The 57,396-nt window shown below is 72.9% G+C and carries 50 protein-coding genes and 1 pseudogene (1 of these 51 only partly in view); 23 read left to right on the top strand and 28 right to left on the bottom strand.

The annotated features are described in order from the left end of the window. A protein-coding gene (locus tag AB0I91_RS25665) for a bifunctional methylenetetrahydrofolate dehydrogenase/methenyltetrahydrofolate cyclohydrolase (protein WP_499639205.1) crosses the window boundary here: on the top strand, positions 1–148 show its 3' end. The gene continues 761 nt to the left of window position 1, outside the view; the window shows 148 of its 909 coding nt (coding positions 762–909); its start codon lies off the left edge, out of view; it ends in the stop codon at positions 146–148. On the opposite strand, the gene AB0I91_RS25660 is transcribed toward AB0I91_RS25665, so the two are convergent. Together AB0I91_RS25660 and AB0I91_RS25655 are read right to left on the bottom strand one after the other, a co-directional pair. Then, positions 124–1,278, bottom strand: a complete 1,155-nt coding sequence (locus AB0I91_RS25660; protein WP_499639204.1) for a hypothetical protein — start codon at positions 1,276–1,278, stop codon at positions 124–126. The genes AB0I91_RS25665 and AB0I91_RS25660 overlap by 25 nt on opposite strands. A gap of 374 nt (positions 1,279–1,652) precedes the next feature. After that, positions 1,653–3,494 (bottom strand): cellulase family glycosylhydrolase, encoded by a 1,842-nt coding sequence (locus AB0I91_RS25655; RefSeq protein ID WP_499614898.1) that lies wholly within the window; start codon positions 3,492–3,494, stop codon positions 1,653–1,655. A gap of 103 nt (positions 3,495–3,597) precedes the next feature. Here AB0I91_RS25655 and AB0I91_RS25650 point away from each other — a divergent pair, with 103 nt between their 5' ends. The 3 genes from AB0I91_RS25650 (at position 3,598) to AB0I91_RS25640 (ending at position 6,960) form a co-directional block, all read left to right on the top strand. Beyond that, positions 3,598–4,446, top strand: a complete 849-nt coding sequence (locus tag AB0I91_RS25650) for a PaaX family transcriptional regulator (protein ID WP_498784063.1) — start codon at positions 3,598–3,600, stop codon at positions 4,444–4,446. Positions 4,447–4,713: 267 nt separating this feature from the next. After that, entirely contained in the window at positions 4,714–6,309 is a 1,596-nt protein-coding gene (locus tag AB0I91_RS25645; protein WP_499639202.1) for a pectate lyase family protein, read from the top strand. A 144-nt stretch (positions 6,310–6,453) separates the two neighbouring features. Next, entirely contained in the window at positions 6,454–6,960 is a 507-nt protein-coding gene (locus AB0I91_RS25640; RefSeq protein ID WP_499639200.1) for an SgcJ/EcaC family oxidoreductase, read from the top strand. A gap of 41 nt (positions 6,961–7,001) precedes the next feature. Here AB0I91_RS25640 and AB0I91_RS25635 read toward each other — a convergent pair whose 3' ends face one another. The 3 genes from AB0I91_RS25635 to AB0I91_RS25625 all read right to left on the bottom strand — a co-directional run bounded on the left by AB0I91_RS25635 (position 7,002) and on the right by AB0I91_RS25625 (position 9,913). Further along, a complete protein-coding gene (locus AB0I91_RS25635) occupies positions 7,002–8,360 on the bottom strand; it encodes an ATP-binding protein (RefSeq protein WP_499614907.1) in 1,359 nt (452 codons plus the stop codon). Beyond that, complete coding sequence (locus AB0I91_RS25630) at positions 8,357–9,028, bottom strand: response regulator transcription factor (protein ID WP_498784071.1); 672 nt, start codon at positions 9,026–9,028, stop codon at positions 8,357–8,359. Before AB0I91_RS25630 ends, AB0I91_RS25635 begins: the two co-directional genes overlap by 4 nt. Before the next feature lie 165 nt (positions 9,029–9,193). Further along, positions 9,194–9,913 carry an alpha/beta fold hydrolase gene (locus AB0I91_RS25625; RefSeq protein ID WP_499639198.1) on the bottom strand — a complete coding sequence of 240 codons (720 nt, stop codon included), beginning with the start codon at positions 9,911–9,913 and terminating at the stop codon, positions 9,194–9,196. Positions 9,914–10,077: 164 nt separating this feature from the next. Between AB0I91_RS25625 and AB0I91_RS25620 the strand changes: the two genes are divergently transcribed. The 3 genes from AB0I91_RS25620 to AB0I91_RS25610 all read left to right on the top strand — a co-directional run bounded on the left by AB0I91_RS25620 (position 10,078) and on the right by AB0I91_RS25610 (position 13,580). Further along, entirely contained in the window at positions 10,078–11,568 is a 1,491-nt protein-coding gene (locus tag AB0I91_RS25620; protein ID WP_498784075.1) for an alpha/beta fold hydrolase, read from the top strand. Positions 11,569–11,578: 10 nt separating this feature from the next. After that, positions 11,579–12,454 (top strand): alpha/beta fold hydrolase, encoded by an 876-nt coding sequence (locus AB0I91_RS25615; protein ID WP_499639196.1) that lies wholly within the window; start codon positions 11,579–11,581, stop codon positions 12,452–12,454. Between the two features lie 73 nt (positions 12,455–12,527). Beyond that, positions 12,528–13,580, top strand: a complete 1,053-nt coding sequence (locus AB0I91_RS25610) for a LacI family DNA-binding transcriptional regulator (RefSeq protein WP_499639194.1) — start codon at positions 12,528–12,530, stop codon at positions 13,578–13,580. 106 nt (positions 13,581–13,686) lie between these two features. Here AB0I91_RS25610 and AB0I91_RS25605 read toward each other — a convergent pair whose 3' ends face one another. Further along, complete coding sequence (locus AB0I91_RS25605; protein ID WP_499639192.1) at positions 13,687–13,887, bottom strand: hypothetical protein; 201 nt, start codon at positions 13,885–13,887, stop codon at positions 13,687–13,689. A 62-nt stretch (positions 13,888–13,949) separates the two neighbouring features. Here AB0I91_RS25605 and AB0I91_RS25600 point away from each other — a divergent pair, with 62 nt between their 5' ends. The 3 genes from AB0I91_RS25600 (at position 13,950) to AB0I91_RS25590 (ending at position 19,006) form a co-directional block, all read left to right on the top strand. Then, a complete protein-coding gene (locus tag AB0I91_RS25600) occupies positions 13,950–16,100 on the top strand; it encodes a glycoside hydrolase family 36 protein (RefSeq protein WP_499639190.1) in 2,151 nt (716 codons plus the stop codon). 46 nt (positions 16,101–16,146) lie between these two features. Continuing rightward, positions 16,147–16,311, top strand: coding sequence for a hypothetical protein (locus AB0I91_RS25595; RefSeq protein WP_498784084.1), 165 nt, complete (start codon positions 16,147–16,149; stop codon positions 16,309–16,311). Positions 16,312–16,426: 115 nt separating this feature from the next. After that, positions 16,427–19,006, top strand: a complete 2,580-nt coding sequence (locus tag AB0I91_RS25590) for a carbohydrate-binding protein (protein WP_499614917.1) — start codon at positions 16,427–16,429, stop codon at positions 19,004–19,006. Between the two features lie 3 nt (positions 19,007–19,009). Here AB0I91_RS25590 and AB0I91_RS25585 read toward each other — a convergent pair whose 3' ends face one another. From AB0I91_RS25585 to AB0I91_RS25570, 4 genes are all read right to left on the bottom strand, one after another. Beyond that, on the bottom strand, positions 19,010–19,939 hold the full coding sequence (locus AB0I91_RS25585; protein WP_499614919.1) for an AEC family transporter: 930 nt from the start codon (positions 19,937–19,939) through the stop codon (positions 19,010–19,012). Positions 19,940–19,952: 13 nt separating this feature from the next. Next, a complete protein-coding gene (locus tag AB0I91_RS25580; RefSeq protein ID WP_499639188.1) occupies positions 19,953–21,089 on the bottom strand; it encodes an L-talarate/galactarate dehydratase in 1,137 nt (378 codons plus the stop codon). Positions 21,090–21,117: 28 nt separating this feature from the next. Next, positions 21,118–22,026, bottom strand: a complete 909-nt coding sequence (kdgD, locus tag AB0I91_RS25575) for a 5-dehydro-4-deoxyglucarate dehydratase (protein WP_499614924.1) — start codon at positions 22,024–22,026, stop codon at positions 21,118–21,120. A gap of 71 nt (positions 22,027–22,097) precedes the next feature. Then, a complete protein-coding gene (locus AB0I91_RS25570) occupies positions 22,098–22,991 on the bottom strand; it encodes a LysR substrate-binding domain-containing protein (RefSeq protein WP_498784095.1) in 894 nt (297 codons plus the stop codon). Positions 22,992–23,046: 55 nt separating this feature from the next. Here AB0I91_RS25570 and AB0I91_RS25565 point away from each other — a divergent pair, with 55 nt between their 5' ends. Further along, positions 23,047–23,826 carry an endonuclease/exonuclease/phosphatase family protein gene (locus tag AB0I91_RS25565; protein ID WP_498784097.1) on the top strand — a complete coding sequence of 260 codons (780 nt, stop codon included), beginning with the start codon at positions 23,047–23,049 and terminating at the stop codon, positions 23,824–23,826. Positions 23,827–23,836: 10 nt separating this feature from the next. Here AB0I91_RS25565 and AB0I91_RS25560 read toward each other — a convergent pair whose 3' ends face one another. Further along, entirely contained in the window at positions 23,837–24,328 is a 492-nt protein-coding gene (locus AB0I91_RS25560) for a hypothetical protein (protein ID WP_498784099.1), read from the bottom strand. A gap of 12 nt (positions 24,329–24,340) precedes the next feature. Then, a complete protein-coding gene (locus tag AB0I91_RS25555) occupies positions 24,341–27,160 on the bottom strand; it encodes an RICIN domain-containing protein (protein WP_499639185.1) in 2,820 nt (939 codons plus the stop codon). Positions 27,161–27,308: 148 nt separating this feature from the next. On the opposite strand from AB0I91_RS25555, the gene AB0I91_RS25550 reads away from it, so the two are divergent. The 4 genes from AB0I91_RS25550 (at position 27,309) to AB0I91_RS25535 (ending at position 31,465) form a co-directional block, all read left to right on the top strand. Beyond that, positions 27,309–27,986, top strand: a complete 678-nt coding sequence (locus AB0I91_RS25550; RefSeq protein WP_499639183.1) for a GNAT family N-acetyltransferase — start codon at positions 27,309–27,311, stop codon at positions 27,984–27,986. Between the two features lie 136 nt (positions 27,987–28,122). Beyond that, positions 28,123–28,776 (top strand): polysaccharide deacetylase family protein, encoded by a 654-nt coding sequence (locus AB0I91_RS25545; protein ID WP_499639181.1) that lies wholly within the window; start codon positions 28,123–28,125, stop codon positions 28,774–28,776. An 11-nt stretch (positions 28,777–28,787) separates the two neighbouring features. Next, positions 28,788–30,041: an SGNH/GDSL hydrolase family protein gene (locus AB0I91_RS25540; RefSeq protein WP_499639179.1), complete on the top strand. Its 1,254-nt coding sequence runs from the start codon at positions 28,788–28,790 to the stop codon at positions 30,039–30,041. Between the two features lie 191 nt (positions 30,042–30,232). After that, positions 30,233–31,465, top strand: coding sequence for a sialidase family protein (locus AB0I91_RS25535; RefSeq protein ID WP_499639177.1), 1,233 nt, complete (start codon positions 30,233–30,235; stop codon positions 31,463–31,465). A 215-nt stretch (positions 31,466–31,680) separates the two neighbouring features. On the opposite strand, the gene AB0I91_RS25530 is transcribed toward AB0I91_RS25535, so the two are convergent. Then, positions 31,681–33,078: an aminotransferase-like domain-containing protein gene (locus AB0I91_RS25530; RefSeq protein ID WP_498784109.1), complete on the bottom strand. Its 1,398-nt coding sequence runs from the start codon at positions 33,076–33,078 to the stop codon at positions 31,681–31,683. A 63-nt stretch (positions 33,079–33,141) separates the two neighbouring features. Here AB0I91_RS25530 and AB0I91_RS25525 point away from each other — a divergent pair, with 63 nt between their 5' ends. Beyond that, the gene (locus AB0I91_RS25525; protein WP_498784111.1) at positions 33,142–34,299 is read left to right on the top strand and encodes a trans-sulfuration enzyme family protein; all 1,158 of its coding nucleotides are present in this window, start codon (positions 33,142–33,144) and stop codon (positions 34,297–34,299) included. Positions 34,300–34,332: 33 nt separating this feature from the next. Here the strand turns inward: AB0I91_RS25525 and AB0I91_RS25520 are convergent, their stop codons facing one another. Then, a complete protein-coding gene (locus AB0I91_RS25520; protein WP_498784113.1) occupies positions 34,333–36,642 on the bottom strand; it encodes a M4 family metallopeptidase in 2,310 nt (769 codons plus the stop codon). Between the two features lie 338 nt (positions 36,643–36,980). Here AB0I91_RS25520 and AB0I91_RS25515 point away from each other — a divergent pair, with 338 nt between their 5' ends. After that, complete coding sequence (locus tag AB0I91_RS25515; protein WP_498784115.1) at positions 36,981–37,223, top strand: hypothetical protein; 243 nt, start codon at positions 36,981–36,983, stop codon at positions 37,221–37,223. Between the two features lies 1 nt (position 37,224). After that, the gene (locus tag AB0I91_RS25510; protein ID WP_498784117.1) at positions 37,225–37,575 is read left to right on the top strand and encodes a DUF1036 domain-containing protein; all 351 of its coding nucleotides are present in this window, start codon (positions 37,225–37,227) and stop codon (positions 37,573–37,575) included. Between the two features lie 93 nt (positions 37,576–37,668). Here the strand turns inward: AB0I91_RS25510 and AB0I91_RS25505 are convergent, their stop codons facing one another. From AB0I91_RS25505 to AB0I91_RS25495, 3 genes are all read right to left on the bottom strand, one after another. Further along, positions 37,669–39,135 carry a glycoside hydrolase family 62 protein gene (locus tag AB0I91_RS25505; RefSeq protein ID WP_498784119.1) on the bottom strand — a complete coding sequence of 489 codons (1,467 nt, stop codon included), beginning with the start codon at positions 39,133–39,135 and terminating at the stop codon, positions 37,669–37,671. 300 nt (positions 39,136–39,435) lie between these two features. Beyond that, positions 39,436–40,473: a LacI family DNA-binding transcriptional regulator gene (locus tag AB0I91_RS25500; RefSeq protein ID WP_499639173.1), complete on the bottom strand. Its 1,038-nt coding sequence runs from the start codon at positions 40,471–40,473 to the stop codon at positions 39,436–39,438. A 106-nt stretch (positions 40,474–40,579) separates the two neighbouring features. Further along, the gene (locus AB0I91_RS25495) at positions 40,580–41,371 is read right to left on the bottom strand and encodes a class I SAM-dependent methyltransferase (RefSeq protein ID WP_498786657.1); all 792 of its coding nucleotides are present in this window, start codon (positions 41,369–41,371) and stop codon (positions 40,580–40,582) included. 339 nt (positions 41,372–41,710) lie between these two features. Between AB0I91_RS25495 and AB0I91_RS25490 the strand changes: the two genes are divergently transcribed. The 4 genes from AB0I91_RS25490 to AB0I91_RS25475 all read left to right on the top strand — a co-directional run bounded on the left by AB0I91_RS25490 (position 41,711) and on the right by AB0I91_RS25475 (position 44,799). After that, a complete protein-coding gene (locus AB0I91_RS25490; protein WP_499639172.1) occupies positions 41,711–43,408 on the top strand; it encodes a sigma-70 family RNA polymerase sigma factor in 1,698 nt (565 codons plus the stop codon). Between the two features lie 82 nt (positions 43,409–43,490). After that, the gene (locus tag AB0I91_RS25485; protein WP_498786659.1) at positions 43,491–43,886 is read left to right on the top strand and encodes an ATP-binding protein; all 396 of its coding nucleotides are present in this window, start codon (positions 43,491–43,493) and stop codon (positions 43,884–43,886) included. After that, complete coding sequence (locus tag AB0I91_RS25480; RefSeq protein ID WP_499639170.1) at positions 43,843–44,310, top strand: anti-sigma factor antagonist; 468 nt, start codon at positions 43,843–43,845, stop codon at positions 44,308–44,310. The genes AB0I91_RS25485 and AB0I91_RS25480 overlap by 44 nt, the downstream gene beginning before the upstream one ends. A gap of 93 nt (positions 44,311–44,403) precedes the next feature. Further along, positions 44,404–44,799 carry an ATP-binding protein gene (locus AB0I91_RS25475; protein WP_499639168.1) on the top strand — a complete coding sequence of 132 codons (396 nt, stop codon included), beginning with the start codon at positions 44,404–44,406 and terminating at the stop codon, positions 44,797–44,799. A gap of 7 nt (positions 44,800–44,806) precedes the next feature. Here AB0I91_RS25475 and AB0I91_RS25470 read toward each other — a convergent pair whose 3' ends face one another. The 8 genes from AB0I91_RS25470 to AB0I91_RS25435 all read right to left on the bottom strand — a co-directional run bounded on the left by AB0I91_RS25470 (position 44,807) and on the right by AB0I91_RS25435 (position 53,302). Continuing rightward, positions 44,807–46,444: a serine/threonine-protein kinase gene (locus AB0I91_RS25470; RefSeq protein ID WP_499639166.1), complete on the bottom strand. Its 1,638-nt coding sequence runs from the start codon at positions 46,442–46,444 to the stop codon at positions 44,807–44,809. 166 nt (positions 46,445–46,610) lie between these two features. After that, positions 46,611–47,333, bottom strand: a complete 723-nt coding sequence (locus AB0I91_RS25465; protein WP_498786663.1) for a spermidine synthase — start codon at positions 47,331–47,333, stop codon at positions 46,611–46,613. 163 nt (positions 47,334–47,496) lie between these two features. Next, positions 47,497–47,910 carry an arsenate-mycothiol transferase ArsC gene (locus tag AB0I91_RS25460; protein ID WP_498786664.1) on the bottom strand — a complete coding sequence of 138 codons (414 nt, stop codon included), beginning with the start codon at positions 47,908–47,910 and terminating at the stop codon, positions 47,497–47,499. After that, entirely contained in the window at positions 47,907–48,611 is a 705-nt protein-coding gene (locus tag AB0I91_RS25455; protein ID WP_498786665.1) for an aquaporin, read from the bottom strand. The genes AB0I91_RS25460 and AB0I91_RS25455 overlap by 4 nt, the downstream gene beginning before the upstream one ends. Next, entirely contained in the window at positions 48,612–49,301 is a 690-nt protein-coding gene (locus tag AB0I91_RS25450; RefSeq protein WP_498786666.1) for an arsenate reductase/protein-tyrosine-phosphatase family protein, read from the bottom strand. A 52-nt stretch (positions 49,302–49,353) separates the two neighbouring features. Beyond that, positions 49,354–50,850, bottom strand: a complete 1,497-nt coding sequence (locus AB0I91_RS25445) for a SulP family inorganic anion transporter (RefSeq protein ID WP_499639164.1) — start codon at positions 50,848–50,850, stop codon at positions 49,354–49,356. A gap of 339 nt (positions 50,851–51,189) precedes the next feature. After that, positions 51,190–52,866 carry a ribonuclease J gene (locus AB0I91_RS25440; protein WP_498786668.1) on the bottom strand — a complete coding sequence of 559 codons (1,677 nt, stop codon included), beginning with the start codon at positions 52,864–52,866 and terminating at the stop codon, positions 51,190–51,192. A gap of 64 nt (positions 52,867–52,930) precedes the next feature. Then, positions 52,931–53,302 (bottom strand): MerR family transcriptional regulator, encoded by a 372-nt coding sequence (locus tag AB0I91_RS25435; protein WP_499618512.1) that lies wholly within the window; start codon positions 53,300–53,302, stop codon positions 52,931–52,933. 162 nt (positions 53,303–53,464) lie between these two features. Between AB0I91_RS25435 and AB0I91_RS25430 the strand changes: the two genes are divergently transcribed. Then, positions 53,465–55,075 (top strand): peptide chain release factor 3, encoded by a 1,611-nt coding sequence (locus AB0I91_RS25430; protein WP_499639162.1) that lies wholly within the window; start codon positions 53,465–53,467, stop codon positions 55,073–55,075. Between the two features lie 63 nt (positions 55,076–55,138). Here the strand turns inward: AB0I91_RS25430 and AB0I91_RS25425 are convergent, their stop codons facing one another. The 3 genes and pseudogenes from AB0I91_RS25425 to AB0I91_RS25415 form a co-directional block, all read right to left on the bottom strand. Next, positions 55,139–55,498: an MmcQ/YjbR family DNA-binding protein gene (locus AB0I91_RS25425; RefSeq protein ID WP_498786671.1), complete on the bottom strand. Its 360-nt coding sequence runs from the start codon at positions 55,496–55,498 to the stop codon at positions 55,139–55,141. Then, the gene (locus tag AB0I91_RS25420) at positions 55,482–56,732 is read right to left on the bottom strand and encodes an MFS transporter (RefSeq protein ID WP_499639160.1); all 1,251 of its coding nucleotides are present in this window, start codon (positions 56,730–56,732) and stop codon (positions 55,482–55,484) included. The genes AB0I91_RS25425 and AB0I91_RS25420 overlap by 17 nt, the downstream gene beginning before the upstream one ends. Then, a pseudogene (locus tag AB0I91_RS25415) lies at positions 56,719–57,396 on the bottom strand (flavoprotein); the annotation flags it as partial. The gene AB0I91_RS25420 and the pseudogene AB0I91_RS25415, both read right to left, overlap by 14 nt.

Genomic DNA, 57,396 nt, shown 5'->3' with positions numbered 1-57,396 from the left:
GGTGTGCCTGAACTTCTCCACGATGAAGAACTTCGCCGACGACGTGGTGGAGCGCGCCTCGGTCTTCGTGCCCCGGGTCGGCTCGATGACCGTGACCATGGCGATGCGCAACGCCGTCCGGCTCTACCACAACGCCCACCGGTCGTGAGTCGTGGGCACCGGCGTCCAGACCACGGGCCGGTTCGTGCTGTCCGTGCCGGTGGTGTGGCCGACGACGACGCCGTGGTCGTTGATCGCGACCGGCAGGCTGTAGTGGCCGGTCGGCGGGTCCAGGTAGGTGACCCGGCCGTCGCGCCAGAGGAACCCGCGGGGCGAGGACCACTCGTTGGCCGCGGTCCACCCGATGACGTCGCCGCGTTCGTTGATCCCCACCGCCTCGGCCGGCGCGGGCACGGCGAGCTCCACCTGCTTGCCGCCGGCGGGCCACAGCACCGCGTGGGGGACGCCGTCCTCCCCGGCCGCCCACCCGACCGCGTCACCGCGCTCGTTGAGCGACTGCTCGCCGTGCGCGACCCGGCCGTTCTCCGACAGCTCGGTCGCCTCGTCGCCCTCCCAGCGCAACGCGACCGTGCCGCGGTTGCCCACGACGACCCCGGCCTCGTTGATCCCCTCCGGGATGTAAGGGCCGTAGCCCGACGAGCCGCCCAGCCGGGTGCAGGCGCCGTCGACGCAGCGGACGGCGGCGAAGTCCTGGTCCGCGGCGGAGGCGTAGCTGCCCGCCACGGCGCCGGCGTCGTTGATCCCGTACACCCACAGGTCGGGCCCGGACAGCGACAGCTCGGTGTGCCGACCAGCCTGCCAGACGGCGGCGCGGTTGTGGTCCCGGCGAATCAGGGACGTCGAGTAGTTCACCGGCACGACGCCGTTGCCGTTGATCGCCGGCGCGGTCGCCCACGCCGCGTAGGCCTGCATCACGGTCGTCCGCGCGCCGTCCGACCAGATCCACGGCTTGTGCCGGTACGGCGCGACGGCGGCGCGGGTCTCCAACCCGAGCACCTGGCCGCGCCGGTTGATGCCCACCGCCAGACCCGGACCGAGGTCGCTCGCCCCGCCGCGCGGCGACCACAGCACGACGTGCGCCGGCAGCCCGTGGCCCTGCGCGCTGCCGACCACCTGGCCGAGGTCGTTGATCCCGGTGACGTAGTGGTCGGGGTGACTCGTCAGCCGGCCCAGCTCGGTGACCACCATCGTGGTCTCGGCGACCGCCGACGGCACGGCGACGAACGGCAGGGCGGTCGCGAGCGCCAAGGCGGCCAGCGACGCGCGTAGCTCGGGCATGACCGCTCCGTTGCGACGATGTCCTGGATCGATCGAACGGTAACCCGCCGCCGCCCGCCGCGGCGTCGGCCGGACAGCGCAACCGCCCGCGAAACCCTTGCGCGCCAAGCGGTGCGGACGCCGTCGTGGTGTGCGCCCCACCGGTCAGCCGAGCGCCGGCTCGGCCGTCGGGAACGTGCCGTGCGCCGGGCCCGACGGCGTTGCGCGGGAGACCCGGAACTCGTGCGGGTACCGCCGAGCCCCACGCCTCCAGGTTCGACAGGCCCCACGGTGTAAAGGTTCTCCAGCTGGGTGATCACGTTGGTGGGGTCGAAGTTGTACGGTGACGGCGCGGACACCCGGTTTCCGATCGGGACGGCGGGCGTCGCGGTGGGTCAGCCGAAGGTGGCGGCCACCCACGCGGCCAGTTCCGCCCGTGCGGCGGCGGCCGATCCGGCGGGCGGGTTGTTCGTCACGAGCGCGAAGTGCATTCCTATGTCCTTTGTGGACAGAAGTAGTCGGTTCACCCCGGGCACGCCCGGTTCCGGCGCGACGGACACCGGTTCGGCGCCGGTGTGCGCGGGCGGCCCCGTGAGGGACCCGAGATCGCTCACCACCGTGGTCGACGCGGGCGGGAACGACGACGGCAGGTGCAGCTCCGTCGGCGCGGCGACACCGTTGCCACGCCACACGAGCACGCCGAACTGCCCGCTGCCGACGAGGGCGCGCACCGCGGGCATCGTGTCGGGGACCCGGTTCCACGACAGGACCGCGCCGCCGTCGCGGGCGCGGTCCTCGTAGGTGAACGCCGCCGTCCGGCCCGCCACGGCGCGCGGGAACAGCCGGTCGACCACCCGGCCCTCCACCGTCAGCACGTGGTTGCCGCCGTCGTCCACGCGCACCGCGGAGAAGTGCTCGTCGTTCATCGCGTCACCCTCGGTGCGGACCTTGTCCGGGTTGTCGTTCATCAACTCGCGGTGCCGGCCGTAGTTGACGTCCCAGTGCCACTGGCTGCCCGACAGCACCGGCCCGGACCCCGCCGCGCCCGACCACCACCGCGCCCCGGGCAGCCGCGAGTCCAGCGCCTGGTACATGGCCTTCAGCACGGTCGGGTTCTTGTCGGAGGTGAAACCGGCGACCGGGTGCCCGAACTCCGACACGATCCCGGCCGTCCCGAGCGCCCGCGCCCGGTCCCGGATCAGGTTGAAGTCCGCGGTGTACTCGCCGTCGGCGGCCTTACCCGGCTTGAGCAGCCCGGACTGCGCCTTGCCGTCGTAGAAGTGCGCGTTGAACACGAACCGGTCGCCGAGCGCCGGCACCGCCGGGAAACCGCCCGGCTCGGCGAAGAACTCCACGTTCTGGTTCCAGAACACCAGCGGCTCGACGAACGCGGGCTTGTCGGCCCACCCGGCGTCGTCCATCCGCTGCCGGAACTGCCGGTAGAACGGCACGAGCAGGTCGCGTTCCCAGGCCACGCCGTCCTGACCCTGGTCGTACCGCCCGGCGTAGGGCTCGTTGAGCGGGTCGACGCCGAGCACGAGCCGGAACGCCTCGGCCGACAGCGTCGACTTCAGCCGGCGCATCGCCTCGCCCGCCTGGTGCAGGAACTCGTCGCGGATCCGGATCGGCCCGGCGGACGTGGCGACCTCCCGGTTGTGCCAGAAGTCGTGCGTCGCGGCGGTGACCGCGTTGTTGCTCTTCATGTTCTGGCCCCAGTGCACGCAGATTCCGCACGACTCCTTGGGGTAGCCGCCCGCGCGCACGACCCACTCCGGCGCGCCGTCGCCGGTGTACCAGCTGTCGCGGTTGAAGAGGTGGCGCGAGTAGAGGTCCTGGTGGAAGTCGAGGTAGACCCGGATGCCCTGGTCGGTGAACGCGCCGATCTGCTCGGCCACCCGGTCGAGGTAGCCGTGGTCGATCCGGCGCGGCTCCGGCTCGACCCACGCCCAGGTGAGCAGGAAGCGCACCGCGTTCGCGCCGGTCATCCGCCGCATCGCCGCCGCGGACGACCGCGCGTCGGCCGTGCTCGCGAACGGCAGGCCCCGGTGCTCGGCGAGCTTGGCCGTGCCGGACACGTTGAACCCGCGCAACACCACCTCGCGGCCGTGCTGGTCGCGGAACGCGCCGTCGGCGACGGTCACGGGGGAGCCGTCGAACCAGGGCACGTCCGGCGCGGCGACGCCGGTGGCCGCGGAGGTGGTCAGCACCAGCGCCAGCAGGAACGCGATCCGCTTCACCGCGACCGCCCTTCACTCGACCCGAAGATGAAGGCGTTTCACGTTGAGGGTAGCGGATCGGCCGGGTCGCACAAGGTCGCGGAGCCGGGGTTACGCTCGCCCGGTGATCCCGCACGACGACCCGCAGGCCCGTGAGCAGGAGACATCGGTCCGGCCGCAGTCGCTGATGCTCAGCTTCCTCGGCATCCACGTGCTCAACCGGGGCGTCGCGGTCTTCTCCGGCAGCGTCATCGATGTCTTCGCCCGGGTCGGGGTGTCGGAGGAGGCGGTGCGCTCGACGTTGACCCGCATGGTCAAGCGGGACCTGCTGGCGCGGCACCGCGTCGGCAGGCGCACGTACTTCGGGCTGACCGCGCGTTCGGCGGCCGTGCTGGAGGACGGCGAGCACCGGGTCTGGCGCAGCGGCGCGGTCAACAGCGACTGGGACGGCGCCTGGACGGTGGTGGGCTTCTCCGTGCCGGAGTCCTGGCGCAGCCAGCGGCACGACCTGCGCTCGCGGCTGATCTGGGGCGGGTTCGGCCCGCTGCAGAACGGCCTGTGGGTCGCGCCCGGCGTGGTCGACGTGCCCGCCCTGGTCGACGACCTCGACCTGGACGACCACCTCAAGGTGTTCACCGCGCACACGGCCAAGCCGACCGAGGCCGAGCAGATCGCCCACACCGCGTTCGACGTGCCCGCGATCGCCGAGCGCTACCAGGTGTTCCTGCGCCGCTGGGACCACGACCGCCCGCTGGCCGACGCGCCGGACGACCTGGCCAGGCAGCTGCTGCTGCACACCGAGTGGCTGCAACTGGTCCGCCAGGACCCCCGGCTGCCCGCCGAGCACCTGCCCGAGGACTGGCCCGCGATCCGCGCCGAGCAGGTGTTCCACGCCCTCGCCGGCGCGTACGCCGAACCGGCCGCGTCGATCGCCGCGTCGGTCCTCGACACGATCGTGGTCGACGGCCCCTGAAAACCCGTTCCGGATCGATTCCCGGACCGGTTTCCGAACCCGCCGCGTGACGTGGCGTTGACGTCCCGGAAACGAAGCCCTACCTTCGCCGCAAGGATTCCAAGCACTGTCGAGAGCGTGCCGCCAACCGCCGCCTCCGTTTGTCGGCAACCGTCGCCCGAACGCGTGCACACCCGCGTTCACCAGCGTGAACGCATTCACCACCGTGAACGCCGAAGGGTCGGCGGAATCGGGCGCAGAACGCCCGGTTCAGCACAGGAGGCTCCCTTGAGCAAGCACGGCAGATTAGCGTCGCTCGCCGCTGTGGCGAGCGCGTTCGTCGTCGCGATGGCGGTATTGCTGGTGCCTTCGGCATCGGCCGCGACGTTGTTCGACGACGACTTCGAGGACGGCAACGCGACCGGCTGGAGCTCGAGCGGCGGCAGCTGGACGGTGGTCGACGACGGGTCGCGGGCCTGGCGCCAGTCCGGCACCAGCGCCGACGCCAGGGCGACCGCCGGCGCGGTGTGGTCCGGCCAGTCGGTGCAGGCCCGGGTCAAGCCGACCGCGTTCAACGGCTCGAACCGGCACGTCGCCGTGACCGCCCGGGTGCAGAACACCGGCAACTACTACTACCTGGCCCTGTCCAACGCCGGCACCGCCGTGCTCGGCAAGCGGGTCGGCGGCGGGCACACCGCCCTGGCCACCGCGCCGGTCGCCGTGGCCGTCGGCGCCTGGCGCACCGTGCGGCTGGAGGCGTTCGGCGGCACGCTGCGCGGTTTCGTGGACGGCGCGCAGGTCGTCACCGCGACCGACGCCACGTTCGGCAGCGGCCGGATCGGCGTGGCGACCTACTACGCGGCGGCGACGTTCGACGACGTGCTGGTGACCGACGTGGCCGGACCGGGCGGGCCGACGAGCACCACCACCACGACCACCACCACGCAGCAACCCGGCACCTGCGCCACGTCCGGGCGCCCTCAGGGGTTCGCCTCCGTCACCGCGTGGGGCCAGAACGGCACGACCGGCGGCGCGGGCGGTCCCACGATCGAGGTCGACACGGCCGCGGAGTTCCTGGCCGCGATCGCCCAGCCCGGACCGCTGAACATCTGCGTGCGCGGCATGATCGCGCTGCCCGGCCCCATGCACGACGTCACGTCCGACAAGACGATCGTCGGCATCGGCTCCGCCTCGGGCTTCACCGGCGGCGGGCTGAACATCGGCCTGCCGGTCTCGAACGTCACCTCGCCGCCCGCCGACGCCGTGCGCAACGTCATCGTCCGCAACCTCGTCTTCCGCGACTGGGCCGACGACGCGATCAACGTGCAGATGTTCTCCCACCACGTGTGGATCGACCACAACGACCTGTCCCACGGCTACGACGGCGCTATCGACATCAAGCGCGGCTCCAGCTACGTCACCGTCTCGTGGAACCACACGCACAACCACAGCAAGAACATGCTGCTGGGCCACGACGACGGCAACGGCGCGCAGGACGTCGGCCGGCTGAAGGTGACCTACCACCACAACTGGTTCGACCGGACGCCGCAGCGCAACCCGCGCGTCCGCTTCGGCGAGCCGGTGCACGTGTTCAACAACTACTACCTCTACAACACCGACGTCGGCGTGGCGTGCCAGGCGGACTCGGGCTGCGTCGTCGAGGGCAACCACTTCGAGGACGTCGAGGAGCCGGTGAGCAACAACTACGCCGGTCCCGGCGGGCGGTGCGTGGCGCGGAACAACGTGTTCGTCGGTGAGTCGGGTCAGCCCGACTGCAGCGGCAGCGTGCAGGAGCCGCGCGACTACTACTCCTACACGCTCGACGACCCGAACACCGTGAAGGCCGCCGTCATGGCCGGCGCGGGCGTCGGCAAGGTCGGCTGACCGGGACGGCGTGGCCGGCTCCCGGGTCGGCCACGCCGTTTCTTGGTGGAACCCTTACCCGGCGTTGTCCTCCTCCTGTGCTGTCGCTTCCCCACGTCACCCGAAAGTGGAAAGCGACATCCGCGCCACCCGCAGGAGATCACCATGAGCAACGTCGGTCGCACTCGTTCCGGAGCGATCACCGCGGTGGCCCTGGCCGTCACGCTGACCGCGTGCGGCACGGCCGCCGGCAACGAGCAACCGACCACCGCGGTCGCCACCACCGCGGCCGAGCCGTCCGCGCAGCAGGTCGAGGCGCTGTTCGACACCTGGAACCGCGCGCTGGCCACCGGCGACGCGCAGCAGGTCGCCGACCTCTACGCGCCGCGCGCCGTGCTGCTGCCGACGTTGTCGGACAACGTCCGCTCCGATCGCGCCGAGATCGTGGACTACTTCGAGCACTTCCTGGCCAACAAGCCCAGCGGCGAGATCCTGGAGTCGCACGTGGCGGTGCTCGGCCCGGACACCGCGATCGACGCGGGCGTCTACCGCTTCACCCTGGCCGCGAACGGCACCCGGGTCGACGCCCGCTACACGTTCGCCTACGAGCGCGTCGACGGCAAGTGGCTGATCGTCAACCACCACTCGTCCGCCATGCCCGAAGCGCACTGACCGGGCCGACTGACCGGGCTGGCTGGCCGGGCACACCGGTCTCACGCGGCCCGCAGCACGATCCGCACGCACAGGCCGCCGTGCTCGCCCTCGTGCAGGCTCGCCGACCCGCCGTCGTCGGACACCAGCTGCTTGACGATCGCGAGCCCGAGACCCGAGCCGGACCGGCCCGTCAGCCCCGGACCGCGCCAGAACCGGTCGAACGCGCGCTCCCGGTCGGCGGCGGGCAGGCCCGGACCGCGGTCGACCACCTCGATCACCGCCTTGCGGGCTTCCCGCCTGCTCGCCACGGTGATCACGGCGTCGTCCGGCGAGACGGCGAGCGCGTTGGACAGCACGTTGTCCAGCACCTGCTCCAGGTGACCGTGCCCGGCCAGGGCGCGCAGGTCGGGGTCGGCGGCGTCGTGCCGCAGCCGGATGCCGCGCTCCTCGGCGGCGGCGCGCCAGGTGTCGAACCGGCCGGCCACCACGTCGCCGATGCGGACGGGCTCCGGCGTGGCCACGGTGGACTCGGCCCTGGCGAGCGTGAGCAGGCCGTTGACCAGCCTGCTCATCCGCACCACCTCGGCGGTGGCGTGGTCGACGTCCTCGCGCACGTAGGGGTCGTCCACGCCGTCGGCGATGTTGTCCAGCGACAGGCGCAGCGCGGTCAGCGGGGTGCGGAGCTGGTGGGAGGCGTCGCCGATGAACGCGCGCTGGGAGCCGACGAGGGTGCCGATGGTCTCCGTCGCGGTGTTGAGGGTGCCGGCGAGGGTCCGGGTCTCCGGCGGGCCGGTCTCCTCGACCCGCGCGGTGAGGTCGCCGTCGCGCAGCCTGCCCGCCATCCGGTTGAGCTCGCGCAGCGGGCGCGTCAGCCGGCGGGCGAGCAGGAAGCCGACCACGGCCGCCGCGATCAGCACCGTGACGGCCAGGGCCGCGCGGAAACCCCAGATCTGCCACAGCCGGGTGCTCAGCGGACCCGACGGGTAGCTGATCCGGACCGCGCCGACGACCGCGCCGTCCGCGGACCTGGCGGGCACGGCCAGCACGAGACCTTCCGCGCCCAGCGCCTCGGCGTCGCCCCACCGCAGCGACTCGCGGCCCTGCAACGCCTCGGTGAACGCGGGGTCGTCCGTGGCGGCGGGCAGCGGCAGCGGGTCGACGGCGGTGCGTGCGGCGGTCAGCACGTCCAAGCGGCCCGGCGTCTGCCGCTGGTAGGCCTCGACCAGGCGGGCCAGCGCCTGGCGGGACGGCGCGTCGTCGGGCGCCAGGAGCAGCGCGGCCGTCGCCGCCTCCCGGCGGGCGGAGTTCTCCTCGTCGCGGTAGAGCTGGTCGGTGAGCGTGAACGCCACCGGCACGGTGAACGCGGCGATCGCCACCAGCACCAGCAGCACGTAGCTCGCGACCAGCTGGCGGATCACGTCAGCACCAACCGGAACCCGACCCCGCGCACGGTCTCCACGGCGACCGCGTCACCGAGCTTGCGGCGCAGCGCGCCCACGTGCACGTCGAGGGTCTTGGTCGGGCCGAACCAGTTGGCGTCCCACACCGCCTCCATGATCTGCTCGCGGGTGAACACCGCGCCGGGCGCTTCGGCGAGGAACGCCAGCAGGTCGTACTCCTTGGGCGTCAGGACGACCTCGATGCCGTCGACGTGCACCCGTCGTGCCCGGCGGTCGATCGTGAGCCTGGTCGGCCGGGCGTCCGCCGACCGGGTGGCGTCGGGTTGGGGCAGCGCGGGCCGGACCCGCCGCAGCACCGCGCGCATCCGGGCGATCACCTCGCGGACGCCGAACGGCTTGGACACGTAGTCGTCCGCGCCGATCTCCAGGCCGACCACGCGGTCGGTCTCGTCGGCCCGCGCGCTGATCACGATGATCGGCACGTCGCCGCGGGCGCGCAGCTCCCGGCACACGTCCAGCCCGTCCACGTCGGGCAGGCCGAGGTCGACCAGCACGATGTCGGCCGGCTCCGCCGCCAGCGCCTCGGCCCCCGTGCGCACCCACACAACGTCGAAGCCGTACCGGCCCAACCCCCGCGTGAGGGACTCGGCGATCGGCTCGTCGTCCTCCACCAACAGCACCCGCATACCCGAAATCCTTCCACCACCGCGCGAGTCGAACGCTCAGGTCCCGCGTGTCGAACGCTCGGGCCCGCGTGTCGTCCACTCAGGACCCCCGAATTCCACCTCGCGGCCGAGCGGTGCGGGGCGACGGGGAACTCGGGGGTCCTGGAGGTTCGACACGCGGGTGGGTCAGGAGACGGCGGTGACGGCGGCGAGGATCTGGTCGGCGACCTCGGTCGGGCGGGAGAGGGCGATGGCGTGCGAGGCGTCCACCTCGACGGTGGCCGAGCCGAGCCGGGCCGCGGCGGCGCGCTGCGAGTCCGGGTTGATGGCGTTGTCCGCCGTCGCCACCACGAACCACGACGGCAGGGTCTTCCACGCGGGCTCCACGGACAGCGGCTCTCCGAGGGCGCGGGCCGCGATCGGGCGCTGGCTGACCGCGGCGGTGGCGGTGACCGAGTCCGGCAGGTCGGCGGCGAACACGCTCGCGAACGCGTCACGGCGGATCGTGAACTCCGTGTCGCTGCCGTCGCCGTCCGGGAACTGCTGCGGCACCAAGGACGTGTTGAGCTCCACCGGCGCGAAGCCCTCGACCGAGCTCAACGCGCTCTCGCCCTTGTCGACGCCGAACGACGCCACGTACACCAGCGCCTTGGCGTTCGGCGTCTTCGCGGCGGCGTGCGTGATGACCGGGCCGCCGTACGAGTGGCCGACCAGCACGACCGGCCCGTCGACGTGCCCGGCGACGCTCGCCACGTAGTCGCCGTCGTGCGCCAGCCCGCGCAGCGGGTTGCTCACCGCGAGCGCCTCCACGCCGCGCGCCCGCAGCAGTCCGATCACCTCGGCCCAGCTGGACCCGTCGGCGAACGCGCCGTGTACCAGGACGACGGTGGGGTTGTGGCCGGTCATCGTGTGCTCCTCGGTTCGTCTTGCGGGGTGATGCCATAAAGCTAGTGCCCGATTAAGTTGCGCACAAGGTATATCCGACGTGACGATCTTCACGGTCGCTCGTTGGACCCACTGCGCGATCCACGCGCCCTGATCAACCCGCCCTGATCGACCGGAGGAACCCGATGCGCCTGGTGATCGCACTCGTCGTCGCGGCCGTCGCCGTGACCCCCGCCGCCGCCGCGAGCGCCGATCACCCCGCGCCGGAGCACGTCTGCGTCGCGAGCGTGCCGGAGACCGATCCGCTGGAGCCGGGGCCGGTGAGCATCTGCGTCAGCGTGTTCAAGCCCGCTGCCGCCTCCCGCGACAACCGGGTGCCGGTGCTGCTGCACAGCCACGGCTGGGGCGGCAGCCGCACGTCCGCGCCCGGCTCGTTCCAGCGGTACCTGGACGCGGGTTTCGGCGTGGTCAGCATCGACCAGCGCGGTTTCGGCGAGAGCGGCGGCAAGGCGCACGTGGAGGACCCGGCGTTCGAGGGCGAGGACGTGATCCGGGTGATCGACCACGTCGCCTCGCTGGACTGGGTGCGCCGCAACGGTCCGAACGACCCGGTGCTCGGCGCGGTCGGCGGTTCCTACGGCGGTGGCTTCCAGTTCGCCGGCGCGTTCACCGAGATCATGAAGACCGGCCGCACCCGGTTCGACGCGCTCGCGCCGCAGATCACGTGGCACTCGCTGAACGACAGCCTCGCCCCGCGCGAGGTCGTCCGCACCACGTGGGTCACCGCCCTGTACGCCGCCGCCCTCGACGCGCACACCTCGACGCTGCACGCCGGCTACGCCGAAGGCCTGCTCACCGGCGACTGGCCCACCACGATGGAGGAGTTCTTCCGCGACAACGGCCCCGCGCACCACGTCGCCGCCGGCCGCCGGCTGGACGTCCCGGTGCTGCTGCACCAGGGCATCAGCGACAACCTGTTCCCGCTCGACCAGGCGATCGACAACTTCGACCGCGCCCTGACCCCGCGCGCCCGGGCGAACAGCCTGCTCATCGGCTACAACGGCGGCCACGCGCTGCCCAACGCCATCCCCGTCGGGTACGCCGTCGCGGGTGACGCGTGCTCGGCGCGGCACGGCGGCTACGACGAGCTCGAACTGCGGTTCCTGGCCGAGAACCTGCACGGCGCGCCGCGCGCGATCACCGGCCACGGCCGCTACCAGCTCATGACCGCCGAGGGCGGCTGCGTCACCGTGGACAGCGTCGCGCCGACCAGGACCACCGCCCTGCCCGACATCGTGACCACCGCCGGCGTCGGCCTGCCCCAGTCGATCAAGATCGCGGACGGCCCCCTCACCATCGCCGGGTCGCCGACGCTCGACGCCCTCGTCAGCACCCTCGGCCTCGACAGCCGCGCGTTCTTCGCCCTCAGCGCGGGCACGTCGCCGTTGACCGCCAAGGTGATCCAGAACAACGTGCTCCCACACCGCGAGCACAGCCTGAACCTGGGCACCCGCCGCACCGTCGAACTGCCCGCGGTCGCCGCCTCGATCCCGGCCGGCCAGTCGCTGTACCTCACCGTCACCCCGATCTCGGACATGTTCCTCCTGCACGGCAGCCGCACGCCGAGCGCGATGGTGCTGCGCGACGTCACCGTGAACCTGCCCGTCCGCGGCTAGGTTCGAGGTCGTGGACTTCGACGAGATCGTGATCGAGACCGATCGGCTCGACTTCCCGGCGCTCGCGGCGGGCGACGGGCCGGTGGTCGTGTGCTGGCACGGGTTCCCCGACCACCCGGCCACGTTCGGGCCGCTCGCCGAGCACCTGGTCGCCGCCGGCCGCCGGGTGGTGGCGCCGTTCCTGCGCGGCCACCACCCGACGACCGCGGACCGGATGACCTACGCCGACGGCATCACGCTCGCCGCCGACGCCGAGGCGGTCGCGCGGGCCCTGTCCCCGGACGCCGGGATCGACCTGATCGGGCACGACATCGGCGCGGGCGTGGTGGGCCGGCTGGCGGCGGCGTGGCCGGAACGGGTGCGGCACGCGGTCACCATGGCCGTGCCGCCGCCGAGGACGCTGGGCCCGGTGCTCCGCGATCCCGCGCAGCAGCAACGGTTCTTCTACCTGTGGCTGTTCCAGGTGCCCGGTGTCGCGGAGTCCGTGCTGGAGGCCGACCGCGGCCTGGTGGACTACCTGTGGTCGACCTGGTCGCCCGGTCTCGACCCGAGCGAACACCGCGCCCGCGTGCACGCGATGTACGGCGACCCGGCCGTGCTGCGCAACGTCCTGCGGATCTACCGCGGCAACTTCGACCGGTCGCTGCACGACCCGGACCTCGCCGCACTGGCCGCCACGACCGAGGCGACGGCCACCGTCCCGATGCTCGTGCTCGCCGGCGAGGACGACGGCTGCATCAGGCCGGAGCACTTCGCCGACGCCCGGACCGGTCTCGCCGACGGCTCCTCGGTGCGGGTCGTGGCCGACGCCGGCCACTTCATGCACCTCGACCGGCCGGACGAGGTGGCGAGGCTCGTGCTGGACTGGTTCGGCCGCGACTCCTGAGCCGCGATCACCACGAGCGTGTGCCGCCCGAGGTGGTTTTGACGTGGTCGTCGCCGGCGATCACGATGACGGGGTGACAGGACGTTCTCCCGGCTTGCCCGCCCGGAAGCGCGGGCGGGAGGCCGCGCCCAGCATCCGTGACGTGGCGGCCGCCGCGGGTGTCTCGTACCAGACCGTGTCACGCGTGCTCAACGAGTCGCCCAACGTCAACCCCGACACCCGCCGGCAGGTGCTCGACGTGATCGAGCGGCTCGGGTACCGGCCCAACCGGGCCGCCCGGGCGCTGGGCTCGGGCCGGGCCGGCGCGGTCACGGTGGTCATCGCCGACACCACGCTCTACGGGTACGCCGCCACGTTGCGGGGCATCGAGGAGGCCGCGCGCCTGCAAGGGCTCGCGCTCGGCGTCCGGGTGGTCGAGTCGGACCGCCCCGCCGACGTCCGGCACGCGGTCGAGTACGTGAGCGACCCCAACGCCGGCGGCATCGTCGTGATCGCCTTCGACGCCGCCGGCGCGGGCGTCCTGCGCGCGCTGCCGGCCGCCGTGCCCGCCGTGGCGGCGACCGAGGCGGGAGGTCTGGCCGGCACCGGGCGGGCCATGATCTACCTCGACGAACGGCAGGCCGCCGCCGACGCGACCGGGTACCTGTTGTCCTTGGGCCACCGCACGGTGCACCACGTCGCGATCCCGTCGGAGACCGGCACGAGCGCCCGCCAGACGGGGTGGCGCGACGCGCTGCGGGAGGTGGGCGCGCCGGTGCCGCCGGTCGTGCCCGTCGGGTGGGACGTGCGGTCGGCCTACCTCGCGGGACGGCGGCTGGCGGCCGACCCGGACGTCACCGCGATCCTGTGCGGCAACGACGACACAGCCATGGCGGTCCGCCGCGCCCTGCACGAATCCGGCCGCGACGTCCCGGGCGAGGTCAGCATCATCGGCTTCGACGACGTGCCCGGCGCGGCCTACTGGACGCCCGCGCTCACCACGGTGCGGATGGACTTCGTGGCGCTGGGCCGCGCGTGCCTGGCGGCGCTGGTGGCCGAGGTGGCGGGCCAGCCGCGGCCCGCCCTCGACCTCGCCGCGCCGTCCCTCGTGGTGCGCGAGTCGACCGCCCCGCCGCGCGGTCGTTGAGAACCTGTCCACCGCAGTGTTGGTCACAACAAGGTAACGCGGTCTTTTCACCTGTCCGTGTGACGGTCACACTCGGGCCGTGATGTGACCGGTCACATGGCTGTGATCAGCACGAACGCTGGCCTGTCGCCGCTCCATGAACCAGTTCGACCTGCGACTTGGAGGTGACGACGGTGATCGGATCGACGAGGGCGAGCCACGCCTGGTGCGCGGCGGTGGCGGCCTGCACGGCCTCGGGCACGGCGGGCGTCAACGCGATCGCGTTGACCAACCCCTCCAGCGGCGACGCGCCCGACATCGACCTCATCCGGATCGCCGCGCCCCTCGACCAGCCGGGGAACCCGCGTCGGAACGCACGACAGGAGCACCGTGATCTCATCGGAGTCCGCCACGAGCGTGGTCTGGGGCCACTCGGCGTTGGCACTCGTCGTGGACGTGTCCCCGGACGGCCCGGTCGGCGTCCGCACGCTGGCCGCCCGCCCGCGGTCCGACCACCCCAGGGCCGCGCAACCGCTGGTGGAGCTGCTGGTGGCCGGTGAGGGCCGGGCCCGCGCCTCGCACCGGTTCTCCGACACGGCGCTCGGCAGGCGCATGGTCTACGCCGGCTCCGCCCGCACGCGTGACGGCAAGTGGAGCGAGCTGCACGTGGACGTGCGCGACGAGCGGACCGGGCTGCTCGCGCGGACGTCGTTCCGGTCGGTCGACGGCGTCGCGGCCTGCCAGGTCCGCACCACCGTGACCAACCGGGGCGACGTCCCGGTGGTGCTGCACGGCGTCACGTCGTTCGCCGCGGGCTTCCCCGGCGCCCTGGTCGGGGACGTCGACCTGCTGCGCGGCGAGAGCGAGTGGCTGGGCGAGGGCCGGTGGACGCGCCACCCGCTGCGCGACGGCGTGACCCCCGACCTCAACCTCCCGCTGCACGGTCAGCACGGTCGGGGTCGGTTCGCGGCCGTGAGCACGGGCACGTGGTCCACCGGCACGCACCTGCCCACCGCCGGGCTGGCGGACCGCCGGACCGGTCAGGCGTGGCTGTGGCAGGTGGAGCACAACGGCGCGTGGCGGTGGGAGGTCGGCGAACGGCTGGACGGCGCGTACGCGGCGTTGCTCGGGCCGACGGACGTCGACCACCAGTGGCAGCACTGCCTGCTGCCCGGCGAGGCGTTCACCACCGTGCCCGCGTCGGTGGCCGTGTCCGAGTCCGGTGTGGACGGTGCGATCGCCGCGCTGACCGCCCACCGGCGCGAACTCGTCCGCCCTCACCGCGACCGGTCCGCCCTGCCGGTGGTGTTCAACGACTACATGAACACGCTCATGGGCGATCCGACCACGGCGAAGCTGCTGCCCCTGGTCGACGCCGCCGCCGACGTCGGCGCGGAGGTGTTCTGCGTCGACGCCGGCTGGTACGACAACGGCACGAGCTGGTGGGACGCCGTCGGCGAGTGGCGGCCGTCCGAGACCAGGTTCCCGCGCGGCATCGCCGAGGTGCTCACCCGCATCCGGGAGCGGGGCATGGTGCCCGGCCTCTGGCTGGAGCCGGAGGTGATCGGGGTGCGCAGCCCGCTGGCCGACGAGCTCCCGGCCGCCGCGTTCCTCCAACGCGGCGGCGTCCGGCTGGTCGAGCACGACCGGTACGTGCTCGACCTGCGCCACCCGCGCGCGATCGCGCACCTGGACGACGTGGTCGACCGGCTGGTCGAGGACCTCGGCGTCGGCTACCTCAAGCTCGACTACAACGTCGACCCGGGACCGGGCACGGACTTCGCCGCCGACAGCGCGGGCGCGGGCCTGCTCGCGCACAACCGGGCCCACCTGGAGTGGCTGGACCGGCTCCTGGACCGGCACCCCGACCTGATCCTGGAGAACTGCGCGTCCGGCGCGATGCGCATGGACTACGCGCTGCTGTCCCGGATGCAGTTGCAGTCCACCAGCGACCAGCAGGACCCTTTGCGCTACCCACCGATCGCGGTGTCGGCGCCGATGTCGGTCCTGCCGGAGCAGTCGGCGAGCTGGGCCTACCCGCAACCGGACATGGCGGACGAGCCGTTCGCCTTCACCGTGTGCACGGGGATGCTCGGCCGGCTCTACCTGTCGGGGCGGCTGGACCTCATGGGCGCCGACCAGCTGCGGTCCGTGCGCGAAGCGGTGCGGGTGTTCCGGGAGATCCGCGCGGACCTGGCGGTGTCGGCGCCGGTGTGGCCGCTGGAGCTGCCCGGGTGGCGCGATCCGTGGCTCAGCCTCGGGCTCCGGTCCGGTGACGTCACGCACGTGGCCGTGTGGCGGCGTGACGGCGCGGGCGCGGACGTGGCGCTGTCCCTGCCGCACCTGCGCGGCCGATCGGTCGACGTCGAGGTGCTCTACCCGCGCGACCTGCCCGCGTGGAGCCACTCCTGGGACCGGGGCACCGGCTCGCTGACCCTGGCGCCCGCCCACCAGGACACCGCCTCCGCGCGGCTCTTCCGGATCGCCCCCGGCGGAGAGCGAGGACCGGCCACCCCACCGACCGGGGGAACAGCACGGTGAACCGACGGATCCCCGTCGCCTCCGCCGCGCCACCCGGCTCAACGGGGTGCTGCACGCGTTGGGGATCAGCGGGATCGTGCTGCCGCCGGCGGTCGTCACGGTGGTGCTGCTGCTGCGCCGGCTCGGCCTGGCGGGCAGCGCGGCCCGGGCTCGACGGCGCGGGCCCGGTCACGGTGTTCCGACGCGTCGTGCTGCCGAAACCGGCACCTGACCTTCGCCTACGTGATCTTGATGAGCCTGCCGCTGGTCGCCGTCCTGGCGCTCGCCCGGCGACGGATCGTCTCCAGCATCACCAGCGGCGCCGTCAAGTGACAAAAGGAGCGTTGATGCGACACCCCTTCCTGGCGGGCACGATCGCCGCCGCGATGGCCCTGGGGACCTCGACCGCGGTCTCGGCGCGGAAGTCGTCGACCGAGACGCTGCGCGTCGACCTCGACTCGCCCACCGGCGCGTTCCACGGCGGCGCCACCGGCATCCTCTACGGCCTCGGCGACCCCGGCGTCCCGTCGCACGACCTCGTCGCCGGCATGCGCCCCCGCACGGTCTCGCAGAAGGCGCCGGACGGCGAGCAGCACCCGAGCGGCGACGCGCTGCGGGTCGCGGACGGGTACTTCGCGGCCGGCGGCACCGACGTGCACCTCTACGCGCAGGACGTCTACAGCGCCTGGCCCTACCAGGACCTGGGCATCGACGACTACATCGCGCGGTTGCGGCCCCAGCTGGAGAAGGTCGCCGCACGGCCGGACCGCGACCGGTTCGTGTGGACGATCTTCAACGAGCCGGACTGGATCTGGTACGGCGACTGGGCGGCGGACAAGGACCGGTTCCTGGCCGACTGGACCAGGGTCTACCGGCTGGTGAGGTCCGTGCTGCCCGACGCCCGCATCACCGGCCCGGGCGAGACCCGGTACCGCCCGGACCACCTGCGCGACCTGCTCACCCACGCCAAGGCCCACGACGTGCTGCCCGACGTCGTCACCTGGCACGAGCTCGGCCCCGACTCCCTGACGACCTACCGCGAGCACTACGAGGACTACCGGGCGCTCGAACGGGAACTCGGCATCGCGCCGCGGCCGATCAACATCAACGAGTACTCCAACCGGCGTGACACCTCCGTGCCCGGCCAGCTGGTCCAGTGGATCGCCATGCTGGAGGAGACCAAGGTCGACGGCCAGCTGGCGTTCTGGACGATGGCGGGCAACCTCAGCGACCACGCCGTGCGCACCGGCCGCGCCAACGGCGGCTGGTGGCTGACGAAGTGGTACGCCGACCTGTCCGGCGACACCGTCCGCGCCACGCCGCCGCGGCCCAGCACCCGGGACACGGTGCAGGGCCTGGCCGCCTACGACCGGGGCGACGCCAAGGCGACCGTCCTGCTCGGCGGCACGGCGAACGCGGTGGACGTCGTCGTGACGGGCCTGGACCGGCGGGTCTTCGGCGACCGGGTCGACGTGCGGGTCGCCAAGACCACCTGGTCGGGCTACGAGGGTGACGCCGGGCAGCCGCCCGTGGTCGCGGCGGCCAGGGTCCGCGTGGTCGGCGGCAAGGCGACGATCGCCGTGCCCGGCGGCGACCCGCTGGCCGCCTACCAGGTCGTCGTCACCAGGGCGGGCCTCGGCGCGCCGCCGGTCGCCGACGCGCCGTGGCAGGCGAGCCACGAGGCCGAGTCGGGCGCGGTGGAGCACGCCGTGGTCGTCACCCAGGACGACGGCTCCGGCTCGGACGAGATGGCCCAGCGCTACACCACGTCCGGCCACAAGGACGTCGGCTTCATGAAGGACCCCGCCTCGCGCGTCACGGTCGACGTGGACGTGCCGCGGGACGGCGCGTACCGGCTCGGGGTGTTCTACGGCACCGACGGGTTCGTCGGCAGGCAGGCGCTGTACGTGGACGACGCGCACGTGCGCGACCTGACCTTCCCGGCGACGCTGAACCGGGTCTACCGCGGCCGACTCGACACGCCGATCACGCTCACCGCCGGTCGGCACCGGATCTCCTTGCGCACCAGCGGTCCCGGCGGCTTCCTCGACGGCCCGTCCGACATCACGCTGGACCGGTTCGACCTGACCGAGGTCACCGGTCCCGAGAGGACGGTCTACCCGCTCACCGAGTCGCGCCGGTCCGGCGGCACGGTCGACCGCGGCCCCCGTGCGCTCCAGGTCGCCGCACCCGGCGCGGTCGTCCTCGGCCCCGGCGACACCGTGACCACGTACGTGTCCGCTGCCGAGGACGGCTACCACGAGCTGTCCACCACGTGGCTCGGCTCCGGCCGCAGCGCGCTCGGCCTCGCCCTGTCCGGACGACGGGTGCGCGACCTGACCGCCGACCGGCCCGGCGCGTGGACCGGCCGCGTCACGGCCCACCTCAAGGCCGGCGTCACCGAGGTCGTCCTGTCGAACGAGAGCCGCGCACCGCTCGTGCTCGGCACGCTGACCTCCGTCCGCGACGCGGCGTCCGACGCTCGTGCGGTCCGCGTGGAGGCCGAGTCCGGTCGGCTCGACGGGGGAGCGGTGGTGACCTCCGGGCCGTGGGCCTCCGGCGGCTCGTACGTCGGCCGGCTGGGCCACGGCGGCACGCTGACCATCCCGCGCCCGGCCGGGTTCGTGGCCGGCCAGTACAACCTGACCGTCGCCTACGCGCAGGCCGAGAAGAACACCGGCCACCCGTACAACACCGACACCATCACCCGGACGCTCGTCGCCACCGAGGAAGGCGGCCACGCCACGAGCGCGCCGTACCGCCACAACTACACCTGGGACGGCTTCTGGCCGGAGACCTCGCCGCTCGACCTGGTCACCGACGACGGCGCGCTCACGTTCGGCAACCCGGCCGCCTGGGGCCCGAACGTCGACTGGGTCCAGCTCGCACCGCTCGTCGTGGCGTCCTCGGTCACGCCACGGCGGTGAGGCTCAGCCGAGCGCGACGGCGATCCCGGCGAGGACCGGCACCGAGAGGACGGTGGTGATCAGCACGGCGTCCCGGGCCAGTTCGGTGCCCCGGTCGTAGGCCGTGGCGTAGACGAACACGTTCTGCGCGGTGGGCAGCGCCGAGGCGATGGTGACGGCGAGCAGCGCCGGGTCGTCAAGGTGGAGCACCCAGCGGCCGAGGGCGTAGGCCAGCACGGGCTGTGCCGCGGTCTTCAGCGCGACCACCAGCCACACCTGGCCCGCCGTGCCGCCGGAGGCCGGGCGCGGCGCGCCGTGCAGGCTCGCGCCGTAGGCGAGCAGGGCGGCCGGGACGGCGAGGTCGGCGAGCAGCTCGACCGGCCGCAGCACCGGGGCGGGCGGCATCCAGTCGAGCGCGGACAGCGCCAGGCCCAGGGCGCAGCCGATCACCAGCGGCGTGCGGAACGGCTGCGTCAGCAGGTGGGCCCGCGACGGCCCGCCAGGGCCCGCGTCGCGTGACGCGGCCAGCACCGTCAGCCCGATCGGCGCCAGCACCAGCACCTGGAACAGCAGCACCGGCGCCACCAGGGAGGCGTCGCCGAGCACGTACACCGCGATGGCGATGCCGAGGTTGCCCGCGTTGACGTAGGACGTGGCGAGCGCGCCGGTGGCCAGGTGACCGGCGCGCGGCCGCCAGCGCCACCACGCGACGACGAGGTAGACCAGCGCGCACACCACCGCGCTGCCCGCCGTGGCCACCAGGGTGGGGGACAGCATCACGGACGGGTCCGCGTCGGCGAGGGTCAGCAGCAGCAACGCCGGCGTGGCGATGAAGTACGACAGCCGGGACAGCACGCCGGCCGCGCCCTCGCCGAGCACGCGGGCGCGGCCGGCGATCCAGCCGACCGCGATCACCGCGACGAGGGTGGCGAAACCCGACAGGACCGCGTTCACCCGCGGGCGCCCGTCACCGGGGCGAGCCGACCTTCGCGGTCTCGACGGTCCAGGCGCGGGCCTGGTCGCTGAGGGTGACGCCGAGGCCTGGCCGGTCGGACAGGTGCATCCGGCCGTCCCGGATCTCCAGCCGTTCGTCGAACAGCGGGTGCAGCCAGTCGAAGTGCTCGACCCACGGCTCGCGCGGGTAGGCGGCGGCGAGGTGGACGTGGATCTCCATGGCGAAGTGGGGCGCGAGCTGGAGGTGGTGGTGGTCGGCGAGCGTGGCGAGCTTGAGGAACTGGGTGATCCCGCCGACGCGCGGCGCGTCCGGTTGCAGCACGTCCACGGCGCCGGCGCGGATCAGCTCGTAGTGCTCGGCGACGCTGGTGAGCATCTCGCCGGAGGCGACGGCCGTGGTCAGCGACCGGGCCAGCTCGGCGTGCCCCTCGACGTCGTAGGCGTCCAGCGGCTCCTCGATCCACACCAGGTCGAACTCCTCCAGCGCCCGGCCGACCCGCATCGCGGTGGGCCGGTCCCACTGCTGGTTGGCGTCGACCATCAGCGGCACGCCGTCGCCGAGGTGCTCGCGGACGGCGGCGACCCGGCGCAGGTCCTCCGCCCGGTCCGGCAGGCCCACCTTGATCTTGATGCCGCCGACGCCGGACTCCAGCGTGCGGGTCGCGTTGTCCTTGATCTGCTCGACGGTCTCGTGCAGGAACCCGCCGGAGGTGTTGTAGCAACGGACGGAGTCGCGGTGCGCGCCGAGCAGCTTGGCCAGCGGCAGGTTCGCGCGCTTGGCCTTGAGGTCCCACAGCGCGATGTCGAACGCGGCCAGCGCCTGGGTGGCCGCGCCGCTGCGCCCGACCGACGCGCCGGCCCAGACCAGCTTGGTCCACAGCCGGCCGATGTCGTTGGGGTCCTCGCCGATCAGGTCGGGCGCGACCTCGCGGGCGTGCGCGAACTGGGCGGGCCCGCCGGCGCGCTTGCTGTAGCCGAACCCGACGCCCTCCAGCCCGGCCTCGGTGCGGATCTCGGCGAAGAGCATCGCGACCTCGGTCATCGGCCGCTGCCTGCCGGTGAACACCTTGGCGTCGCTGATCGCGGTCGGCAGCGGCAGGGTCACCGAGGACAGCGTGATCGACGTGATCCGGTCGGGACTGCGGGACATCGGGCTCCTTCTCCTCGGGCGCGGGCGATCAGGCGAGCTGCCGGACCAGGGCGGTGAGGCGGGCGCGCTCGTCGTCGGTCAGGTCGGTCAACGGCGGGCGCACCGGGCCGCCGTCGCGGCCCACGGCGGTCAGCCCGGCCTTGACGATCGACACCGCGTACCCGCGCTCCCGGTCGCGCAGGTCCAGGTAGGGGATCACGAAGTCGCGCAGCATCCCGTACACGGCGGTCCGGTCCTGAGCGCGGACGGCGGCGTAGAACTCGAGGGCGAACTCGGGCACGAAGTTGAACAGCGCGGAGGAGTACGTGGTGACGCCGAGCTGCAGCAGCGGCAGGGCGAACGTCTCCGCGGTCGGCAGGCCGCCGATGTAGATCAGCCGGTCGCCGACGCGGGCGTAGGTGCGGGTCAGCTGCTCGACGTCGCCGACGCCGTCCTTGAGCCCGATCAGGTTGGGGTTGCGGTCGGCCAGCTCGGCGACCGTCGCGTCGGTCAGCACGGCGTTGGCCCGGCTGTAGACGATCACGCCGAGCCCGGTGGCCCGGCACACCGCGGAGACGTGCTCGACCAGGCCGCGTTGACCGGCCTCGGTGAGGTAGGGCGGGAACAGCAGCACGCCGGAGGCGCCCGCGGCCTCGGCGGCACGCGCCTGCGCCACCGACACGGCGGTGGCGCCGGTCGCCGGCGCCACGACGGGCACCTTGCCGCCCACCTCGTCCACGGCGACGCGGACCACCTGGTCCAGCTCGGCGGGCGTCAGCGAGAACCCCTCGCCCGTGCCGCCCGCGGCGAACAGGCCCGCCACGTCGAAGCTCGCCTGCCAGGCCAGGTGCTCGCGGTAGCGGTGCTCGTCGAACCGCAGGTCGGCGTCGAAGTGGGTGACCGGGAAGGACAGCAGCCCGGAGGCGAGTCGGTCGGCGAGAGCGGCGGGGTTCGTCACGGCTCCACCGTATGGACCAGGAGTGATGCTTGTCCAAGAGTTATTTAGCATTGCGCAATACCCGGAGGGCATCACTCGAACGGCGTGCGGCCCTCCAGGACGCTCAACGTCCGCCACAGCGCCGGGTTGGCCGAAGCCTTCAACCACAGCAGGTGCAGTTCCACCGGCTCGGGCACCGCGGTCGCCAGCCGGGCGAACTCGACGCCGTCGATGCGCAGCCGCGCCGCCGACTCCGGCACGAACGCGACACCCCGGCCGGCCGCGACCAGCCACAGCATGGTGAGCACCTGGCTGACCGTGTGCACCGTGTTCTCCGACGCGATCGGCACCGTGCGCACGACCAGGTCGTAGAAGTAGCGCGCGTCGGTGGGCGAGTGCATGACGACCGGCTCGCGGACCACGTCGGCGGCCGTCGCGTCACGTCCCAGCGCCGCCAGGGGGTGGCCGGCGGGCACGGCGACCAGCAGCCCTTCCCGGTGCAGCAGCCGTGAGCCGAAGGTCGAGTCGTCGAACGGCGGCCGGCCGAGCCCGAGGTCGATCTCCTCGTTCACCAGCGCGGACACCTGCTCCCGGGTGACCAGCTCGACCAGCTCCACGTCCACGTCCGGCAGCTGCGCGGCGATGTCGTCCAGCAGCCGGCCGAGGATGCCGTAGGTGGCCGCCGCGGTGAACCCGACCCGCACCACGCCGCTCGACCCCGACGACACCCGCCGGGCCAGCTCCGGCGCGGTCTCGGCCAGCGACAGCAGCCGCCGCGCCTCGACCAGGAACACCTCGCCCGCCGCGGTGAGCGTGACCCGCCGGTTGTCGCGGATCAGCAGCCGCGCGCCGACCGACCGCTCCAGCTTCTGGATCTGCCTGCTCAGCGGCGGCTGCGTCATCGCCAGCCGGGCGGCGGCACGGCTGAAGTGCAACTCCTCGGCGACGGCTACGAAGCCCCGTAGCTGCTCCAGCGTGAACGCCATGCGAGGAAGGTATCAACCCTGGTCACGGCGCGTTTGCCGTGTGAGCATGGTCGGCATGGGCCTCCCACGCCGCACCGCCGGCCTCGTCCTGGCCGTGTTCCTGCTCTGCGGGCTGGTGACGGCGCCCGCCACCGCCGCGACCGCGTTCAAGGTCTTGCAGCTGAACCTGTGCAACAGCGGCGTCGCCGGGTGCTACCAGGACGGGCTGGCCGTGGGCGAGGCCGTGACGATGATCCAGCGCCGCGTGCCGGACGTGGTGTCGGTGAACGAGGTGTGCCTGTCCGACCTGCCCCGGCTGACCGCCGCCGTGGGCGCGAGCGCCGAGTACCAGTTCGCGTTCGCGCGCCGGAAGACCACGGGCGCGAACATCGAGTGCACCGACGGCCGGGGCGCCTACGGCAGCGGGATCATCGTCAAGGAAGGCATCCGGACCAGCGGCCACGGCGTGTACACCGCGCAGGACAGCGGCACCGAGGTCCGGGCCTGGGCGTGCGCGCTGAGCGAGGTGCGCGCGTTCACCGCCTGCACCACGCACCTGAGCACGACCGGCACCGTGGCGCTGGCGCAGTGCAAGGAACTCGTGCCCGCGATCGTGCTGGGCTACGACCCGACCGGCTCCGCCACGACCAGGCACGTGGTCCTGGGCGACCTGAACCTCAAGTACAGCCCGGGTTCGGCGACCAACGCGCAGAACTGCGTGCCGTCGGGCTGGTTCCGCAAGGGCGACGGCGACGTGCAGCACGTCATCGCCCGCACGCTGACGTTCGTGTCGACGCAGGAGTACGCCATGTACCGCACCGACCACCCGGCGTTCGTGGTGAACTACACGTTCTGAGGCAGGCCGTTCAGCGGTCGAGCGCTTCGCGGAGCACCCGGACGGCCTTCGGGCCGACGCCGTGCACGGCCAGCAGCTCGGCGTCGCTCAGGCCGGCGACCTGGGCGAGCGTGGTGACGCCGATGGCGGTGAGCGCCCGCGTGGCGGGTCGTCCGATGCCCTTGGGCAGGTCGCCGACCTCGCCCGGCTCGGCGGTCTCGGCCCCGGCGGCCCGCGCGGCGAGATCCTCCGGGGCCCGCGACAGCCACGCCCGCCGCACCCAGTGGTCGAGCCGCTGCCCGTCGACGTCACCGAGCGGGACGCGCACGCCGCCGGCCAGGCGCTCGGCGGTCGGGTGCGCCGCCAGGACCGCGTCCACGTCCGCGGCGGGCAGGTGGAGGTGGACGCGGTCGTGCTCGTCCACCGAGGCGAACCGCGTGCCCCGCACGGTGAACGCCCGGCCGTCCGCGGCCACCTCGGGCAGAGACCGCGCGGTCTTGCGCAGCCGGTCGATCGTCGTCACGCGGAGATTGCATCACGCCGGCAGCAGCCGCCACAGGTGGTCGGGGGTGCCCGTGTCGCCGAACTGGACCACCTGGGCCGAATCGTCGTAGGACATGCGGTCGACCCCGAGCACCTTGCCCGAGTGCTCGTTCCGGATCCGCCACAGCCCGTCCGTGCTCGCCCGGAGCCGCCACAGGTGGTCGGCCGTGCCGTTGTCGGCGAACTGCACCACGATCGCCGAGTCGGCGGTCGACATCCGGTCCACGCCCAGCACCTTGCCGGAGTGGGCGTTGCGGATGCGGAAGCAGCCGTCGGCGTCGGGCAGGAACTGCCAGCGGTGGTCGGCGGTGCCGGTGTCGGCGAACTGCACGACGCGCGCGGAGTCCGCGGTCGACATCCCGTCCACGGCGAGGACCTTGGTCGAGTTGAGGTTCTGGATCTTCACCGTGCCTTCGGGGACGACCCGCCACAGGTGGTCGGCGGTGCCGATGTCGTCGTACTGCACCACTCGCGCCGAGTCCGCAGTGGACATCAGGTCGACGCCGAGCACCTTGCCGGAGTTGACGTTGCGCAGCCGGAACCAGCCGGCGCCGTCGTCCAGCAGCTCCCACAGGTGGTCGCGGGTGCCGTTGTCGTCGTACTGCACCACCCGCGCGGAGTTCGCGGTGGACATGCCGTCGACGCCGAGCACCTTGCCCGAGTGCTCGTTGCGCACCTTCACCAGGCCGTTGCCCTGGTCCACCAGACGCCAGCGGTGGTCGGCGGCGCCGGTGTCGGCGAACTGCACGACCCCTGCCGAGTTCGCGGTCGACGCGCCGGCCACCGCGAGCACCTTGCCGCTGTGCTTGTTCTGCACGCGCAGCACCACGCCCGGCGTGCCCCAGCCGCGTGACCCGCCGGTCCGCGGGAACGAGGTGATCCGGAGACGGGCGGCGCCGGCGGGGATCAGCGTGACGTCGCGGACCGGCGCGGTCGTCGCCACGGGGCTGTCGCTCAACGTGCCGACGACGTGCTCGCCGTCCGCGGTCCAGTCGGTGATCTCCTGCGCCTTCGCGGTGAGCCGGACGGGCGCGTTCGCGACGGTGAAGGGATCGTCGACGTCGCCGCCACCGGTCGCCACCGAGACGGGCTGGCCGGGCACCAGGCCGACGTTCCAGGCCGAGGCCGCCTCGACCGCGTACTCGGGCCACGCGTCCGTGCCGCCGTAGCGGGTCCAGCGCTCGTCGACGCGCAGCGAGAACGTCAGCGCGCCGTACTCGACGGAGACCGCGCCGTGGTTGTCCGGCCACGTCCGCGTGCGCGGGGCCATCGGCAGCCGCAGCACGAGCACGTCGCCGTCGGACCACGTCCGGCGGACGGTGGCGAAGCGGGGACCGCCCTGGACGGCCACCGGCGAGCCGTCGACCGTCAGCACGGGGGAGGGGCACCACCCCGGGATCCGCACGGTGAACCCGAACGCGAGCGGGCGGGGCGTGGCGACCCGGAAGGTGATGGTGTCGCCGAACGGGTAGGCGGTGTCCTCCGTGATCGTGACCGGGGTGCCGTCGGCGACCTTCACCGTGACCGTCGAGGGCCCGTACAACGCCGCCGCCACCCCGCCGTCGCCGGTGGCCAGCCACATCTCCTCCACGAAGTACGGCCAGCCCTGGCCGTAGTTGTGGGGGCAGCAGCGGTACTGGTCGACGCCCGGTTTGTAGGCCAGCATCGCGAAGCCGTTCTGGAACTGGCGGCGGCGCTTGGGCACGTCGTCCAGCCGCACGACGTTGGCGGGCGTGACGTAGTGCGCCACCCGCCCGGACGGGTCGAGCGAGGCGGGCAGGAGGTTGAACGCCAGGTCCTCGGTGCGGTCGGCCCACACCGCGTCGCCGGTCAACCGGGTGAGCAGCTCGTGGCTGCCCATGTACTCGACCACGCCGCAGGTCTCGAAGCCCTGCCTGGGGTCGCCGTAGCCGGGGCGGGCGTTCTCGTCGCCCGCGAACCCGCCGCCCGGGAACTGCCCGTACCGGCGCATCACGGTGTCGTAGTTGCGGTAGGCCGCCGCGCGGTCGCCGTCGTCGCCGGAGAGCACGGAGAACTGCGCCGGCTCGCGGAACCCCTGGGCGATGTTCACGTTGTGCAGGGTCGGCAGGCCGCCGACCCAGTCCGCCGAGTGCCGGTGGACGCGCCGGGTCAGGTCGAGCAGCGAGGCGTCGCCGGTGCGGTTGTAGAGCCACAGCACCACGTCCATCGCGTCACCCCAGCGCGTGGCGCCCCAACCGTCGGCGAACACGGCGTCGGGCTGTCGCGCGGTGAAGGCGAAGAACCGGGTCAGCGCCCGGTCGACCCTGGTGTCCTCGTGGAACTCCGCCCACGACCGCAGGGCGTGCAGCATCGGCATGTGCGGCCACAGGTCGGCGTGGCCGTTGAGCGAGCCGCGCAGCGCCGACGGGCCGAAGAACCCGTCCGCCGCCTGCGTCGCGAGCACCGCCTCGATCCACCGCTCCGCGTCGCGCAGGACGCGCGCGTCCCCGGTGACGTAGCCGAGGTCGCCGTAGCCCCGCAGCCAGTACGGCACTTCCTCCCAGCCGCCCAGCTCGGGGCGCACCCACCCGGTGGCGTCGAAGCGCAGGAAGTGCGAGACCTCCTGGAGGCGCCCGTTCAGGCCGTCGAGCTGCTTGTCCAGCTGGGTCGCCAACCAGCCGCGCGGACGCACCGCGCCCGGCGGCAGCCGGAGGAAAGCGGCCGGCCGCAGCGGCGCGCGGTGAGGCGGGTACCACGGGCCGGCCTGCGCGGCGGCCTCGGCCGGCCGCACTGCCGCGCCGAGGGCCGTCACGGCGCCGGCGGTGAGGAACGTGCGACGTCGCATGGACATGGTCGGCTCCCGGTCGTCGTCGACTTGGGCTGCGGACCCAGTTTTTCAACGTTGTATCAACGATGTAAATCCGCCACCCGGCCGTCGTTCGACGCCCTCCGCCGAAATCGGGCGCGGTCGCCCGGACTATTGCCATAATATGGCAACAATGACGACGAGTTCGACCACCACGGGCACGAGCCTCACCGACCTGGTCCGCCGCTGGGAGAAGGGGTGGAGCGTGAGCCGCGGCTGGGCCGCGCCACGGGACACGGGCGACGCCCTGCACCTGCTCCAGCACCGCCCCGGCCGCCACCGGGAGATCATCGCCCTGCGCCCGGACGACGTCACCGGCCTGCGCGCCCTGGCCGACGAGGCCGTCGCCGCCGAGGAGGCGACCTGGCTGACCGTCCCCACCACGCGGCCCGACGAGGTCGAAGAGGTGCTGCGCCACGCCGGTCTGCACCTCAAGACCGCGCGCGAGTGGCTGATGACCCGTTCGCTGGCCGACCACCCGCGCCGCACGGTCCCGGCGCACTACCGGATCGCCACGTCGGAGGCGGAAGTCGTCGTGGCCGACGTCCGGCACGAGTCCGACGAGCAGGCCGCGAGCGGTCAGGTGGCCGTCACCGACCGGGACGCCGTCTTCGACCGGATCGAGACCGCCTCGGCCCACCGCCGCCGGGGCCTGGGCAGCGTGGTGATGGCCACCCTGGCCGAGGAGGCGGTCGCCCGCGGCGCGCACCACGGCATCCTGCTCGCCGGCGTGGCGGGGCAGGCGCTCTACGCGTCCCTGGGTTGGGACACGCGGGCCGCGGTGGTGATCGCCACCAACCAGCCCGGCTGAGCCGCCGGATTCCCGTTGCGGCGCAAGCCAGTTGAGACTCGAAACTTCCGCGAAACGTCTGGTAGGTGGGTTGATCCCGACCTGATAGTGACAGCGCTCGTCCGACGGAAGGGGTTTCGCGATGCGGTGGAGAACGGTGCTGTTGACCACTGGCCTGGTGCTCGGCCTGAGCTCGGCGCCGGCGAGCGCGGCCGAACCGGTGATCGTCGACTCCACCAAGCACGGTGGCCGCACGGTCGCGTTCACCTTCGACGACGGCCCCAACCCGGCCGACACGCCGCGCCTGCTGGAAGTGCTGCGCCGCCACCACGTCAAGGCCGTGTTCTGCCTCTGGGGCGACTACGTCGAGGCGAACCCGCAGCTGGTGCGCAAGATCGTCGCGGGCGGGCACATCCTCTGCAACCACAGCATGCACCACGACAACATGGGCGAGTGGACGCCCGAGCAGATCGAGGCCGACCTGAGGCAGACCAGCGCCGCGATCCACCGCGCCGCGCCGGGCGCGCCCATCCGCTACTTCCGCGCGCCCTACGGCAGCTGGGGGCAGAGCCCGCAGGTCGCGGCCAAGCTCGGCATGACCTCGCTCGGCTGGAAGCTCGCCATCGGCGACTGGGAGCCGCCGGGCGTGGACGAGCTGGTGCGCCGGGTGAAGGACGGCCTCACCGACGGCGCCGTCGTCCTGATGCACGACGGCCCGAACGAGCGCGGCCAGACCGTGGACGCGGTGGCCAGGCTGATCCCCGAACTGCGCGCCGACGGCTGGCGCTTCGACCGGCCCGCGCGCCGCTGAAGGGGTCGACCGTGAAGCGCACCACGACGGCGGCGTTGACCGCCCTGCTGCTCCTGCTGCCGACCGCGGCCGCCGCGTCACCGCGGCCGACCTGGGTCGGGGCGTGGGCGACCTCGCCCACCACCGTGCCCGCCTCCGACACGACGTCGTTCGAGGACCAGACGCTGCGCCAGGTCGTGCACCTGAGCGTCGGCGGCGGCACGGTCCGCGTGCGGCTGTCCAACGAGTTCGGCGCCGAACCGCTGGTGATCGGCGAGGCGCACGTCGCACGGCGGGCGGGCGCGGGTTCGGCGATCGAGCCCGGCAGCGACCGGCGGCTGACGTTCGGCGGGCGCCCGTCCGCGACCCTGCCGCCCGGCACGCCGCTGCTCAGCGACCCGGTGGCGCTGCCCGTCGCGGCAGACTCCGACCTCGTGGTCAGCATCCACCTGCCGCGGCGCACGGCGGGCAACACCGTGCACGCGTTCCCGTACCAGGACGGGTACGTCGCGGCGGGCAACGTCACCGGCCGCACGGAGATCACGCCGACCGCCGTGCTCGGCAAGTGGCACTTCCTCACCGGCGTCAGCGTCACGGGCGGCAAGCGCGGCTCGACCGTGGTGGCCTTCGGCGACTCGATCACCGACGGCGCGGAGACCACGCGTGGCGCGAACCGCCGTTGGCCCGACGTCCTCGCCCGCCGGTTCTCCGCCGAGCGAAGCCTGCGGCACCTCGGCGTGGTGAACGCGGGCATCAGCGGCAACCGGCTGCTGCACGACCCCAACCCGCCGGTCGGGCACCCGGCGGAGGGCTACGCGGCGTACTTCGGGCAGGCAGCGCTGCGCCGCTTCGACCGGGACGTGCTGGCCCAGCCCGGTGTCGGGCACGTCGTCGTGCTGCTCGGCGTCAACGACCTCGGCCACCCCGGCACGAGCGCGCCGCTGTCGGAGAAGGTGACCGCGCAGGACATCATCGGCGCGCACCGGCAGCTCATCGCCCGTGCCCACGCGCAGGGCCTGCGCATCCACGGCGGCACCATCACGCCGTTCCGCGACGACACGTTCGGCTTCTTCAGCCCGGAGAACGAGGCCGCGCGGCAGACCGTGAACCACTGGATCCGCACCGGCGGCGAGTACGACGGCGTGATCGACTTCGACCGGGCCCTGCGCGACCCCGGGCAACCCGACCGCCTGCTGCCCGCCTACGACAGCGGCGACCACCTCCACCCGAACGACGCCGGCATGGCCGCGATGGCGGAGGCCGTGCCACTGCGCCTGTTCCGGTGATGCCGCGGGGCCGCCTACGACACCGGGCGGCCCCGCACCCCGCGTCCGACGCCGGCCGCTCGCCCACCCGTGGCGGGCGGCCGGCGTCGTCACGCGCCGTTCACGTCGTGGCCAACCTCGCGTGGTTACGATTTTTCGTAACCGTGGCTACGTTGGGTCGGAAGTTTCGTCCGAGCCGGGGGAGTGCCAGGGTGTCGCTGTTGCGGATCTGCGGTGTCGTCGTCGCCTTGCTGGTCGCCACCGCGGCGCCCGTGTCGGGCCACCAGGCCGCGGCCGCGCAGTCGCACTCCGAGAAGGTCATCTTCGACGGCGGTGGCGACGACGTGCTCAACGGGATCAGGTACCACTCGTTCCGCATCCCGTCGTTGATCCGCACGAACACCAACCGGCTCATCGCGTTCGTCGAGGGGCGTGCGGCGAACAACGCCGACTTCGGCAACATCAACCTGGTCTACAAGGTGTCCGACGACAACGGCGCGACCTGGTCGAACCTGCGCGAGGTGGTGGGAGCGGGCCAGGGCACGTGGGGCAACCCGACCGCCGTGGTCGACCGCGGCAACAACAGGATCTGGCTGTTCCTCAACCACCAGCCCGAGGGACACTCGCCCGTCGACTCGTGGGACGACCGGCAGGTGTGGCTGACCTCCAGCACCGACAACGGCAACACCTGGGCGTCACCGACGAACATGTCCGCCACCCTCAAGCCCCGGACCCTGGCCGACGGCCGGAGCTGGAACTGGGACGCGGTCGGCCCCGGCGTCGGCATCCAGACCACCTACCGCGACGCCGGCCGCCTGGTGATCCCCGCGCAGCACCGCAACCTCTACAGCGACGACCACGGTGTGACGTGGAAGTCGGCGCCGCTGCGCACCACGGCGGGCGCGTCGATGGAGCAGACCGGCGAGTCCACCGTGCTGGAGCTGGCCAACGGCGAGCTGTACCGCAACGACCGGCCGACCTCCGCGACCGCGGAGATCCAGGAACGGCGCTGGGTCACCCGAGGGACGATCGAGAACGGCTTCCGGCCGTTCGCCGCGGCGAGCTGCCTGCTCGACCCGGTGAACGAGGGCTCGACCATGCGCTACAACGCCGACGCGCCCGCCCGGCTCGCGTTCGTGAACTCCGCCAGCACCGAGACCCGCACCAAGATGCGGATCCGGATGAGCGAGGACGAGGGCCGCACGTGGGCCTACAGCCGACCGTTCTCCGACGCGCCGCTGCCCGACGAGGGCGGCAGCTACCGCGAGGGCGGCTACTCCAGCATCGTCAAGACCGCCGACTACCACGTCGGCGCGTTGATCGAGGTCAACGAGAACACCTCGGCGAGCGCGTCCTCGCACCGCTCGATCGCGTTCCGGAAGGTGAACCTGCCCTGGATCCAGGGCGGTGTCCGGGACGAGGGCTGCGACGGCGGCATCTCCTGACGACGGGGAGCGCCCGACAGCGCTCGTCGCGCGGCGACGAGCACCCGGTCCACCACGCGTCGGCGAGGTCGGTGGGCGCAACCGCCTCGACGCGGGGTCCTGACCGAACGGGCAATCCGCGAGAGGTCCCGGCCGGGGCGCCGGCCGTAGGCTCGAGCCGCACGTCCGACGAGGCTTGGCCGGCGCCGCCGCGGCCACGGTGGCGCCGGCCGTTCCTACACCGACATGGACGGCACGAGCGGCCGGCGGGTCGACTCGGCGGCGAAGGCGCGCCACGCGGCGGCCAACGCGGCGACGGCGGCGCTGATCACCGGCGGTTCGGCGGTGAACGGCAGCCGCAGCCGGTCGGCGCTGCCGCCCGTCGGGTCCAGCGAACCCCCGGGCAGCACGGCGACCCCGTGCCGCAACGCCACCTGGGCGTACGAGGCGGCGTCCGCGTCAGGCAGCCGCACCCACAGCGTCTGGCCGCCCTCGGCGGGCGTGAACTCCCACTCCGGCAGCTCCTCGCGCACCCGCGCGCACAGGTGGTCGTGCTGCCGCCGCAACGCCGTGACGCGCTCCGACCGCACCGCCGCGAAGTCCGCCAGCAGCTCCACCGCCGCCCACTGGTCCAGCACCGCGCTGCCCAGGTCGTGCACCGCCTTGAACCGGGCCAGCCGGGCGACGAGCGCCGCGTCGGCCCGCACCCAGCCGACCCGCAACCCGCCCCACACCACCTTGCTCAGCGACCCCACCGTGATCGCGCCGGGAGTGGGCGGCGACGCCGGCGCGCCGCTCAGGTCCAGGTCGGCCAGCACCTCGTCGAACACCAGCGGCACGTCGCCGGCCGCCCTCGTGAGGCGCGCGCGTGCCAACGGGCTCAGGGACGAGCCGGTGGGATTGCGGAACGCGGGCATCGCGTACACCAACGCCGGTGTGAAACGCGCGAGCGCGCCCGCGAGGTCGTCGTCCGCGCGGACGACCGCGCCGACCTCCCGGAACAGGTCCAGCGCGCCGGGGTAGGTCGGCGCCTCCACCAGCACCTCGTCACCCGGCCGCACGAGAGCGCGCGTCAGCAGCGCCAACGCCTGCTGCGCCCCCGTCGTCACCAGGATCTGACCCGCGGTCGTCGGCACGCCGAGGTCGCGGTACCGGTCGGCCAGCGCCGCGCGCAGCGCCGGGAGCCCGGACGGGTGGTAGCCCAGGTCCTCGCCGGCCAACCGCTCCACCGCTCGCCGCTGGGCCCGCACCAGCCGGTCGGGCGGCGCCATCGGCCCGGCGCAGGCGAACTGGAGCACGCCGTCGGGCGGCTCCAGCAGGTTCACGAACATCGGGTTCGCGGTCTCCTCGCGGGCCGCCGCACGACCACCCGACGACACCCACGTGCCGCTGCCGCGCCGCCGGGTCAACCGGCCTTCCTCCCGCAGCAGGTCGTACGCCGCGATCACGGTCGTCCGCCCGACCGCGAGACCCGACGCCAGCGACCGGTCCGGCGGCAGCACGGTCCCCGGCGGCAGCAGGCCCTCGTCGACCAGCTCGCGCAGGCGCGCCGCCAGCAGCAGGTACAGCGAGCCCCGGCCGGCGGACCAGCGCCCGAGCCGGCCCGCCAGGTCGTCCACGGAGATTGGCTTCATGATGAGACCAATCTAGGCGAATTGGCTCTAAAGACATACCACTTCCTGAACCATGCTCGTCCCATGCATGCCGACACCCGCGTTGCCCGCACCTCGGTCCCCGCGTTGACCAGCACGCCCCTGTCCGTGCCGCTCTACCAGACCTCCAGCTTCGCGTTCGACGACCTCGACGCCCTCGCCGACGCGATGACCAGGCCGGACGGCGCGTTCGTCTACACGAGGTTCGGCAACCCGACCGTCCGGGCCCTGGAGGGCGCCGTGGCCTCGCTCGAAGGCGGCACGGCGGCGCTGGCCACCGCGTCGGGGATGGGCGCGATCAACGCGGTGCTGCTCGCGAACCTCCGGTCCGGCGACCACCTGATCGCCCAGCACGCGCTCTACGGCGGCACGCTCGCCCTGCTGCGCGACCTGGAGGAGCGCTGGGGCGTCGCGGTCACCTACGTCGGCGGCCACGACCCGGACGAGGTGCGCGCGGCGGTCCGGCCCGAGACCAAGGTGCTCTACCTGGAGACCATCGCCAACCCCACCGGTCACGTCAGCGACCTGCCCGCGCTCGCCGTCGCCGTGCCGGACGACGTCCTCGTGGTCGTGGACAACACGTTCGCCTCACCGCTGCTGTGCCGCCCGATCGAGCACGGCGCGGACGTGGTCGTCCACTCGACCACGAAGTACCTCGGCGGGCACAGCGACGTGACCGGCGGCGTGGCGGTGTTCGCCGACGACGCCCGCTACCGCTCGACCTGGCGGCACTCGGTCGAGCTGGGCGTGACCCCGGACCCGTTCGCGGCCTGGCTCACCATCCGCGGCCTGCGGACCCTGGCGCTGCGCGTCCGCAAGCACGAGGAGAACGCCGCCGTCCTGGCCCGCCGCCTGGCCGAGCACCCGGCGGTGCGCGTGGTGCACTGGCCCGGCCTCGACGCGCACCCCAGCCACGCCGTCGCGACCCGGTTCCTGGATGGCTTCGGCAGCTCGTTCTCGTTCGACGTGGCCGACGTGGAGGCGGGCCGGAAGTTCGTCACCGGCGTCGAGCTGGTCCGGCTCGCGCCGTCGCTCGGCGGCACGGAGACGTTGGTGCTGCACCCCGCGAGCACCTCGCACCGCCAGTTGGACGAGGACCGGCTGAAGGCGAGCGGCATCACCGGCGGCACGATCCGGCTGTCGGTGGGCATCGAGGACGCCGACGACCTGTGGCGGGACATCGCCCGGGCGCTGGACCGCTGACGGGGCGGCCGGGGCCACCCCGTCAGCGTGGGTTCAGCAGGCGCCCGTGTCCCGCCACACGGCCCACGAGCCGGGCGCCCCGGGCTCGGCGCCGGTGGAGTACCAGGTCGACGTCCACTTGTGCGCGTTGTGCGAGACCACGTCGTCCGGCACGTAGGCCCGGGTCGCGCTCCACGCCGGCAGTCCGGCGCAGCCGCCCGGCGTGCCCTCCTCGACGGTCAACGTGAACGTGACGGAGTGCGACACCGCCGGTCCCGCGCCGGTGACCGTCACCTGGTGAGTGCCCGCCGGGGTGCCCGGCGACGTGGCGATCGTCAGCCGGGACGACTCGCCGGACGCGACCGTGGCCGGGTCGAACGTCGCCGTGGCGCCGGCCGGCAGGCCCGACGCGGACAGCCCCACCTTCTGGGACTCGCCCGACGTGGTCGTGGTGCCGACCGTGGTGCTCACCGCGCCGCCGGGTTCGGCGCTGCCGCCGGTGGGATCGAGCGCGATGGCGAAGTCGTCCGCGGGCGGCTCGCCGCCGACCGTGAGGTGGTAGGTCACGGTGTGGCTGGTGGAACCCGCGGCCCGCACGGTGATCGGGTACGTGCCGGGCGCGACGTCCGCCGTCGTGGCCGCGGTGAGGGTCGAGGACTCGCCCGAGGTCACCGAGGACGGTGCGAAGTGCACCGTCACGCCGGCAGGCTGGCCGGTGGCGCTGAACGCCACGGTCTGCGGGTCGCCGGACGTGGTGGTCGTGCGGATGGTCGACTGCGTCTTCTCTCCCGGCTCCACGGTGCCCGACGCGGGGTCGAGCGCGAGCGTGAAGTCGTCGTCCGGCACGGTCGCGCACGTCGGCTCGCCGGGCTGGGCGGGCAGGTTGATCGCGTTCCAGGCCGCCTTGACGGCCTGGAACTGCCGGCAGGTCGGGTCGAGGTTCTTCGCCGCGGTGAGCGTCGCGACGCGGTAGCGGAAGTGCGTCATGCCGGAGGTCTTGAGCAGCATGGCGTTGTAGAACACCCGGCCCGCGGCCTGGATGCCGATGCCGGTCACGGTCGAGCCGTCGCACGTCGGACTGGCCGCGGAACCCTCGGCCAGCAGGTGGAACCAGTGGTTGAGCGGACCGGCCGCGGCGTGCACCTCGGTGCCGGGGATGGCGCTGGACCAGCAGTTCGGGTGACCGCCGACGGCCGACGGGTTCGCCATGTTCCGGATGGGACCGCGGCCGACCAGGTTCACCGACTCGCCGACCAGGTAGTCCGGCGTGTCGAACGGCGCGGGCTCCGCGGCGTAGGCCTCGGTCAGCGCGCCGAAGATGTCGCCGGTGGCCTCGCCGAGACCGGCCTCGCGGGCCGCGCCGCCGGGCGTGTGCTGGTCGATGGCGTGCCCGTGCTCGTGCGCGACCACGTCCATCGAGGCGATCCACTGGTTGGCGTTGTTGCGGCCGATCTCGATGTGCTGCCCGGTCCAGTACGCGTTGACCGCGTTGAGGCCGACCTTGACCGTGACCCCGCGGCCGTTGCCGTCGATCCCGTTGCGGCCCAACCAGGTCCGCATCATCTCCCACTGCTTCTGGGTCGACCACAGCACGTCGACGCAGCCGGTCTCCTTGCTGGTCGCGTTGCCGTTGCCGAAGGAGTCGCTTGCCTTGCTGAACGGCGCGTTGGTCGCGTAGTCCACGCAGCGCACGCCGGGTCGCGTGTCGTCCACCGTGCTGTTGTTGCTCGTGTCGATGGACAACGGGTTGGGGCCGTTCCACTGGCTCGTGCCGGTGCCCGCCCTGGCGTCGTCCTGACTGCCCGCGACAGCGCCGGTGCGGGCGTCGACGTAGACGTGCAGGCGGCTCGGCACGCCGTCCTTGCGGCCGGAGACGACGGTCTCGTAGACAAGCGTGCCGTGCCCTCCGGCGAGCACCGACAGCGTGGTGCTCCCGATATCGTCCACCGTGGACAGTTGAGCTCCGGCGACCTCCGCCGCTCGTGCGGGGGTGATGGTCGGTGTGGTGTCGACCGCGAGGCCGCCCAGGGGAGCGGCGACGGTCTCCAGCACGTGGCCCGCCGCGTCGGTGGCCACCACGGCGTCGCCGCCGATGACCGGCAACCCGTCGTAGGTGCGGTCGTAGGAGACGTAGAACAGGTCCTTCCGGCCGGGTACGCCGCCCTGGTAGACCGCCCGCCGCCGGAACTGCTCGTGCGGCCCCTTGGCCAGCGCGTCGAGCCCGGACGCGGCGGCCTGGTCGGCCGATCGCACCGCGAGCGTCAGCGGGCTCGGCGGTGCCGCCGGCGTCGCTCGTGCGGTGGCCGCCTCGACGGACAGGGCTGTCAGGCACACGGCGAGGTATGCGCCGATTCTGCGTTTCACGCCAACTCCTCAGGCAATGCAGGGAGATCCCGAGTGGCGGCCTCGATGGACAACACAGTGTCTAGCGCCTCGGTGGCATTTCCTTCGAGGCTTGACCGTTGCCAGGGGAATTCGGCTGATCCGCTTGCGCCATAACGTTTCCGCCATCCCTTTTTCGCTATGCCGCCGTCCGCGCGGTCGAACGACCGTTGGCGAGCACCGGGATTAACTCCATCGAGTGACATCGTGCGGCTTCACCCGCACGGGTCCCGGCGGGATACTGAGCGTCCTGAACCGCCCAAGTGCGCCATTCCGCGCGGTGCGGGGCGCGAGCGCGGGCGTCGTTTGCGGAGGTATCCATGGCATTCGAACGACTTTCCCGGGAGTGGACGCCGGAAGAAGTGGCGACGGAGGCGAAGGACTCCGTCGAGGACCTCCCCGAGGCCCGGACGACCCACCGCAGACCCTTGGTCTCCGGTCGCGCGGCGGGCGGGGCCGAGCACCGACCCGGCGACGAGGACTACCAGGAGGACCGCCTCAGCCCGGAGCGCCCCGCGCGGCCGGATCCGCCGTCGCGGCCCGATTCGCCGGAGGCGGTGTGACATGGGCCTGTACTTCAAGAACCGGAGCAACGAGCGGCTCTGGGTGGCGTACGCCTACCACGCCCCCGGGTGCGAGGGCGGCGTCGACTGGGCGAAGAAGGGGTGGTACCAGGTCGATCCCGGCGGCACCGTCAAGGTCTACACCGGCTGGGTCGGCGGGGAGAAGTTCTTCTGGTTCGCCGAGGCCGACGACCTCAGTCCGCGGTGGTCCAGTCAGCAGTTCTTCACCCACCTGCCCTGGAACTCGTTCGACTGGTGCTGGACCACGGCCAGCACCGACGGGCGGACGCTGGGCATGCGCAAGCTGGAGATCTCCTGGGAGTTCATGGACTACACGATCGGACTCGGCTGACAGTCCTCGACCGCCGCTCGTCGTCACGGCCGGCGCGGTCACGCCGACCGGGCGCGGAACGCCGGGTCGACGTCCCGCGCCCCCCGCTCGGGATCAGCAGGTGGAGTTGGTCTGGGTCAGCAGGCCGAGCCGCCAGGGCAGCCGGTTGTAGTCACCGCCGGCGTTGGGATCCATGCCCTGGTACAGGTAGCGCAGGTCGCACGGGCTGATCTCCATGATCTGGTCGGAGCCGGAGCGCAGCATCTCGCCGTGGCTGATGTCACGGGTCCAGGCGCCGTTCGGGAAGGTGACGTTGTTGGCGCGGGCGAACGGGTTGGCCTCGGTGTCGGCCAGCGACGTCCACGGCCCGGTGATGGCGGGCGCGGTCCAGGAGCGGAAGTAGCGCCTGCCGTCCGAGCCGATCGCCTCGTGCACCAACAGGTACTGGTTCCTGCCCGCGACCTTGTAGACGTTGGCCGCCTCGAACAGCCTGTTCCGGTCCGAGTCCTGCAGGGCGATCACGGTGTTGGTGAACCCGTTGGGGTAGTTGGCGACCGTGGTCTCCGACCGGTACAGGTGGCCGTTGTCGTCGGAGGAGAACAGGTAGCACTTGGCGGTGTCGCAGATGACCCAGAAGTCGACCCAGTAGCCGTTGCCGATGTTGTCCCGGATGATCTGCGGCATCCCGTTGGCGTAGAACTTCTTGGGCGCGCTCCAAGACTGCGGGTCGGCGATGTCGGTCGTGGTGGAGTACGACGCGTTGTCGCCGGTCTGGTAGACGAGGTACCACAGCTTCTGCGGCGCGAAGAAGAACACGTGCGGCGCCGCCTTGTACCCGGTGCCGATCGCGGTCCGGTCCAGGTAGGTGTGCGGCGCCGAGGACGCCTGCGACCAGTCGGTGAAGCTGGTGTACATCAGGTTGTAGCCGGTGGTGTAGGTCGAGGCGAACACGTGCCACTTGCCGTCGTGGTAGACCACGCTCGGGTCCTTGACCGCCACGTTGGCGTGCGTCGCGTCCGGCTTCGGGCTGATCAGGATCCCGCTGGAGGACCAGCGGAAGCTCGACGGCAGGCTGCCGGTGGGAGCCGTGGTCGTCGTGGTGGGACCGGTGGTCGTGGTGCCGGTGGTCGTGCTCGTGGGCGTGGTCGTCGTGGGGCCGACGTTCCCGGTGCAGGCGGTGCCGTTCAAGGAGAACGCGGTCGGCGCGGGGTTGCTGCCGGTCCACGAGCCGTTGAACCCGAACGCGACGCTCGCGCCGGTGGCGATGCCGCCGTTGTAGCTCACGTTCCTGGCGCTGACCTGGGCGCCGCTCTGCGACACGGTGGCGTTCCACGCCTGCGTGACGGTCTGGCCGGCCGGGTAGGACCAGGTCAGCGTCCACCCGGAGACGGGGTCTCCGAGGTTGGTGACGGAGACGTTCGCGCCGAACCCGCCGGACCACTGCGAGGTCACCGAGTACTCGACCGAGCAGCCCGCCGCCTCGGCGGCTTGCGCGGACAGCGCGACGGTCGTTCCGGTCAGGGCCAAGCCGGCGATGGCGAGGGCGGACAGGTGGGTGCGAAGTCGTGCGGGATGCCGCATCCCGGACTCCTCTCCAGTGAGTGAGGGGCTGCGTGCCGTGTTAGCGCTAACAATCGAAGCCACGCCGAACCGCCGGCCCTCGGATCGCGGGGCACGGGCTCAGGCGGGGGTCAGTCCTCCGGAACGAGGTGCGGTTCGGTCGGGCGGCGGAGGAGGCCTCCGCGCCCGTGGGGTGTTCCGGCGCTGAAACATTTAGGAGTATTGAGCGAAACAGTTCGGAAGACAAGACCCAGGGGACGCAGGCGACCTCGGGTGGCTTGCTCAGGCGTGACGTGCTCCGGGGCGTGACGTGCTCCGGGTTCAGGCGGGCGGCGCGGTGCTCTCGCGCACGACGAGCGTGGTGGCCAGCTCCACCCGGGGCTGGACGAGGGTTCCGCCCGTGGTGAGGGTGAGCAGCATCCGGGCGGCCGTCGCGCCCATCTCGGCCAACGGCTGCCGCACGGTCGTCATCGGCGGGCAGCACCAGCGGGTGTTGTCGATGTCGTCGAAGCCGACCACGCTGAGGTCGTGCGGGATGCGCAGGCCGAGCTGCCACGCCGCGGCGTAGACGCCGAGCGCCTGCAGGTCGTTGCCGCACAGCACGGCGGTCGGCCGGTCGGGTAGGCCCAGCAGCTCGCGGCCCAGTTCAAGGCCTTGCTCGAAGGTGAACTCGCCGGTGCGCACGAGCCGGTCGTCGAGCGGCGCGCCCGCGGCGTCCATCGCGGCCCGGCAGCCCTCCAGGCGGGCGCGGGCGCCCAGGGAGTCCGTCGGTCCGCCGATCACGCCGATCCGCCGGTGGCCGAGGTCGAGCAGGTGCCGCGCGGCCGTGATGCCGCCGCTCCAGTTCGTCGCGCCGACCGACGGCGTGGTGTGCAGCGGTTCGCCGGACGGGTCGAGCGCCACCAGCGGGATCGCGCTCGCGGCCAGCAGCGCGTGCTGCTCCGGCGTGAACGCCGAGTACACCGCGATCACCCCGACCGGGTGCCTGGCCAGCAGCTTCTCGGCCCAGGACCGGCCGGGCGAGGTCGGCTCGACCACCTCGGTGAACGCGACGGCCAGTTCGTGCTCCCGGGCCACCGGTTCGACGCCGCGCACGATCTCGACCGCCATGTGGCTTTCCAGGCCGTAGAACACGACTTCGAGGATGGCCGAGGGCGCGATGGCGTCCGGGCGCCGGTAGCCGTGCTCGCGCAGCAGCGCCTCGACCCGTTGCCGCGTCTCCGCCGCCACGCCGGCCCGCCCGTTCAGCACCTTCGACACGGTCGGCTTCGACACCCCGGCGAGCCGGGCGATCGTCTCGACCGTCAGCTCTCCGCGTCGTCGCCCACGCCGTCGACCGTCCGCGATGCTCCCCGCCACGGCCGAAGTGTACGTAGCCCGCGACCGCGGGCCGATCATGATCGCCGGACGACCGCGCGTGCCGACCGTTCGGGGTGCCGAAGTGCCGTGCGGTCGCGACGCTTCGTCACCTTCGCCCGGGGCGCTTGCCCTGGACGGTGTAGAAGACGCAGGAGGTGGCGCGGAACGCGGGGTGCGCCATCGCGGCGCGGGCGGTCCGGAGGGCGGTGTCGGTCAGGCCGGCGGCGAGCAGCTTGTCGCGCAGGTGGTGGGTGTGGTGGACGAGCAGGCGCAGGCCGGGCGAGTCCGCGTGCCACTGCCGCACCACCGGCACGGGGTCCACGTCCACCAGCCCGGCGGCGGCCATCGACGCGGCGACGCGGCGACCCCAGCGGCGGTCCGCGCCCGCGGCGTCGAACATGCGCTCCTTGGCCGCCAGGAAATCCTCGTACGCGGCGGCGTGCTCGGGATGGGCGGCCAGGAGCACCGGTCCGTAGTCGAGGTCGAACTCGTCGAGTTGCAGCACCCCGCCGGGCTTGAGGGCGCGGACGAGCTTGCGCAGCACCTGTTCGCGCTCGGGCAGGTGCAGCAGCACGAGCCGGGCGTGGACCAGGTCGAACCCGGCTTCGGGCAGCGGGTCGTGGACGACGTCGTGCCGCAGCACGGTCAACCCGGCGGCGGGTGGGACGTGCTCGGGTTTGACGTCGGTGGCCAGCACCGACGCGCCGCGGCCGGCGAGCCAGTGCGCGACGCTGCCGCCGCCGGCGCCGACCTCCAGGCACCGCCACCCCGGCCCGACGCCGGTGCGCTCCAGGTGGGCGAGCGTGGCCGGGTCGTAGGCGGCGGCCAGGCAGCGGTGCTGTTCGGTGGCGTGGAGGTTGTGGTTGTCGAAGACGTAGCCCTCGTCGATCGCGGTCATGCCCACCGTCCTGTTCCGTTGGCGCGTCGACGATTCGCCGACGTGCTCTGCGCACAACTGCGGGACAGTACGTCGGTGACGTGCGCCGATCGTCGATCCGGGAAACCTTCACCCTTCCCGGTCAACTGTGCGCACGCGGTGGTGACCGCACTGGTGCGGACAAGGGGATTCCGGGGTTCCGCGGTGCGATACCGTCACCCGCGGTGACGGCCTGGCGAGCCGCGGTCGTGGGTCGCGGGCCGTGATCCGCTGCCGGAGGCGGTGGGCCGAATCCTCCGCCGGGTTGGATATGGTCCGGGCTGAATCGCTCACCCACCGTGCCTGGGAGGTAGACGTCCGGTGATCGGGCACCCCGACGAGCGCGAGCTGGAGCGGTGGGCGCGCGCGGACCTGGCCGCCCTGCGCGACGACCTGGACCACGCGCTCAACGCCGACGCGAGCTCGACGTCCGGCTCGTCGGGCGTGCCGCGTTCGTCCCGGCCGCCGTCGGACGCCGAGCTGATCGAAGCCGTGCGCGGCGGGGAGATCCAGGCGTACGGCGAGCTGTTCGAGCGGCACGTGACCGCGGCCCGCAACCTGGCCCGGCACCTGGCCTGGTCGAGCGCCGAGGCCGACGACCTGGTGTCGGACGCGTTCGCCAAGGTGCTCGACACGGTGCGCGCGGGCGGTGGCCCGGACTCGGCGTTCCGCGCCTACCTGCTGACCGCCTTGCGCCACACCGCGTACGACAAGACGCGGCGGGACAAGAAGCTCAAGCTGGCCGACGACGTGGAAGCCGTGTCGGGCGTGGAGAAGGTCACCACGGTGCCGTTCCACGACCCGGCCGTGGCGACCCTGGAACGGGCGCTGGCCACGAGGGCGTTCGCCAGCCTGCCCGAGCGGTGGCAGACGGTGTTGTGGCAGACCGAGATCGAGGGCCAGTCGGCCGCCGAGCTGGCGAAGCTGCTGGGGTTGACCGCGAACGGCGCCTCGGCGTTGGCCTACCGGGCCCGCGAAGGGCTCAAGACCGCCTACCTGCAAGCACACCTGGCGGACAGCCCCACGAACCGCTGCCGCGCCACCGTCGCGAAACTGGCCGCGTGGACCAGGGGCGGCCTCACCAAGCGGGAAGCCGCCCAGGTCGAGGCGCACCTCGACGAGTGCCCGACCTGCCCCGCGATGGCCGCCGAACTGGCCGACGTCAACGGCACGCTGCGCGCCGTCGTCGCGCCGCTGGTGCTCGGCGCCGGTGTCTCGGGCTACCTGGCCACGACCGCCGGCGCGGCGAAGGCGGGCGCGGCGGTGGCGGGTGCGGCGGGGGCGGGGGCGGGGGCGGGAGCAGGGGCGGGAGCGGCGGCCAACTCGGTCACGACGGCGCAGTGGCTCGGCATGGCGGCGTCGGCCACCGCGATGGTCGCGGCCGTGGCGCTGGGGCTCAACGCCGGGCAGCCGGTGGCCGTGCCCACGGTCGCGGCGCAACCGCCCGCCCCGTCGGCGGACCAGCAGGAGGTCTCGCCGGTCGTCTCGGGAACGTCCGCGCCCGCCACGGGATCGTCCGGCCCGCCGGTGACCACGACCGGACCGTCCGACCCGCCGTCCGCACCGGTCGCGGGCGGCGTCGTCACCACCACCACGACCGCCGAACCCCTGGCGCAGCCGCTGGTCACGGTCGTGCCGGACGGTTTCGCCCTGCCCACCGGCGGACCACCCGTCGACCTGCCCGTCACCATCCGCAACGCCGGCCGGACGCCCTTGGCGCCCACCACGCTGGCGCTGTCGCTGCCCGAAGGCGTGCAAGTGGTCGGTCCGGGCCGCAACCTGCTCGGCCGGCCGCTCGTCGGCTGGGACGGCGCGGCGCGGACGGTCGGGTGCCCGGCGGGCAAGGGCACCGTCACCTGCACGGCCGAGGGCGAGTTGGCCGCGGGCGCCCAGGTGACGTTCGTCCTCCGGTTGCTCGCCGGTCCGAAGGCCGTCGGCGGCACGATCAGCGGCACGGTCACGGCGGGTCCTGAGCAGTCGGTGCCGGTGGAGGTGTCCGTGGTGGTCACGCCGAAGTGAGCGGCTGGTTTGGCCCGTCGGTCCAGCGGGTACCAAACGCGTTGTTCATGCCTTGAGAAAACAGGGCAGCGGAGGGCGGACCATGAGCACTGTCGAACTTCCCCGGGACGGCGTCGAACTCGGCCTCCCGGACACCCCTCCCGCGCCGGACGAGTTGTTCGACCTGGTCGCCCGCACGTTCCCGGGCGTCGGCGGCGACCGACTCGTGGACATCCAGGTGGTCGCCGCCCAACTGGTCGGCAACGCCTACCGCCACGCCGCCGGGCCACGACGGCTGCGGCTGCGCCGAGGGCTCGAAGCCGACCTGGTGCGGATCGAGGTGCAGGACGGCAGCCCGAGCCGGTTCCCCGTCCTGGGACGGCTGGACACCCCCGCGCACGGTCGCGGCCTGGTCATGGTCAACCGGCTGTCGGTCAACTGGGGTCATCGGCCCCATGACGACCAGAAGACCGTCTGGGCCGAGGTCCGACTGGTCTGAATCGTTCCCGTACGCGGGGTCGGACGTAGTGCGACACGGGAGGCGATCGGTGGCGCCCGATTCGGGTAAGCGCGGTCCGCGCGCGGGTTTCTCCTGCGATTTCCGCACCGGTGAGGGCACCACGGTGATCACGGTGTCCGGCGAGGTGGACATCGTGGCGGCGGACCGGATCCAGGACTACCTCGTGCGCGAAGGGCTGGGACCGGACGGGATCAGGCTCGACCTGGGCGGCGTGACGTTCATGGGGGTCGCGGGTCTCGCCGTGCTGCTGCACGCGGCGGACCTGTGCCGCGACCACGGCATGGACCTGACCCTGGTGGCATCACCGGAGGTCACGCGGGTGGTCAAGCTGATCGACGCGACCGCCGGGCTGGTCGACCACCTGATCCCCGTGCCGACCTCGGCCGCGGCGGACCCGCGATGAGGTCGGCGTCACTGTTTGCGGGTCCGGCCGCGGGGAACCCGCCACCTACCCCCCTGTGCTCAAGGGAGTGCCGATTGCTGGAAGGCTCGTGTTGTGGACGTCGTCGAACGGTCCGCTGACCACGTCGACCTCGATCTGGAGGACAAAGTCCCACTGGTGCGCCGTGCGCGGCGGTGGATCGCCGAGAACGTCCCGGAACTGGACCAGTCGAAGCTGCTCGACCTGCTGCTGATCGCCGACGCGTTGCTGACCAACGCGTTCGAGCACGCCACCGCGCCACGCCGGTTGCGGCTGAGCCACCGGCCCGACGCGCACGTGGTCCGGGTGGAGGTGCACGACGCCAGCCCCGAGCTGCTGCCCGTGCTGGGCAAGCCGGGCGGGCGGGAACCGCACCACCGAGGGCTCTTGCTGGTCAACCGGTTGTCTTCGCGGTGGGGCGTGGATCCCCAGGCCGGTTACAAGGCGGTGTGGGGCGAGGTCGCCGCGTAACCGGCCCTCAGCCTCCGCCGCTCTTGCCGCCACCGCGTTTCTTGTCGTCCTCCTTCTTGTCCTCGTCCTCGTCGTCGTCCGCTTTGCCGATGCGTTGCGAGGACACGACTTCGTCCGCGTCGATCAGCGGCGTCCCGTTCTGGACGACCAGCCGCACGCGGTGCGATTCGCGGAACCTCTTGCCGTCCGGGCCGGTGAAGTCGATGCCGACGCTGACGGTGTCCGGTCCGACGGCGGTGGGCGCGGCGCTGACGGTGAGGTCCTTGACGTCGCGCCAGTACTTGTCGTACTGCGGGCGGCCCTGCGCGCGCAGGGCGGGCCCGAGCCGTTCCCAGGCCTGCGCGGTGTTCTTCGGCAACAACGCGTAGTACTCCGCGACGGCCTGTGCCAACTGGGCGGGAGCGGGCGTGCTGCTGGACGACGACGTGGTGCTCGTGACCGCGCCGGCCGCGTTGTCGGTGGTCCGATTCCCGTTCGCCAGCACCACGACCAGCACGACGAGCCCCACGACGGCCGCCGCGGCCACCGCGATGAGTCCCGCACGCCCACCACGTGCGGGCCGGGGCGCGAGGGCGGTCGGGTGCGGCGCCAAGGCGGTGGGGTGCGGGCCTGTCGGCCACGGAGTCGGACTGCTGTGGGCCGGATCCGTTGCGTGCGGGTCGGTCGGCCAGGGTGTCGGACCCGCTTGGGCCGGGAGCGCCGAGGGGACCGCCAGGTCCCGGCCGGCGGGCTGCGGTGTCAGGTCGGCTCGGTGCGGGCCGGTGGTCAGCGAGCCTTCCGGGTGCGGGCCGGTCGGCGGCAGGTCTGCCGGGTTCAGGTCCAGCCGGGTCGCCGGTGGCGCCGTCACGGTCGGCGCGCGCAGCCGTTCGGCGGCCTGCGCCATCGTCGGCCGGGCCGCCGGGTCGGTGCGCAGCAGGTCCAGCAGCACGTCGGTCAGCGGTCCCGCCTGGGTCGGCGGCGCGAAGCGGCCCGCGGCGACGGCGTGCAGCAAGGCGATCGCGTTGTCACCGTCGCCGAACGGCGGACGCCCTTCCACCGCCGCGTACAACGTGCCGCCGAGGGCGAACACGTCGGAGGCGGGCCCCGGCTCGCCGCCGCGCGCGACCTCCGGCGAGAGGAACGCGGGCGTGCCGGCGAGCAGCCCGGTCCGGGTGACGGTGACGTCCCCGACCGCGCGGGCGATGCCGAAGTCCGTGATCTTCGCGGTGCCGTCGTCGGTCAGCAGGACGTTGCCCGGCTTGACGTCCCGGTGCACGATGCCCGCCGCGTGCGCCGCCGCCAGCGCGCCGGCGATCTGCGCGCCGATGTGCGTCACCCGCTCGACGGGCAACGGGCCGCGCGCGATCAGCTCGGCGAGGGTCCGCGCCCGCAGGTACTCCATGACGAGCACCGGCTTGCCGTCGTCCTCCACGACGTCGTGCACCGTCACCGCGTTCGGGTGCTGCAACCGGGCGGCGATGCGCCCTTCCCGCGCCGCGCGGCCCACCGCCGCGACCGGGTCGGCCCCCTCGGGCACCACGAGCTGCTTGAGCGCCACCACGCGGTCCAGGCGCTCGTCCAACGCCTGCCACACGACGCCCATCGCACCCGCGCCCACGCGCCCGCGCAGCCGGTACCGCCCGGCCACCAAGCGCCCCACGTCCATCACCAGCGAACCCCGCCCTTCCCGGCGTCAACCGGACAACCTTACGTCCCCGGGCCCGCCGGCTCCGAGGCGTGAGGCGACCTCGACGTCCGGTCGACAACGGGATGAACCCGGGAGGTCGCGATGACGCGGCCCACGTGGGTGCGGTTGCTCGCGAGCTGACGGATCAGCGACCGCCCGCCGTCCGCGCGAGGTAGACGGTGGCGGTCGCCTCACGTTGTTGCAGCGGGTTGTGGAAGCGGACGACCTCCGCGCCGACCTCGGCGAACCGGTCGGCCAGCGCCGCGGTGTAGTCGTCGTCCGGCGGGTCGTTGGACCACAAGGCGAACACCCCGCCGGGGTGCAGCCGGGCGGCGAGGCGACGCAGGCCCTCGGGCTCGTAGAAGTCGGCGTTGTCGGGGTGCAGCAGGTGCCTGGGCGAGTGGTCGATGTCGACGATGATCGCGTGGAACAGGCGGTCGGGGTCGGTCGGGTCGAGGCCGCCGTCGGAGCGCGAGAGCGCGAAGAAGTCGCCGTGCACCAACCGGCAGCGCGGGTCCGACGCCAGCTCCTGCCCACCGGGCAGCAGGCCGCGTCGGTGCCACTCGATGACCTCGCCGAGCGCGTCGATCACGACCACCGACCGCACGGCCGGGTTCTCCAGCACGGTCCGCGCGGTGTAGCCGAGGCCGAGACCGCCCACGACGACGTCCAGCGGCGCGGGCAGGTCGGCGAGCGCCAGGCGCGCCAGCTCCACCTCCGACACGGTGAACAGGCTCGACATCAGGAACTCGTCGTTGAGCTTGATCTCGTGGACCTCGCGGTCGAACACGGGATCCCACCGGCGGCGCAGGACGAGTTCGCCTAGCGGGGTCTGTCGCCAGTCGAGCTCCTGGAAACGCGCGCTCATCGGGTGTTACCTCCGGGTCGGTCCTCGACGGTGGTGGTGCGGGACCACAGTGGACCGCGGGCACGCGGTGAGCGCACGGTGGCGCCCATCGTCGCAGCACGCCTCCGACCCGGGTGAGGGCGGGTCCCGGCCGCGAGGGCGGCTGCGGCCGGGACCCGGCGGCTCAGGCGGGCTCGTCGAGCAGTTCGGCGAGCAGCCCTCGGACGCGGCGGTCGATGTCGTCGCGGATGGGTCGGACGGCGTCGACGCCCTGGCCCGCGGGGTCTTCGAGCTCCCAGTCGAGGTAGCGCTTGCCGGGGAAGACGGGGCAGGTGTCGCCGCAGCCCATGGTGATGACGACGTCGGAGGCCTCGACGTCCTCGGTGGTCAGCTTGGACGGCACTTCGGCGGTGATGTCCAGGCCGAGTTCGGCCAAGGCCTGGGCGGCGGCGGGGTTGACCTGATCGGCGGGGGCGGAGCCGGCGGAGCGGACCGTGACGCGGCCCAGCGCGTAGTGCTGGAGCAGCGCGGCGGCCATCTGGGAGCGGCCGGCGTTGTGGACGCAGACGAACAGGACTTCGGGCTGCTTGCGGGTCAACGGACCTGTCCTTCGGTGACGGGCGCGGTGGTCGCCTCGGTGGTGGGGTAGAGCGTGCGCAGCAGCGGCACGGCGACCGCGACGGCGACGAGTTGCGCCAGCACGTAGACCGGCACGGAGGAGGGCGCGATCCCGGCGAACGAGTCGCTGAAGACGCGGCCGACGGTGATGGCGGGGTTGGCGAAGCTGGTGGAGCTGGTGAAGAAGTACGCCGCGCCGATGTAGGCGCCGACGGCGGACGGCGCGAGGGCGGCCCGGCCGGACCGGACGAGCGAGAAGATGACCAGCAGCAGGCCGACGGTGGCCACGACCTCGGCGACGCCGTGCGCGACCGTGGCGCGTCCGGTGGTGCTGATGCTGACCGGCGCCGCCTCGAACATGGTGTTGGCCAGCACCGCGCCGGTGACGCAGCCGAGCACCTGGGCCAGCGCGTACGACGGCACGTCGCGCCAGGCCAACCCGCCGAACGCGGCGTCCGCCAGGGACACGGCGGGGTTGAAGTGGCCGCCGCTGACGGGGCCGAAGACCAGGATGATGGCGTAGAGGCCGACGGCGGTGGCGGCGGCGTTCTCCAGCAGCTGCAGGCCGACGTCGCCGGGGGAGAGGCGTTGGGCGGCGATGCCGGAGCCGATGACCAGGGCGGCGAGCAGGAGGCTGCCGAGGTACTCGGCGAGCAGCCGGTGGGACAGCGGGCGGGGCATTCAGGGTCCCTCGGGGGCGGGGTGGACGGCGGGCGCGAGGCGGTCGATGCGGTCGGCGAGGTCGCGGTAGGCGGCGTCGAACGCGTCCGGGGTGCCGACGGCGGCCGGGTCGGGCACCGACCAGTGCAGCCGGTCGTCGTGGTCGGTGAGCTCTTCGTGCGCGTTGTCGCACACCGCCACGACCAGGTCGTCGGGCCTCAGCACGGCGTCCAGGTGGTGGGGACGGGCACGGGTCAGCGACAGGCCGTGGGTGCGGGCGGTGGCGACGGCCAGCGGGTGCACGCGCTCGGCGGGCCGGGTGCCCGCGCTGGCCGCGGGCACCGGGCTGCGTCGCTTCCACAGCGCGGCGGCCAGCTGGGAGCGCGCGGAGTTGTGGCTGCACACGAACACCACCCGCGGCGCCTGCCGCAGGCCGGTGGGCACCAGGTCGGTCAGCGCGGCGGTGCGCAGGCGCAGGTAGGTGCGCCGGTGGTCGCCCTCCGAGCGCGACCGCTCCACGATCCCGGCCTGCTCCAGCAGCTTCACGTGGTGGGCGAGCAGGTTGCTGGGCAGCCCGAGCGCGCGGCCGACCTCGCCGGGCGAGGCGTCGCCGAGCACGAGCAGGTCCACCACGGCGAGCCGGGCGGGCTCACCCAACGCCGCGTGCACCCGCGCCCGCGCGACGGTCTCCGAAGGCCAGTCAGTACTCATTGACTCAAGCATGCTTGAGCGGTCGACCGGAGTCAACCGGGCGGCCCGCCCGTCAGTGGGAGCCGGAGACCTGTCCGGTGAGCTTGCTGTGCAGCTTCTCGCTGTGCGGGTTGAGGCCGACGATCTCGGCCTCGACGCCACGTCCGGCGAACTTCGCGGTGACGGTGTCGAGCGTGGCCACGGCGGAGCTGTCCCAGACGTGCGCGCCGGAGAGGTCGATGACGACCTTGTCGACGTCCTCGGCGTAGTCGAAGGAGTGCATCAGCTCGTTGGTGGAGGCGAAGAACAGCTCGCCGGTCAGCGCGTAGACGCGGATGCGGCCGTCGGGGTCAAGGACGCTGGAGACGTCGACCAGGTGGGCGACGCGGCGGGCGAAGAACACGGCGGCGAGCAGCGCGCCCGCGATGACGCCGAGGGCGAGGTTGTGGGTGGCCACCACGGTGCCGACGGTGACGACCATGACGGCGGTCTCGCTGCGCGGCGCGCGGCGCAGGCCGGACGGCGTGACGCTGGACCAGTCGAACGTGCTGATCGACACGAAGACCATCACGGCGACGAGCGCGGCCATCGGGATGAGCGAGACGACCGGGCCGAGGGTGTAGACCAGGATCAGCAGGAACACGCCCGCCGACAGGGTGGACAGCCGGGTGCGGCCACCGGACTTGGTGTTGATGATCGACTGGCCGATCATCGCGCAGCCGGCCATGCCGCCGAGGAAACCGGTGGCGATGTTGGCGATGCCCTGCCCGCGGACCTCGACGCCCTTGTCGGACGGGGTGTCGGTGAGGTCGTCGAGCAGTTGCGCGGTCAGCAGCGACTCGACCAGGCCCACGACGGCCAGCGTGAGGGCGTAGGGCGCGATGATCGCCAGCGTCTGCGCGGTGAACGGCACCATCGGCAGGCCGAAGAACGGCAGCGCGTCGGGCAGGTCGCCCATGTCGCCCACCGTCGGCACGTCGACGTGCAGGAAGACCGTGAGCGAGGTGATCACGACGATCGCGACCAGCGGCGAGGGGACGGCCTTGGTGAGCTTCGGCAGCAGGTAGATGACGCCGAGGCCGAGCGCGGCCAGCGCGATGACGGGCCAGCCGCCGCCGGTGATGTGCGGGATCTGGGCGGTGAACAGCAGGATCGCCAGGGCGTTGACGAAGCCGACCATGACGGTGCGGGGCACGAAGCGCATGAGCTTGTGCACGCCGACCAGCCCGAACGCGATCTGGAACGCGCCGGTGAGGACGGTCGCCGCGAACAGGTACTCCACGCCGTGGTCGCGCACCAGCGGCACCAGCACCAACGCCATCGCGCCGGTCGCGGCGGAGATCATGCAGGGGCGTCCGCCGGCGAAGGCGATGATGATCGCGATCGTGAACGAGGCGTAGAGGCCGACCTTGGGGTCGACGCCCGCGATGATCGAGAACGACAGCGCCTCGGGGATCAGCGCGAGGGCCACGACGAGGCCGGAGAGCAGGTCGGCGCGGGTGTTGGCGAACCAGTTCACGCGGATGCGCGAGAGCAGGGTGGGACGTGCGGGCGCCTCGTACGAGGACAAGCGACACCTCGGGGGACTTGTCGCGAGCGCGGCAGGTGCGACTCGCGTGCTGAACAAGGGACGACGCCCGACGGGGTGCCTGCTCGTGGCGAGGCGGGAAGCGGAGGTGCCGCGGACTGCGGACTGGCGACCTGGGATCGGGTTCGTGACGGGCGCGGCTGCTCCGGCGCGACCACGGGAACTCTACCCTGACGTCACGGTAGACCTCGAACGAGTGGGCTGATCTTGAGCAAGCTCTCCGCGCACCCAGGCCCGGCTGGCCGCCGGGTCGACGCCGGAGAACCTCGAGCCACCTGCTCGCCGCCGCGTGGGAGCGGCGGCGAACACGCGGCCGACGTCTCAGGCCTCGACGACCACGGGGATGATCACCGGCCGGCGGCGGTGGGTCCGGTAGGCCCAGTTCTGCACCTCGCGGGCGATCAGCCGTTCGAGTTCCTCGAAGTCGGTGACACCGCGTTCGTTCGCGCCGGCGAGCGCCTTCTCGATCGCGGGGATCGCGGGGGCGAAGGTGGAGGCGTCGTGCTCGAAGCCGTGGGCGATGAAGTCCGGCGGTTCGGCGAGCCGGCGGGAGTCGAGGTCGACGATGGCGACGACGGTGATGACGCCTTCCTCGCCGAGGGTGCGGCGCTGGGCCAGGGAGGCCTCGGTGACGCCGCCGACGGTCTGCCCGTCGACGTAGACGTTGTGGATCTCGACCTTGCCGGTGATGCGGGCGTGGCCGTCCTGCAGGTCGACGACGTGGCCGTTGGCCGCGATCGGCACGCGGTCGCGGTCCACACCGGTGCGCACGGCGAGCTCGGCGTTCGCGCGCAGGTGCCGTGCCTCGCCGTGCACCGGCAGCACGTTGGACGGCTGCACGATGTTGTAGCAGTAGACGAGCTCGCCCGCGCTGGCGTGACCGGAGACGTGCACCTTCGCGTTGCCCTTGTGCACGACGTTCGCGCCGCGGTCGGTCAGGCCGTTGATGACCCGGTAGATGGCGTTCTCGTTGCCGGGGATCAGCGAGCTGGCCAGCAGGACGGTGTCGCCCTCCTCGACCTGGATCGAGTGGTCGCCGCCCGCCATGCGGGACAGCGCGGCCATGGGCTCGCCCTGGGAGCCGGTGCAGACCAGGGTCACCTGGCGCGGGGGCAGCCGGTCCATGCGCTTGATGTCGACGACGAGGCCGTCGGGCACCTTGAGGTAGCCCAGTTCGGTGGCCACGCCCATGTTGCGGACCATCGAACGCCCCACGAAGGCGACCTTGCGGCCGTGGGCGTGCGCGGCGTCGAGGACCTGCTGGATGCGGTGCACGTGGCTGGCGAAGCTGGACACGATGACCCGGCGCGGCGTGGTGCGGAACACCTCGTCGATGGCGGGGGCCAGGTCGCGCTCGGAGGTGGTGAAGCCCGGCACGTCGGCGTTGGTGGAGTCGACCAGGAACAGGTCGACGCCCTCCTCGCCGAGGCGGGCGAAACCACGCAGGTCGGTGATCCGGCCGTCCAGCGGGAACTGGTCCATCTTGAAGTCGCCGGTGTGCAGCACGAGCCCGGCGGCGGTGCGGATGGCGACGGCCAGGCTGTCCGGGATGGAGTGGTTGACCGCCAGGAACTCCAGGTCGAACGGGCCGCGCGCGAGCCGCTGCCCCTCCTTGACCTCCACCGTGACCGGCGTGATGCGGTGCTCGACGAGCTTGGCGGCGAGCAGGCTCAGCGTCAGGCGCGAGCCGATGACGGGGATGTCGGCCCGCTCGCGCAGCAGGTAGGGCACACCGCCGATGTGGTCCTCGTGCCCGTGGGTCAGCACGACCGCGACCACGTCGTCCAGCCGGTCCCGCATCCAGGTCCAGTCCGGCAGGATCACGTCCACCCCGGGCTGGTGCTCCTCGGGGAACAGCACGCCGCAGTCGACGACGAGCAGCTTGCCCTCGTGCTCGAACACGGTCATGTTCCGGCCGATCTCACCCAGCCCGCCGAGGGCGATGACGCGCAGCGCGCCGGGGGTGAGGGCCGGTGGAGGGGTGGAGGTTCGAGCCATGGTCACACCCTCACGTTACGTGAGGGTGCTCGGGCGCGAACAGCGGGCCCCGGCTTCGGGGCGCTCAGCCGTGGGGCAGGTGGGCGCGCAAGCTGCCCGCGAAGTCCTCGGCGATCCGCAACTGGGCGCGCAGTTCCTCGCAGCGCTGCTCGGCCGTCGTGTGGAACTGCGCGAGGCGGTCGAGGTGCTTGTCGCGGTCGTCGTCGTCGAGGGCGGAGAGGGCGTCGAGGATGCTCAGCAGTTCGCGCATCTCCTCGAGCTGGAAGCCGAGCGGCTTCATGCGCTTGACCACCTGGAGCCGGTCGACGTCGGGCTCGGTGTAGAGGCGGAACCCGCCCTGGCTGCGGGCGCTGGGCACGACCAGGCCGACTTCCTCGTAGTAGCGGATCGTGCGCAGCGACAGGCCCGTCCGGTCGGCCACCTCGCCGATCTGCATGTGCCCGCCCACAAGATCCCTTCCGACGCCTCGTCCGTTCGACCATTGTGGCACCGGTGCGGCGCGGCCGGAGGCTACCGTAACGTGAGAGTAGGTTCCGCAGGGTACGTTCCGCGGTACCGCCGAGCCCGGTGACACCCGTCGAGTCCAGGAGAAACGCGAATGACCACCGCAGGTTCGGTGACGGCCCCACCCGCCGACGTGCTGCGGGAGGCGGATCGGCGGCGCACGTTCGCGGTGATCAGCCACCCCGACGCCGGCAAGTCCACGTTGACCGAGGCGCTCGCGCTGCACGCGCGGGTGATCTCCGAGGCGGGCGCGGTGCACGGCAAGTCCGGCCGGCGCGGCGTGGTGTCGGACTGGATGGAGATGGAGAAGGCGCGAGGGATCTCCATCACCTCGGCGGCGTTGCAGTTCGCCTACGGCGACACCGTCGTCAACCTCCTCGACACGCCCGGTCACGCCGACTTCTCCGAGGACACCTACCGGGTGCTCGCGGCCGTGGACTCGGCGGTGATGCTGCTGGACGCGGCCAAGGGCCTGGAGCCGCAGACGCTCAAGCTGTTCGACGTGTGCCGGCACCGGGGCATCCCGGTGATCACGTTCGTCAACAAGTGGGACCGGCCCGGCCGCGACGCGCTGGAGCTGTGCGACGAGCTGGTGGAGCGCATCGGGCTGCAGCCCATGCCGCTGACCTGGCCGGTCGGCGAGGCCGGTGACTTCCGGGGCGTGCTGGACCGCCGCGACGGGCAGTTCATCCGCTACTCGCGCACGGCAGGCGGCGCGACGGCCGCGGCCCAGGAACGCCTCGACCCCGCCCGCGCGGAGGCCGAGGAAGGTCCCGGGTGGACGCGCGCGGTGGAGGAGCTGGACCTGCTGGCCGCCTCGGGCGGGAACTTCGACGTGGAGCGCTTCCTGGACGCGACGGCCACGCCGGTGCTGTTCGGCTCGGCCGTGCTCAACTTCGGCGTGCGGCACCTGCTGGACCTGCTGGTCGACCTCGCGCCGCGGCCGACGCCGCGCCCGGACGTCGACGCGCGGCCGCGCGAGCTGGACGCGCCGTTCTCGGCGTTCGTGTTCAAGGTCCAGACCGGCATGGACCCCTCGCACCGGGACCAGGTCGCGTTCGCCCGCGTCTGCTCGGGCGTGTTCGAACGGGGCATGGTGGTGACCAACGCCACCACCGGAAAGCCGTTCGCCACCAAGTACGTCCAGCAGGTCTTCGGGCAGCAGCGCTCCACACTGGACACCGCGTACCCGGGCGACGTGATCGGCCTCGTCAACGCCAACTCCCTGCGGGTGGGCGACACGCTCTACACCGACAAGCCCGCCGTGCGGTTCCCCGGCCTGCCCAGCTTCGCGCCCGTGCACTTCGCGGTGGTCCGCCCGGCCGACCTGAGCCGGGCCAAGCAGTTCCGCAAGGGCATCGAGCAGCTCGGGTCCGAAGGGGTCGTGCAGGTCCTGCGCTCGGCGCGGCGCGGTGACGGCTCGCCGGTGTTCGCCGCCGTCGGACCGATGCAGTTCGAGGTCGCCGCCCACCGGCTGGACGCGGAGTTCAAGTCGCCGGTCCGCCTGGAACGGCTGCCCTACACCGTGGTGCGGCGACTGCCCGACCTCGCCCACCGGAACGCGGTCGACAACAACCGCGGCGAGGTCCTCACCCGGGACGACGGCACTCACCTGGCGCTGTTCCCGGACTCCACGGCCCTCGGCGTGCTCAAGCGCCTGCACCCCGAGGTGGTGCTGGAACCGCTCGTCGCGGGCACCGACTGAGCGGACGAACGGCCGGGCGCGCGTGCCGGACGCGTGCGCCCGGCCGTGGTTCGCGCCTGACCGTCAGCGGTGCGCTCGGTGTGCCGGGTCGGGCACTCGGGCGAGCAGGTCCTCGGGCGCGGACAGGCGCCAGGCCTCGAAGACCAGCTCGGCGAGCTCGTCGGCCTCGATGCCGGCCAGGTAGACCACCACCCAGCCGAAACCGCCGGACGTGAACTGCTCCTCGAACACGTCGGGCCGTTCGGCCACCAGCGCGTGCTGCTCGGACAGCAGCTGCTTCAGGCCGACCGTCTGCGTGCGCGGCCAGTAGTAGCCGAACCGCTTGCCGCGCACGCTGAACGAGCTGTAGTCCCCGCCCTCCCGGCGCTCCACGTCCACGAGCGCGTTCACCATCCGGATGAACTCGTCACTGCTCACTGCCACTGCGGCCCCCACGGAAGTCCCGGCCCACAGTGTAGGTCGGCACGGACTTGAGCGAGATCAGCGCCGCGACCACGCCCAGCGCGGCCAGCACGGCGAACACCGCCGGGTAACCGCCCAGCGTCCCGGCCAGCGCGGTCGCGGCCCACGGGGCCACGGCGGCGGTGACGGTCAGGGGCGCGTGCAGGACACCGCTGAGCCGCCCGTAGTGGGCGGTGCCCCAGCGGTCCGTGACGGCGGTGGCCTGGATGAGCGTGAAGGTGCCCCGGACGACACCCGCCAGCATCGCCGCGGCGATCAGGGCGAACGCGGGCCCGGGGATCAGTCCCAAGAGGAGGGTCGTGGCCGCGGCCGCCAGCAGGGCGCCGGCGGTCCTGGCCTGCACGCCGGTTCGCGCGACCAGCCGTCCGTAGCCGAGCCGTCCCAGGACCTGCCCGACGCCACCCAGGCCGAGCGCCCAGGCGGCGGTGGTCGTGGAAAGACCGCGTTCGGCGAACAACGGCACCATGGCGACCACGATCGCGTACACGGCCAGCGCGCCGACGCTCATCGACACCACGAGCAGCACGAACGGGCGGCTGCGGGCGATCGCGGTCGGCCGACGGGTGTCCGAGGTGGCCGGGTGGGCGGGCCACGGCAGCCGCAGGCCGAACAGGTGCGCGGGCACGGTGAGCACGGCCAGCACCGCCGCGAGCACCAGGTAGGTCTGCCGCCAGTCCAGGTGCGCGGCCAGCGCGGCGGTGAGCGGGGCGAACACCGTGCTCGCCAGCCCGCCCGCCAACGTCACGACCGTCAGCGCGCCCACCCGGTGTTCCGGGCCGTGCCAGCGGGTGAGGGCGGCGAACGCCGGCTGGTACAGCACACCGGCCATGGCCACGCCGACCAGCACCCAGCCCGCGTAGAACCACGGCAGCGACCGCGCCGACGCGACCACCGCCAGCGCGCCGACGGCCAGCAGCGACCCGGTCGTCATCACCACGCGCGGCCCGTGCCGGTCGAGCAGCCTGCCGACCGGCACCCCGACCACCGCGCTGACCAGTTGCGCCACCGAGAACGCGCCGATGACCGCCGCGTCGGACCAGCCCGCGTCCGCCGCGATGGCGGGCGCGAGCACCGGGAAGCCGTAGAACAGCACGCCCCAGCTGGTGATCTGGGTCAGGCACAGCACCACCAGCACGCGGCGCGGCCCGGCGTGTCCCCCGAGCACGCCGGGCCGCGCGAGTTCAGACCCGGGCACCCGGGGCGGCGAGCGTCAGTTCCGCCACCTGCGGCGCGGCGCAGCACCCACTGGAGGACGTCGGTTCGACGTCGAAGACTCCGGATCCGCCGCAGACGCCGGTTTCGGGGAGGGTGAGTTCGACCTTGGTGGCGGCTTCGTGGTCGCCGGCGATCTCGGCGGCCACGCTGCGGACCTGTTCGTAGCCGGTCATCGCGAGGAACGTCGGGGCGCGGCCGTAGCTCTTCATCCCCACGAGGTAGACGCCGGGCTCGGGGTGGCGCAGTTCGTTGGCGCCGTGTGGGTAGACGGTGCCGCAGGAGTGGACGTTGGGGTCGATGAGCGGGGCGAGCGTGGTCGGCGCTTGGAGTACGGGGTCGAGGTCGAGCCGGACTTCGGACAGCCAGGAGTGGTCCGGTCGGAACCCGGTCAGTGCCACGACCTCGTCCACGGGGTCGAGGCGGTGTCCGTCCTGCGACACCAGCACCACGCGGTCGCCGTCTCGTTCGACGGCTGCGGTGCGGAAGCCGGTGACGACCTCGACGTGCCCGGCCTTCACCGCGGCCCGTGCCCGCAGGCCCAGCGCGCCGCGCGCCGGCAGTTGGTCGGCTTCGCCGCCGCCGAAGACGTTGCCGACCGCGCCGCGGCGCAGCAGCCAGGTGACGTGCGTGCCGGGGTGCCGTTC

Source organism: Actinosynnema sp. NPDC049800 (assembly GCF_040656635.1).
GTDB lineage: Bacteria > Actinomycetota > Actinomycetes > Mycobacteriales > Pseudonocardiaceae > Actinosynnema.
The sequence above is the reverse complement of the archived record's forward strand: the minus strand, read 5'-3'. Positions and strand labels throughout refer to the sequence as shown.

What these genes read in the sequence shown, in the direction of transcription:
- AB0I91_RS25660 (WP_499639204.1), bottom strand. Translation starts at nt 1,278, where the DNA reads ATGCCCGAGCTACGCGCGTCGCTGGCCGCCTTGGCGCTCGCGACCGCC.
- AB0I91_RS25640 (WP_499639200.1), top strand. Translation starts at nt 6,454, where the DNA reads ATGAGCAACGTCGGTCGCACTCGTTCCGGAGCGATCACCGCGGTGGCC.
- AB0I91_RS25630 (WP_498784071.1), bottom strand. Translation starts at nt 9,028, where the DNA reads ATGCGGGTGCTGTTGGTGGAGGACGACGAGCCGATCGCCGAGTCCCTC.
- AB0I91_RS25625 (WP_499639198.1), bottom strand. Translation starts at nt 9,913, where the DNA reads ATGACCGGCCACAACCCCACCGTCGTCCTGGTACACGGCGCGTTCGCC.
- AB0I91_RS25620 (WP_498784075.1), top strand. Translation starts at nt 10,078, where the DNA reads ATGCGCCTGGTGATCGCACTCGTCGTCGCGGCCGTCGCCGTGACCCCC.
- AB0I91_RS25605 (WP_499639192.1), bottom strand. Translation starts at nt 13,887, where the DNA reads ATGAGGTCGATGTCGGGCGCGTCGCCGCTGGAGGGGTTGGTCAACGCG.
- AB0I91_RS25590 (WP_499614917.1), top strand. Translation starts at nt 16,427, where the DNA reads ATGCGACACCCCTTCCTGGCGGGCACGATCGCCGCCGCGATGGCCCTG.
- AB0I91_RS25580 (WP_499639188.1), bottom strand. Translation starts at nt 21,089, where the DNA reads ATGTCCCGCAGTCCCGACCGGATCACGTCGATCACGCTGTCCTCGGTG.
- AB0I91_RS25570 (WP_498784095.1), bottom strand. Translation starts at nt 22,991, where the DNA reads ATGGCGTTCACGCTGGAGCAGCTACGGGGCTTCGTAGCCGTCGCCGAG.
- AB0I91_RS25565 (WP_498784097.1), top strand. Translation starts at nt 23,047, where the DNA reads ATGGGCCTCCCACGCCGCACCGCCGGCCTCGTCCTGGCCGTGTTCCTG.
- AB0I91_RS25555 (WP_499639185.1), bottom strand. Translation starts at nt 27,160, where the DNA reads ATGTCCATGCGACGTCGCACGTTCCTCACCGCCGGCGCCGTGACGGCC.
- AB0I91_RS25550 (WP_499639183.1), top strand. Translation starts at nt 27,309, where the DNA reads ATGACGACGAGTTCGACCACCACGGGCACGAGCCTCACCGACCTGGTC.
- AB0I91_RS25530 (WP_498784109.1), bottom strand. Translation starts at nt 33,078, where the DNA reads ATGAAGCCAATCTCCGTGGACGACCTGGCGGGCCGGCTCGGGCGCTGG.
- AB0I91_RS25525 (WP_498784111.1), top strand. Translation starts at nt 33,142, where the DNA reads ATGCATGCCGACACCCGCGTTGCCCGCACCTCGGTCCCCGCGTTGACC.
- AB0I91_RS25515 (WP_498784115.1), top strand. Translation starts at nt 36,981, where the DNA reads ATGGCATTCGAACGACTTTCCCGGGAGTGGACGCCGGAAGAAGTGGCG.
- AB0I91_RS25510 (WP_498784117.1), top strand. Translation starts at nt 37,225, where the DNA reads ATGGGCCTGTACTTCAAGAACCGGAGCAACGAGCGGCTCTGGGTGGCG.
- AB0I91_RS25505 (WP_498784119.1), bottom strand. Translation starts at nt 39,135, where the DNA reads ATGCGGCATCCCGCACGACTTCGCACCCACCTGTCCGCCCTCGCCATC.
- AB0I91_RS25495 (WP_498786657.1), bottom strand. Translation starts at nt 41,371, where the DNA reads ATGACCGCGATCGACGAGGGCTACGTCTTCGACAACCACAACCTCCAC.
- AB0I91_RS25485 (WP_498786659.1), top strand. Translation starts at nt 43,491, where the DNA reads ATGAGCACTGTCGAACTTCCCCGGGACGGCGTCGAACTCGGCCTCCCG.
- AB0I91_RS25480 (WP_499639170.1), top strand. Translation starts at nt 43,843, where the DNA reads ATGACGACCAGAAGACCGTCTGGGCCGAGGTCCGACTGGTCTGAATCG.
- AB0I91_RS25470 (WP_499639166.1), bottom strand. Translation starts at nt 46,444, where the DNA reads ATGGACGTGGGGCGCTTGGTGGCCGGGCGGTACCGGCTGCGCGGGCGC.
- AB0I91_RS25465 (WP_498786663.1), bottom strand. Translation starts at nt 47,333, where the DNA reads ATGAGCGCGCGTTTCCAGGAGCTCGACTGGCGACAGACCCCGCTAGGC.
- AB0I91_RS25455 (WP_498786665.1), bottom strand. Translation starts at nt 48,611, where the DNA reads ATGCCCCGCCCGCTGTCCCACCGGCTGCTCGCCGAGTACCTCGGCAGC.
- AB0I91_RS25450 (WP_498786666.1), bottom strand. Translation starts at nt 49,301, where the DNA reads ATGAGTACTGACTGGCCTTCGGAGACCGTCGCGCGGGCGCGGGTGCAC.
- AB0I91_RS25440 (WP_498786668.1), bottom strand. Translation starts at nt 52,866, where the DNA reads ATGGCTCGAACCTCCACCCCTCCACCGGCCCTCACCCCCGGCGCGCTG.
- AB0I91_RS25435 (WP_499618512.1), bottom strand. Translation starts at nt 53,302, where the DNA reads ATGCAGATCGGCGAGGTGGCCGACCGGACGGGCCTGTCGCTGCGCACG.
- AB0I91_RS25430 (WP_499639162.1), top strand. Translation starts at nt 53,465, where the DNA reads ATGACCACCGCAGGTTCGGTGACGGCCCCACCCGCCGACGTGCTGCGG.